Below are 56,549 nucleotides of genomic sequence, written 5' to 3'. Positions count from 1 at the left end.
GCCGATACTCCCGACATGAGCGGCTTCCACCAGCGGGCCGAGTTCGCCGGTCGCGGCGAGCATTCCCCAGTCACAGATCCCGGCGACCATCAGCGCCGCCTTGAATCGGCTGGTCTGCCCGACGGCCCAGGCCGTCATGTATCCGCCGTGACTCCCGCCCGCGATCCCGAGCCGCTCCGGATCGGCCACTCCTTCGGCAATGAGGAGATCGATCCCGGTCTCGAGATCGCTCCATTCCTCCAGGCCTACCCGTTCCGCGACGGAAGCGGCGAATTCATGCCCATGGCCTTGTCCCCCACGGGGATTCGGCAGGAAGACCGCATGCCCTGCCAGGGCCAGCCACTGCGCCGACGGGTACCAGCCGAGCATGAAGCGATCCGCGTACCGGTCATAAGGTCCACTGTGGACCACGGTGACCAGCGAGAATGGACCATCGGCCCGGGTCTTCCCCGGCGGCAGGACGAGCATCCCGTCCAGCGCGAGACCATCGGAAGCCTTATAGGACAGCCGCTCCTGGGAGCCCCACGGAAGTCCGGCGAACTCCGGCGCGGTATCGCTGACTCGGGTCAACGCTTCGCCGATCGATCCACAATGGACATCCTTCGGCCGATACGTGGTGCTCAGCACCGTGACCACGATCTCGCCGTTCGAGGCCAGCGCGTCGGCTTGCCCGCGCCAGAACGCCACTTCGCCTGAGCCGAGCCGATGGAGGGCCGTGTCGAGCCCGTCGGCGACGAGTACCAACGGAGCACCGGAATCGACCTGCGCGAGCCCGATCGGGCAGGCCGATTCCGGCGTCAGGTTCCGGTGCTCCCCCGTTTCCACGGGCACGTCGAAGACCGCCAAGCCACCCACGATTTCCGGAGTCGCGAGATAGGCGACATGCCAGCCGTCGCCGTCCCGCCACCAGACCGGGCTCGCGGTCTCGACCGCGGTCGTCCCGAGCTCACGCCGGTCCCCGGTTTCCAAATCCAGCAAGGTGAGCCGGGGTTCGAGCCCACCGGAATCGAGTTCCGGATTCGGCCACGTCACCACGGCGAGCACCTTGTCGTCCTGACGGCGGGCGACGTCGACGACATGGTCTTCGACCAGTGTCGTGATCTCCCCGGTCCGCCGATCGAAGCTCCGGAGCCGCGCCGGACGGAAGCTCTCGCTCCAGACCCAGATATCCGCGGCCGGCGTCGCGTCCTCGGCGACGAACACGATCCGATCGCGCATCGGGAGGAACGCGGTGATCTCGCTCCCCCAGGTGAACAGCGGCCCGTCCACCGTGTGAATCCGGCCGTCCCGGAGGAAGTAGAGCGAATCCGCCGACCACCGGGGCGCGGAACCTTCGGCCAGCTTCCGGGGCTTTTCGCTCCCGTCGACGGCCGCCAGCCAGATCTCGGGGACGCCCTTCGCGATGGTGTCGACCTGGTAGGCGATCCACCGCCCGTCGGCGGAGAGCGCGGGGTTCGACGGGACACGGCTGTCGACGATCAGTTCAGCGGTCAGCATGTGTTCATACTGTCGACAAAACCTTCCCCAGTGCGTCGAGCCAGCATCCGGTTCCCTGCTCGCGCCAGGCCGGTTCTTCTTGTCCGTCGAGGAAGGCGCCCTGCTCGATCAGCGTCAGGCGGGTGCCGTCCGCCTCGGGTTCGAGCAGCACCGTCGTGAGCGACACGGTCGCGAGGACGTCGTCGGTGGACAAGGTCGTGGAGTAGACGATCCGTTCGCTGTCGACGATGTCCTCGTACCGCGAGTCCGCGATCAGCTTCCGGCCGTCGCCATTGGGACCCGTGGTGATCTCGCGGCCACCGACGCGGAAGTCCAGGGAATGCTCGCCGCCCGGCACGGTGAACCAGCCGGCTTTCGCGGCGGGATCGGCCCAGGCCGCGAAGACGCGTTCGGGCGGAACGGGATAGACGCGCTCGAGGGTGAACGTGGCGTGTTTGACGGTCATGACCTGTTCCCTTCGTCGGAGTTCAGAAAGCCACCAAGACGATCGAGCCGGTGTTCCCAGCCGGTGCGCTGCCCGCCGAGCCACTCCTCGGCCATCCGCAGGCCGTCCGGTTCGAGATGGCAGGTGCGGACGCGCCCCGCCTTCTCCGACCGGACGAGCCCGCTCGCCTCCAGCACCTGGAGGTGCTGCATCACGGCGGGCAGCGACATCGACAGCGGCTGTGCGAGCTCCCCCACCGAGGCGGGTCCCCGGGTGAGGCGCTCGATCATTTCGCGCCGCGTCCCGTCGGACAGCGCCTTGAACACCTGGTCCATCCGTTGGTTAGGCACATGCTTAACTATCCGCCCACGCCGAGCGATAGTCAAGTAAGTGCTTAACTTTCGGCGGTCATCCCCTCGACGAGCAGCCACTGCGACGCCAGGTACGAGGTCAGCACGAAGGTTTCGAGATTGGCCCGCACGCGCTCACTCGTGACGAAGTTGCGTCGGATCAGGATCGCCAGATCCGACGCGGAGAACAGCAGCGCACCGGCGGCGATCCAGGTCCGGCGGTCACCCGACGGGATCACCATCCCGCCCGAGACCTTGGCCTTCGGCGCCAGCACCGGGTCCGCCGCGAGGGTCGACGTCGTGCTCAGCAGACCTCCGTAGACCGAAAGCACCGAAGACACCGGAGACGGCTTCGGCAGCGCCATCGCGACCGCGGCCGACGCCCACGCAGCCAGCCGGGGCGTCGCCGTCGTCGCGCGCGGACGAGCTCCGCGACGCCAGAGCAGCGCGGAGTACAGCACCTGCATCACACCGAACGAGGTCGCACCCTTGATCAGCTCGCGATCCTCGTCGGACCGGCCCATGAAATGGTCACCCGCGCCGGCCGCGATCAACGCGGCGACGAGCAACCCCTTCTCCCCCGGCGCGAGCCCCCGCGAACGCGCGACCCGGGCGGCGAGCACCGGGACCGCGGCGGGTTTCGTCGCGAGTTGCAGCTTCCGATTGCCGGTCCTCGCGGAATACACCGTGCCGATCGCGGCACCGGCGAACAACACGCGTTCGGCGATCTTGAGGGCTTTCACCAACCACCTCCGGAACTTATTTCCGGGTAAGTTACCAGGAGGTTAATCGCCGTCAGACGGCTTCGCGGAAGGTGTTCCGGTACGCGCTCGGGGAGACGCCCAGCGCCGCCTGCAGATGCTGACGCAGCGACGCGGCGGTGCCGAAACCCGCCTCGGCCGCGACCTTGTCCACCGGCAGATCGGTCTCTTCGAGCAGCTGACGGGCCCGTTCGATCCGCTGCTGGGTCAGCCACTGCAACGCCGAGATCCCGACCTCGTCACGGAACCGCCGCGTGAACGTCCTCGTGCTCATCGCCTCTTTCGCCGCCAGCTCGCGCAGGGTCAGCGGCCTGTCGAGGTTCTCCAGCGCCCAGGCCCGCGCCGCCGCCGTCGACGAGGACTGCGGTTCCGGGACCGGCCGCCGGATGAACTGCGCCTGCCCGCCCTCGCGATGCGGCGAGACGACCGTTCCGCGCGCGACCTCGTTCGCGACCGCGGCACCGTGATCGCAGCGGATCATGTGCAGGCAGAGGTCGATCCCGGACGCGACGCCCGCAGCGGTCAGCACGTTCCCGTCGTCGGTGTAGAGCACGTTCGGGTCGAGGGCGACCTTCGGGAACTTCGCCTGGAAGTCCAGAGCCGAACGCCAGTGCGTGGTCGCCTTCCGCCCGTCGAGCAGGCCGGCGGCGGCGAGCACGAAGGCACCCGTGCAGATCGACGCGATCCTGGCCTCCGGCCGAATCAGCTCCAGCGCCCGCGCGAGCGGTTCGGTGAGGTCGTGCCCCGACGGTTCGTATTCGGTGGACGACGCCGGGATGACGACCGTGTCGGCCTCGGCCAGCACCTCCGGGCCGTGCGCGACCGAGATGGTGACGTCGGCGTCGGTCCGGATCTGCCCGGGTTCCGGTGTGCAGGTGACGACTTCGTAGAGCGGCTCACCGTCGGCCGATTTGGCCGTGCCGAACAGCCGGGTGACGATGCCCAGCTCCATCACCAGCATGCCGTGCCGGACCAGCACGGCGACCCGGTGGCGGCCGGGATGCGTGAAAAAGCCCATGGCTCGATTCTTGCACATGTTGTCCATCGGGCCACTCGTTTCGACGGCGGGACCGCGCGACGGTGGAACCATGAACGTGCTGTGGATCTTCGCCCACCCTGAACCCCGTTCCCTTGGCGGCTCACTGCGCGACGAGGGATTACGCATCCTCCGCTCGCAAGGCGCGGACGTCCGGGAATCCGATCTGTACGCGATGAAATGGAAGCCCGTCGTCGACGCCGACGACTTCGGCCGGGCCGCTTCCGCGGATCGGCTCATCGTCGGCTCGACGTCGAAGGACGCCTTCCGGACGGGCGAACTGGGCGAGGACATCCGCGCCGAGCACGAAAAGCTGGCGTGGTCGGACACCGTGATCTTCCAATTCCCGTTGTGGTGGTACGGAATGCCCGCGATCCTCAAGGGCTGGTTCGACCGCGTCTTCGTCAAGGGTTTCGCCTACGGCGTCCAACGCCCCGACGGCCGGACGGCGCGCTACGGCGAAGGAGCGCTGGCCGGGAAGCGCGCCATGGTCGTGCTGACCGCGGGCGCGCCGGAAGCCACCATCGGACCGCGTGGCGTGAACGGCGAGATCGGCGACCTGCTGTTCCCGCTGCAGCACGGAACACTGTGGTACGCGGGCATGTCCGTGTTGCCCCCGTTGACGGTCTGCGGTGCCGACCGCGTTTCGCCCGCGCAATACGAAGTCGCCGCGGAATCGCTGCGCGCACGACTGCGGACGCTGTCCACTCAGGACCCGATCCCGTTCCGCCGCCAGAACGGCGGTGACTACGACAGTGATCTGGTCCTGCGCGAAGACCTGGCTCCGGGACGCAGCGGGATCGGCGTCCACCTCGCCGGTTGACCAAATATTACGTCGCGGTTATATTTCCCTCACGGCACATTAGGAGGTAACCGTGAACGCTCGCGCCCGGTTGGAAACCGTCGGAGAACGTCCGGCGCTGCGGATCGAACGCCGTCTCGCGCATCGGCCGGAACGCGTCTGGCGGGCGATCACCACACCGTCGGAGCTCGCGAACTGGTTCCCCGCCGCGGTCACCGTCGACCTGCGACCGGGCGGGACCATCGAGTTCACCTTCGAAGGCGAAGAGAAGCCGACTGCGGGTGAAGTCCTCGAAGCCGACGAACCCCGCGTCTTCGCGTTCAGCTGGAACGACGACGTGCTGCGCTGGGAGATCATCCCGGAGGGTGACGGCAGCCGTCTGCTGTTCACGAATACGTTCGGCCGGGGCGAACCCGCCATCGCCAGGATCGCCGCGGGCCGCACGGCCGCCGGCTGGGACAGCTGCCTCGTCGCGCTCTCCGCTCTGCTCGACGGCGAGGATCACGAGCCGCCGCAGGACTGGGTCGGCCCGATCGAGGCCTACACCGAGGAATTCGGGCTCGCCGAGGGCGAGGTCCTGGAAACCGACGACGGCAAGGTGATCCGCTTCCGCCGTGATCTGATCTGGAAGCCGCTCGACGAGATTTGGGCCCTTCTCGCGTCCGACAGGGCCGAAGGGACGGTCGTCCGCGAAGAACCGCCGCGACTGCTGGAAATCAGCCTGCCGCGAGGCGGCGTCGTCCGCTGGGAGTTCAGCCACTCCGAGCTCGACGGCACCATGGTCGAGCTGACCCAGACCGTCCCCGCCGGACAGGACGACGTCGTGCCCGAAGCGCTGCGAAGCTGGCGAGAGAGGCTGAAGGAGTTCTTCGCGGCGGCTCACGGGAGCTGATCTCCACCCTGGGGATGACCTCCACCGGACGGACGCGGAAGCGCCGCCCTTCTGGTTGAGTTCGCCGTATGAAACAGCCGTCGGCGCTCTCCCAACGGGTGGCGTACACGATCGACGGGCTACTCGCGCTGGTGCTCGTCGTGGCCGTCGGCGGGAACCTCGCCGCGCGGACCTGGACGTTCCTCGTCGTCATCCCGATGTGGCTCGCCTGGGCGACGGTCGCCGCCAGCGGGATCGCGATCGCGCTACGGCGGCACCGCCCGCTGCTCGCCTACGGTCTCGGCCTGGGCAGCCTCGTCCCGGCGCTGATCGCGGGCAACGGACTGGCCCCGGCCGCGCTCCTGGCCACCGGATGCGCCCTGTACACCGTGGCGCTGGAACACCCGCGGGCCCGCTCGCTGATCGCGATGGGACTCGGGCTGGTCGTCGTCATGGTCTTCGAAGTGTTGCGGCTCGGACCGAACACGATCGCGTCGACGGCCTTCGCGGGCGGCGGGGTCGCGGGCTCGTGGGCGCTGGGCTGGATGACGCGGCAACGACGCGCGAACCTGGCCCAGCTCGCCGAAACCCAGGCCGATCAGGCGGTTTCCGACGAACGGCTGCGCATCGCGCGCGAGATGCACGACGTCGTCGCGCACAGCATGAGCCTGATCGCGGTCAAGGCGGCCGTCGGCAACCACGTCGCGGAGCAACAGCCCGAAGAAGCACGCGAGGCGTTGCGGGTCATCGAACTCACCAGCCGCGAGACCCTCGTCGAACTCCGGCGGATGCTCGGCGTCCTCCGTTCCGGTGACGGGACGCCCGAGGCCGCGCTCGGGCCCGCACCGAAACTCGCCGATCTGCGGACCCTGGCCGAACGCGCCGGACAGGCCGGCGTGCGCGTCGAGCTGACCGGCGAGGCCGTGGACGACCTGCCCGAAGGCGTCGCGCTTTCGGTCTACCGCATCACGCAGGAGGCGGTGACCAACGTCGTGAAGCACGCGGGACCGTCCGCGTGCCGGGTCACGATCACCGAAGGCCCCGGTGAGGTCAGCGTCGAAATCGTCGACGACGGGCGCGGCGAAGGCTCGCCACCCGCCGTGGGCGGGCACGGCTTGATCGGCATGCGCGAACGCGTCGCCGTCTACGGTGGTGACTTCGAGGCGGGCCCGCTGCCCGCCGGGGGATTCCGGGTGTTCGCGCGGCTTCCGTACGCCGCCAAGGAAGTGGGGACACGATGATCCGCGTACTGATCGCCGACGACCAGGCGTTGCTGCGCGGCAGCTTCCGCGTGCTCGTCGACAGCGCGCCGGACCTCGAAGTCGTCGGGGAGGCGAGCGACGGCGCGGAGGCCGCGGAACTCGCCGAGAAGGAACGCCCCGACGTCGTGCTGATGGACGTCCGCATGCCGGAGCTGGACGGCATCGAAGCGACCCGGCGGATCTGCGCGTCGGCCGCCACCGAAGGCGTCCACGTGCTGATGCTGACGACCTTCGACCTCGACGCCTACGTCTATTCGGCCCTGCGCGCGGGCGCGAGCGGCTTCCTGCTGAAGGACACCCCGCCCGCCGAACTGCTGACCGCGATCCGCGTCGTCGCGGCGGGCGAAGGGCTCCTCGCCCCGTCGATCACGCGACGGCTCATCGCGGAGTTCGCCCGGCTGCCCGAACCCGGCCAGCGCGTCGCGGCTTCGCTGGACAACATCACCACGCGCGAACGCGAGGTGCTGAGCCTGATCGCGCGGGGCCTGTCGAACGACGAGATCGCCGGGACCCTGCATCTCGGGCTGGCGACGGTGAAGACGCATATCGGTCATCTCCTGCACAAACTCGCGGCGCGGGACCGGGCGCAGCTCGTGATCGCGGCGTATGAGTCCGGGCTGGTGCGGGCCTCGGTCCAGTGACCGGTTCGGTCCGTGTTCTGGATTAGAGCCAACCGCGTCGCGGCGTGATCGAGGCCGTCACTCGCGTGATCGGACACGTAACTCGCGTGACTGGATGCCGCACTCGGGTGTTACGCCGCTGATCACGCGAGTTACGGCTTCAATCACGCGAGTTCCGATCCGCGTCACCGCCAGGCCTCGGCCCTTCGAACCTCGTGAGTGGCGTTTCGGGTTAGAACACGAAACGCCACTCACGACCACCTGTACCGAGACGTTGCCTACGCCACACGCGAAGTGACCGTCGAGTAGCTAGGCTGCGGTTTCATGAGCAGTGCGACGGAGCCGCTCGGGACGCCGCCCGAGGACGAACCGGACATCCACACGACGGCCGGCAAGCTGGCCGACCTGTACCGCCGGTATGACGAGGCGGTGCACGCGGGTTCCGCGAGGGCGGTGGAGAAACAGCACGCCAAGGGCAAGAAGACCGCTCGCGAGCGGATCGACCTGCTGCTGGACGAGGGCTCCTTCGTCGAGCTCGACGAGCTGGCGAAGCACCGCTCGGTCAACTTCGGCCAGGAGAAGAACCGCCCCTACGGCGACGGCGTCGTCACCGGCTACGGCACCGTCGACGGCCGTCCGGTGTGCGTGTTCAGCCAGGACGTCACCGTCTTCGGCGGTTCACTCGGTGAGGTGTACGGCGAGAAGATCGTCAAGGTGATGGACCTGGCGATCAAGACCGGCCGCCCGATCATCGGCATCAACGAGGGCGGCGGCGCGCGGATCCAGGAAGGCGTCGTCTCGCTCGGCCTGTACGGCGAGATCTTCAACCGCAACGTCAAGGCGTCCGGCGTCATCCCGCAGATCTCGCTGATCATGGGCGCCAACGCGGGCGGGCACGTCTACTCCCCCGCGCTGACCGACTTCGTGGTGATGGTCGACAAGACCTCGCATATGTTCATCACCGGCCCCGACGTCGTGAAGACCGTGACCGGCGAAGAGGTCTCCTTCGAGGAACTCGGTGGCGGGCGCACGCACAACACCCGTTCGGGTGTCGCGCACTACCTCGGCTCCGACGACGAAGACGCCATCGCCTACGTGAAGGAATTGCTCGCGTTCCTCCCGGCGAACAACCTGTCCGAAGCGCCGCTGTTCGAGACCGACTCGGCGCCCGGAGGGTTCTTCGACGACGTCACCGACACCGACCGCGAGCTCGACACGCTGATCCCGGACTCGCCGAACCAGCCGTACGACATGCACGAGGTCATCAACCGCGTCGTCGACGACGGTGACTTCCTCGAGGTGCACGAGCTGTTCGCGCCCAACATCCTGGTCGGCTTCGGCCGGGTGGACGGGCGCAGCGTCGGCATCGTGGCGAACCAGCCGACCCAGTTCGCCGGCTGCCTCGACATCGACGCCTCCGAGAAGGCCGCGCGATTCGTGCGCACCTGCGACGCGTTCAACATCCCGGTGCTGACCTTCGTCGACGTCCCCGGCTTCCTGCCCGGTACCGACCAGGAGTGGAACGGCATCATCCGGCGCGGCGCGAAGCTGATCTACGCCTACGCCGAAGCGACCGTCCCGCTCGTCACCGTCATCACCCGCAAGGCGTACGGCGGCGCGTACGACGTCATGGGGTCGAAGCACCTCGGCGCGGACATCAACCTGGCCTGGCCGACGGCGCAGGTCGCGGTCATGGGCGCGCAGGGCGCGGCGAACATCGTGCACCGCAAGACGCTCGCCGCGGCGGCCGCCGACGGCAAGGACGTCGACGCGCTGCGGGCCGAGCTGATCCAGGAGTACGAAGACACCCTCCTGAACCCGTACGCGGCCGCCGAGCGCGGTTACGTCGACTCGGTGATCGTGCCCGCGCACACCCGCGGCCACGTCGCGAAGGCGCTCTCGCTGCTCCAGGGCAAGCGTGAGTCGCTGCCGCCCAAGAAGCACGGGAACATCCCGCTGTGACCGCGCCCGAAACACCGCTGCTGCGCGTCGTCCGGGGCAACCCGGACGACGCCGAGCTCGCCGCGCTGACCGCCGTCGTCGCGGCGGCGGCCGGTGCGCGGGCACCGGAACCGGCACCGAAACGGGATTCGTGGTGGGCGGACAAGGCTTCGCTCGTGCGGGCCCCGCTCGCTCCCGGAGAGGGCGCCTGGCGCGCTTCGGCGCTTCCTCGCTGAGAGGGGCTCGGCGGGCTATCGTGACATTCCTGCCGACCGCGATCGCCTCAGAAAGCCGTGCGTGACGAACCAGGACCACCTCTCCACCGAGTTGCGCCGTCTGCGCAAGGCCGCCGGGCTGTCCGGTACCGAAGCCGCGAGACTCACCGGCCTCAGTCAGTCGAAGGTGTCGCGGGTCGAGACCGGCGCGTTCATGCCGACCGAGGACCAGGTCGTCGCGCTGTGCCGTGTCTATCGCGCGCCCGCGAAGGTCCGGCGGGAGCTGGTCGCGATCACCCGGGATCTCCGCGAGGAGGCGGCGTCCGCCCGCGTCGTCTTTCAGCGCGGTGCCTGGCGGATGCAGCAGCGCATCGGCAAGATCGAGACGGCCTCCGCCCGCATCCGGAGCTTCCAGCCGACGATCGTGTTCGGCCTGCTCCAGACCCGCGACTACATCACCGCGCTGTTCGGCGACACGCTGCCGGAGGACGAACGCGACCAGACGGTCGAGGCCCGGCTGGAGCGCCAGCGGATCCTCGATTCGAATCGCCGGTTCCATTTCGTGCTCACTGAAGGCGCGCTGCGCTGGAACATGGGCGGCGCGGAGACCATGCTGGCCCAGCTCGGCCACCTCATCGAGATCTCCCGCCGCGATCGTGTCCGGCTCGGCGTGATCCCGTGGACCACCCCGGTGTCGGTCCCCGTCCTCCACGGCTTCGACATCTACGACTCGCGCGCGGTGCTCCTCGGGACGCAGACGGCCACTGCCCTCGTCACGGACGAACGCGAAGTCACCGACTACGAAAAGAACTTCGCCGAGGTCGAGCGCTACGCCACTTACGGCGACGTCGCCTGCGGGCACCTGACGCGCATCGCCGCCGACTACCGACAGCTCGCGGCCGGTTCACTTCGGTGACCTAAGACCCTTGGCCTTATGCACTCCGAGAGTGCATCGTATGTAAAGCAGCTGTCGGTGAAGGTCCCTTTCCGTGCGCCGAACGCGATCATCGGAGCCGCTCACCGACCGATCGGCACAGATCACCCGATCTCGCCAACCTTGCTGCCGCGCAACCCGTCTACTTGCCGAAACAGTCACTGGGGAAAGGCCCTCCTATGACCACCTGGCACGAGAACATGACCGGCTGGCACAAATCGACCTACACGCACTGGGAAGAGAACGCCTGCGTCGAGGTCGGCACCGCGCCCGGCCTGGTGGGCATCCGGGACACCAAGCAGTGGGCGCTGCCGGACGAGACCCGGCCGATCCTGGTGCTCCCGGCCGAGTCCTTCGCCGCGCTCCTCGAACACCTCGGACGATGAACGACGTCGCCGAGCCGTACATGGTCCACGATCCGCGGGAGATGGCGGGCCAGCTGATCAACGGCAACTGGATCGTCGCGCGGTGGGAACACCTCGGCGAGGACGAGGACCTCGACCACTGGACCGCCGTCCTGCGCGGGCACTGCGAGGAACTCGACGTCGATCCGTATGTCATCAACATCCCGCGGAAGAGCCTGACCATCGTCTTCAACGGCGCGCTCCCCGCGCCGACGTTCGAACAGCTGGAGAACTCGATCGCGGCCATCGAGTACCACCGCTTCCTGGAACGCGAGATCGGGCCGAGACCGCTCGACTAGCGGCCGGCCGCAACACCGGCGCCCCCTTGAAGATTCAGTACTGCCTGGCATATATTCCACGTGGAATAATCAGCAGGGAATCTTCCAAGGGGGACAATCATGGCCGCGAAGCTCACTCCGCTCGCCATGGCGGTGCTCGAACTCCTGCATGAGCGGCCCATGCATCCGTACGAGATGGCGCAGCTGATGCGTGAGCGCTTCGTCGACACGCGCGTGAAGGTGAAGGCCGGCTCGCTCTACCACGCGGTGGATCGCCTGGTGCAGAACGGTTTCGTCGAGGTCGTCGAGACACAACGGGACGGGAAGCGCCCCGAACGCACCGTGTACGCGATGACGGACACCGGCCGCGACGAGTTCGTCACCCGGGCGCAGGACATGCTGGCCAACCCCGCCGAGGAGTACCCCGAGTACCTCAGCGCGCTCGCCGTCATCGACGAGCTCGGCCCGGAGATGTCGCTCACCCAGCTCAAACACCGTGTGCTGCGGCTGCAGGCCGCCATCGCCTCCGACCAGGTCGTGCTGGAAAACCTGGTCAACGAGCACAAGCTCCCGGAGATCTACTGGCTCGACTGGTCCTACGCCACCGCCCGGCGGGCCTTCGAGCTCGAATGGACCCGAAAACTCGTCGCAGACCTGGAATCCGGCCGCATCCGGTTCCAGGGGCACTGCACGCCGCAGCTGAACCTGGTCACCGAGGACGACAGTGATGAACGCAAGACAAGCTAATCCCTGGGCCGCGCTTTCCGCGCTGTGCCTGGGTTTCTTCATGATCCTGCTGGACACCACGATCGTTTCGACCGCGATCCCCGCGATGCTGCGGGAACTCGGCGCCGGGCTGAACGCGATCGTCTGGGTGATCAGCGTCTACCTGCTCACCTACGCGGTGCCGATGCTGTTCGCCAGCCGTCTCGGCGACCGATTCGGGCCGAAACGCGTCTACCTGGCCGGGCTCGTGGTGTTCACGCTGGCCTCGCTGTGGTGCGGTGTGTCCGGTTCGGTCGAAATGTTGATCGCGGCCCGCGCCGTGCAAGGCCTCGGCGCCGCTTTGATGACGCCGCAGACCCTGGCGTTCATCAGCCATCTGTTCCCGCCGTCGAAACGCGGCCCCGCGATGGGGCTCTGGAGCGGTGTCGCCGGGATCGCGGCCATCGTCGGGCCGGTGCTCGGCGGCGTGCTCGTCGACCACCTCGGCTGGGAATGGATCTTTTTCGTCAACCTGCCGGTCGGCGTGGTCGCGATCGCGCTGGCGCTGCTCAAGGTGCCGGACTGGCAGCCGAAACACTCGCGTTCCTTCGACGTCCCGGGGATCCTGCTGTCCGGCGCCGGGTTGTTCTGCGTCGTCTACGGCGTCCAAAATGGACAGCATTACGACTGGGGACGCGTGTTCGGGCCGGTCACCGTCTTCGAGGTCATCGGCTTCGGCATCGCCCTTCTGGTCGCTTTCGTGGCGTGGCAACGGTTCAACCGCCGCGAACCGCTGCTCCCGCTCGGCGTTTTCGCGAACCGCAACTTCTCGGCCGGGGCGCTGACGGCGGTCACCGTCGGCTTCGCGATGACCGGCATGTTCCTGCCTCTCGTGATCTACCTCCAGGCCGTACTGGGCGCGTCGCCGACGATGTCCGGCCTGGTGTTCGCGCCGATGTCGTTGCTGGGCGGCCTGATCGGCCCGTTCGTCGGCCGCGCTTCGGACAAGGTCAACGCGAAGATCCTGCTGATCGTCGGGCTCACCGCGCTCGCCGCCGGATTGGGCCTGACGGCCCTGATCGCCGAAGCGGGCGCGAACGCGTGGGCGCTCACCCCGGCGCTGGTGGTCGCGGGCGTCGGCATCGGCTTCATCTTCGCGCCGATGGGCAATCTGGCGATGAGTTCGGTCGAACCACGGTTCATCGGGACCGCGTCGGGCATCTTCAACACGGCCCGGCAGGTCGGCGGCGTGCTCGGCAGCGCGGCCGTCGGTGTGCTGCTGCAGGCACGGATCAGCGCTTCGATCGCCGGCGAGGCGGCGTCGGCCGCGAGCGCGTTGCCGGAGCAGTACCGGGCGCCGTTCACGGAAGGCGTCGCGAAGGCCGCGGAATCGACCGGGGAGTTCGGTTCCTCCGGCGCGGCCGCGTTCCCCGGCCTGCCGCCCGGTGTCGCCGAGCAGGCTCAGCGGCTCGCGCTCGACGCCGTCCACAATGGACTCACCGACGCGGCGCGGGTGGCGCTGCTGCTTCCGGCCGCGGTGCTCGCGCTGGGCGTGCTCGCCGCGCTCACCATGCGGCGCTCTTCGCGGGCACCCCACCCGCCCGCTCGCGAACCCGCCGCCAGCGCCGCCTGACCCTCCTCCCGCATTTCGTCCTCTGAATGCGGACCGATGCAAGGAACGGTCCTTTCCTGGCAAATTTCGCAAGGAAAGGACCGTTCCTCTCATCCGCGCGGGAGGCGGAAGCTACCGGCGGTACCGCAGGCCGTAGCCGTACGGGTACAGCGCCTTCTTGCCGTCACCGACGTTCACCGGCTCCTGCGCCGCGCTGACCGGCCAGCTGAACGTCAGCTTCCCGGTCGGGTTGTAGTCGCCGTAAAGGACATCGGCGACACCGGCGCCTTCGCTGCCCGGGAGCCAGGCGGCGACCAGCCCGTCGAACTGCGGCAGCTGCGCGGCGATGTCGAGCGGACGGCCGGACACGGTCACCACGACGACCGGGACACCGGAGCTCTTCAGCTTGGCGATCGTGGCGAGGTCTTCCGCGTCGAGTCCGAAGCCGTTCGGCCGGTCTCCCTGTCCTTCGGCGTACGGCGTTTCGCCCACCACGGCGACGGCGACCCGGTAGCTGCCGTCGATTCCGTTACCCGCACGGTCATAGGTCACCGTGGTTCCCTTCCCCGCCCCCGACTTGATGCCGTCGAGGATGGTCGTGCCCGGGATCACCGGGCCGCTCTGTCCCTGCCAGGTGAGCGTCCAGCCGCCCGCCTGGTTGCCGATGTCGTTCGCGTTCTTGCCCGCGACGAAGATCTTGTTGTTCTTCTTCGCCAGCGGCAGCACACCGTCGTTCTTCAGCAGCACCTGGGATTCGCGGACAGCCTGCCGCGCCAGTTCGCGATGTTCCTTGCTGCCGAACGTCTTCTGGAGCGATCGGTCGGTGTACGGGCGCTCGAACAGGCCGAGCTCGAACTTCTCCGCCAGGATGCGGCGGTTCGCGTCGTCGATCCGGTCGCGCGAGACGCGTCCCGCCTCGACTTCGGCCTTGAGGTACGCGATGAACTGCGGCGCGTCCCACGGGACCATGAACATGTCGATGCCCGCGTTGACCGAAAGCCGCACCTCTTCCGGGGTGAAGCCCTCCTTGCCGTCGATCTGGTTGATCGCGTTGTAGTCCGAGATCACCAGCCCGCGAAACCGCAGTTCCTTCTTGAGGACGTCGGTGATGAGGTACTTCTGGGCGTGCATGCGCACTCCCTGGAAGCTGGAGAACGAGATCATCACCGAGCCGACCCCGCGGTCGATCGCCTCGCGGAACGGCGGCAGGTGGATCTGGCGCAGCTCTCGTTCGCTCACCTCGGTGCTGCCCTGGTCGACGCCGTTCGTCGTGCCGCCGTCGCCGACGTAGTGTTTCGCCGTCGCGAGCACTGATCCCGGTTTCTCGCCGAGCCTGCGCCCCTGAAGCCCCGTGATCGCCGACGCGTTCGCGATGGCGTCACGCGGGGATTCGCCGAAGGATTCGTAGGTCCGGCCCCACCGGTCGTCGCGGGCGACGCACAGACACGGCGAAAAGTCCCACTGCGGACCGGTTCCGGCGACCTCCAGCGCCGTCGCCCGGCCGATTTTCTCGACCAGGCGCGGATTGTTCGCGGCGCCGAGGCCGATGTTGTGCGGGAAGATCGTGGCGCCGTAGACATTGTTGTGGCCGTGCACGGCGTCGACGCCGTAGATCGTGGGAATGCCGAGCGGCGTCGAAACCGCCGCCTTCTGGTACGAGTCGACCATGTCGGCCCACCCGGTCGGCGTGTTGCTGGCCGGCACCGAGCCACCGCCGGAGAGCAGGGACCCCAGCTTGAGCGCGGCGGCCTGGTCGGGGGTGACCGCGCCGCGTTCGGCCTGCGTCATCTGGCCGATCTTGTCGTCGAGGCTCATCCGCTTGAGCAGGTCGTTCACCCGCGCGGAGGTCGAAGCGTGGGGGTTCTTGTAGAGCGGTCCCGGGGCGGCGGACGCCACCGGGGTCAGGGCCGAACCGGCCAGGAGCAGTCCTGCGAGCACTGTGGTTTGCGTCGTGCGAAGAGATCTTCTGACGCGGAGGCGGGGCGACATTGGTTCCTCCGTAGCTCGAACAATCCATATGTTGCGCGCCACAACAAACTAACTCCACGTTCGGGTGTTCCAGGTCACAATCAGGCAACGGCGAGCCGTCGAGTACCTTCCTCACGTGCGTTTCGTTCTCGCCTCCCAGTCCCCCGCCCGCCTCGGCGTCCTGCGTTCCGCCGGCTTCGATCCGAGCGTCGTCGTGTCCGGCGTCGACGAGGACGCGGTCGCCGCGTCGCTGACCGATCCGGCCCCCGAAGAGCTGGTCCGCGCGCTCGCCGCGGCGAAGGCCGAGGCGGTTTTCGAGACGCTGGGCGGCCACTCCGACCTGGTCATCGTGGGCTGCGATTCGATGCTGTCGATCAACGGCGAGATGGTCGGGAAGCCGATCACACCGGAAGCCGCGCGCGAGCGCTGGGCGTCGATGGCGGGCAAGACCGGTGAACTTCTGACCGGCCACGCGATCATCCGCGTCGAGAACGGTGAGAGGACGAAAGAAGCGTCCGGCACCGAAGGCACCACTGTTCGCTTCGGCACACCGTCGCAAGAAGAGATCGAGGCGTACATCGCTTCCGGAGAGCCGCTTCAGGTGGCCGGCGGCTTCACCCTCGACGGACTCGGCGGCTGGTTCATCGAGGGCATCGACGGTGACTTCTCGAGTGTCATCGGGATCAGCCTGCCGCTGACCCGGCGTTTGCTTTCGGAGGTCGGTGTGAGCGTCATCGATCTCTGGACCCGTCCCGCATCCTGAGACGACTCCCACACGATCGGGTGATCCGGAAGAGTCCTGCCTCGCCGAACGTTCTTCACGTTCGGGAAATCAGGAAACCTTCACGCACCGGAGTCGCCCCGTGTCTTTCATTCGGACCTACACAAGGCCAAGGGTCTTCGCGGCGGCGGTCCTCGGCTCGCTCGTCGTGGGCGCCCTGCTCGGCGTCCTCGCCAGGACGACCGAGGCGAGCTGGCTGACCGACCTGCTCGACCAGATCGGCACGATCTTCACGACGCTGCTGCAGATCGCGGTGATCCCGCTGGTCTTCACGGCGATCGTGGTCGGCATCAACAGCCTGCGCAACCTCGGCGGCGGCAAGAAGGCCGCGCGGCTGGGTGGCAAGACCGTCCTGTGGTTCGCGATCACCTCGTTCATCGCGTCGCTGATCGGCATCGCCGTCGCGAAGCTGTTCAACCCGGGCAGCGGCGGCCTCGGCGAAGGCGTCGCCGCGACCGCGAAGAACGCGGACAAGGCCACCAAGAGCGTCGACAACTGGGGCTCCTGGAGCGCCTTCGTCGAAGGCTTCCTCCCGAAGAACTTCTTCGCCGCCTTCACCGAAGGCTCGACGCTTCAGGTGCTGTTCCTCGCCGTGCTGATCGGCGCGGCGGCCTACAGCCTCGGTGACAAGGCCAAGCCGTTCGTCGACTTCACCACCAGCGTCTTCGAGATCATCCAGCGCTACCTCGGCTGGATCGTCCGGCTCGCCCCGATCGGCATCGTCGGCCTGATCGGCGCCGCGGTCGCGAACTACGGTGACGCGCTGTTCCGCCCGCTGTTCACCACCACGCTCGCGGTGTACGTCGGCTGCTTGCTCGTACTGTTCGTGGTCTACCCGATCCTGCTCCAGTTCGTGGCGAAGGTCAGCCCGCTGAAGTTCTTCTCGAAGGCGGGCACGGCGATCCAGTTCGCGTTCGCTTCGCAGTCTTCGGCCGCGACGCTGCCCCTCACCCGGCAGTCCGCCGTGAACCTGGGCGTCCAGCCCGCGTACGCCGCCTTCGCGACTCCGCTGGGCAGCGCCACGAAGATGGACGGCTGCGCCGCGGTGTTCCCCGCGATCGGCGCCATCTTCATCGCGAACCTGTCCGGGGTCTCGCTGAACATCTGGCAGTACGTCGGGATCGTCGTGGTCGCCGTGCTCGGCGCGCTGGCCACCGCGGGCACCACCGGCTGGCTGACCGCGCTGACCCTGACCACCGCGTTCATCGGGCTCGACGCGCAGCAGGTGGCGCTCGGGATCGCGCTGATCTACTCGGTGAACCCGATCATGGACATGATGCGGACCGCGACCAACGTGGCAGGCCAGATCGTCGTCCCGGTGGTCGTCGCCCGCGGCGAAGGCCTTCTGGACGACGAGGTGCTCAACTCGCCGACAGACCCTTCGCCGACTGAGAGCGGCGAAGCGGCTACTGCCCCCGCGAAGGAGCCTGCCGCCGCTGGGGCGTGACGCTTCTCAAGTACATGAAGGCCCCCTTGAGGGACCAGAAGTCCGTGAAGGCCTCCTTCCCTACCCTCAAGGTAGTGGAGGAGGCCTTCACTACCTTGAACGCTCTAAGGACCGGCCTCCGTGCAAGCGATAGCAAAGGTCCCTTGCTCCCCGTCAGGGGCAGGCCCGCAGATCCGCCCTGGTCAGCCGCACATCCGGCCAGCCCCTCAGCTCCGAAGGCGCGGTGTACCGGCGCGTGCACCCCACGGAACCGCGGGCGACGTCGTAGATCTCCGCGAGCACCGGCGCCGCCTGGCACCGCGCCGACCCGGACTGCGCGCCGGGACATTCGTGCCGCACGACGATCACGTCCGCGACCCCGTCGGCGGTCACGTCGTTCAGCGCGATCGTCCCGGCATCGGAGAAATACGGCTTCCCGGTGTCCCGCCAGATCCCGCCGCGCGCGACGAACAGTTCGCCCGTCACACCGCCGCCCGTCTCGCCGCGTACCAGGCACACCGGTGTCGTGCCGTCGACACAGCGCAAAGAATCGCCCTTCAGGGTGACCCCGCGGTCGTTGATGATCAGCGGGTACGCGGTGTCCGCGCCGATCCGGACCACCCCCTGCTTCCCTGCGGAGTCGGCCAGCAGTACGACGGGCAGCCCGCCGACGGTCATCGCGCCGATCTCCCGGCAGGCCGAGTCGCCGCAGTTCACCCCGGGCGCGCTGGGGGCGCCGTCGGAAACCGGAGGCACGCCGGGGTCGCCGGCGGGCGTCGGAGCGGCCGGGCGGAGCAGGATCACGGTGACGATCACGCCGGCCGTCACCACCACCGCCAGCAGGGCGGTGAGCAGCACGGATCGTGGCGCCCGCGCTTCCTGTGTCCGCATATCCGAGAGCGTAAGTGATCTAGCGCAGAGTGCACGTCTATGTTGTTCCTGTGACGAACCCCGGACTGCCCAGCGCACTGTTCCTTCCGACGGCGAAAAAGCCGAAGGACTACACGAGCGCGGAGATCGAACTCCGCGCGACCAAGGACGGCCGGATGGCGTTGATCGCCTTCAGTTCCGTGCAGCGTCTGGTCGAGTGCTGCGGGCCGCATCAGCCGTGGGCGCTGGTCAAATCCGAGCACCTCGGCCGGATCCACCAGGCCCAGCCGTACGACCTGATCGTGCTCGATTCCGATCTCCCGGAAGAACTGCGGCACCGCGAAGCCCTGGTGTAGGGCCTGTTAGAAGAACTACGCCACCGTCGGCCGCTGCTATAAACAGTGTCACCGGGTGGCCTTGCTCTCACTAATCAGAGCGGGAACTTCCGTAAACTGCTGCGGAGCCGCATCGGGGCGGCCCGACGTGCGAACGCAGGAGGTACGGCGTGACCGAGCAGGCCGGCACAGGTGGTCCGGTGACCAAGATCCTGATCGCGAACCGCGGGGAAATCGCGGTACGGGTGATCAGGGCGGCGAAGGACGCCGGGCTGACCAGCGTCGCCGTCTACGCCGATCCTGACCGCGACGCACCCCACGTGCGCCTCGCGGACGAGGCCTTCGCGCTCGGCGGCACCACCGCGGCCGAGAGCTACCTCGTCTTCGACAAGCTGCTCGACGCCGCCAAGCGATCGGGCGCGGACTCGGTCCACCCCGGCTACGGTTTCCTCTCCGAGAACGCGGACTTCGCCCAGGCCGTGATCGACGCTGGGCTGACCTGGATCGGGCCGAGCCCGCAGGCCATCCGCGACCTCGGGGACAAGGTCACCGCGCGCCACATCGCGCTGCGTGCCGGCGCCCCGCTCGTGCCCGGCACCAAGGACCCCGTCGCGAACGCCGACGAGATCGTCGCGTTCGCCGACGAGCACGGCCTGCCGGTGGCGATCAAGGCGGCGTTCGGCGGTGGCGGCCGCGGACTGAAGGTCGCCCGCACCCGCGAAGAGATCCCGGAGCTCTTCGAGTCGGCGACGCGCGAGGCGATCTCCGCGTTCGGCCGCGGCGAATGCTTCGTCGAGCGCTACCTGGACAAGCCGCGCCACGTCGAGGCGCAGGTCCTCGCCGACCAGCACGGCAACGCCATCGTCGTCGGCACCCGCGACTGTTCGCTGCAGCGCCGTCACCAGAAGCTGGTCGAGGAGGCGCCCGCGCCGTTCCTGACCGACGAGCAGCGCAAGCGCATCCACGAGTCCGCGAAGGCGATCTGCAAGGAAGCCGGCTACTACGGCGCCGGGACGGTCGAGTACCTCGTCGCCGTCGACGGCACGATCTCGTTCCTCGAGGTCAACACGCGGCTGCAGGTCGAGCACCCGGTGTCCGAGGAGACCACGGGCCTCGACCTCGTGCGCGAGATGTTCCGCATCGCGCGCGGCGAGAAGCTGCGCATCACCGAGGACCCGGAACCGCGCGGCCACTCGATCGAGTTCCGCATCAACGGCGAGGACGCCGGCCGCGGCTTCCTGCCCGCGCCCGGCACCGTGACGAAGTTCGTCGCGCCGAGCGGCCCCGGCGTCCGCGTCGACTCGGGCGTCGAGTCCGGCAGCGTCATCGGCGGCCAGTTCGACTCGATGCTCGCGAAGCTGATCGTCACCGGCTCGGACCGGCAGAACGCGCTCGAGCGCAGCCGCCGCGCGCTGGCCGAGATGGTCGCCGACGGGATGGCGACGGTGCTGCCGTTCCACCGCGTGATCGTGGACGACCCGGCGTTCATCGGCGACGAGAACGGTTTCAGCGTCCACACCCGCTGGATCGAGACCGAGTTCGAGAACACCATCGAGCCGTTCGTGGCGCCGGAAACCGTCGAGGCCGAGGAAGAGCAGCCCCGGCAGAACGTCGTCGTCGAGGTCGGCGGCCGACGCCTCGAAGTGTCGCTCCCCGGCGGTTTCTCGCTCGACGCCGGTGGCGGCGGGACGGCCGTGAAGGCCAAGCCGCGCAAGCGCGCGGGCGGCACCAAGGCCGCGGTGAGCGGCGACGCGGTCACCGCGCCGATGCAGGGCACCATCGTCAAGGTCGCCGTCGAAGAGGGCCAGCGGGTCGAGGCGGGCGAGCTGGTCGTCGTGCTCGAAGCGATGAAGATGGAGAACCCCGTCACCGCGCACAAGGCGGGCACGGTCACCGGGCTCGCGGTCGAGGTCGGCGCCGCGGTGACGCAGGGCACCCAGCTGTTCGAGCTCAAAGACTGACGAATGTCGTGGTTGACGGGGCCTCGCCCGGCCTATTCTCGAAAGGGTGAGCGAGGTTCCGTCTCCGCGGCTGCGGATCAGTGATCAGGATCGCGAGTCCGCGCTGACCGCGCTCGGCGAGCACATGACCGTCGGCAGGATCGACATCGACGAGTTCGGTGACCGGTCCGCCCGGATCACCGCCGCCAAAACCCGCGGCGAGCTGGCCGAAATCTTCCTCGACCTGCCCGAGCCGCACCCCCGCTACGACGCGCCCGTCGGCGAACCGGAGAAACCGGTGTCGCCGTGGGCGGGCATCTCCCCGACGCAACGCGTCATGGGCGCGCTCCTGCCGATCCTCTTCATCGCCACCATCGCGCTCATCATCACCACCGGCATCACCTGGTGGTTCATCCTCGTCCCGATCGGGATCAGCGCCGTCGGCGAGGGTATCTGGGGCAAGGGCTGGGAGAACTCCCACAAGAAGCTCGGGAAGCAGCGTCGGCGGGAACTCGACGGCTGATCCGCCCGTAGACTCGGGACGTGGGTGCCGAGAGACCGGACATGCGGCTGAGCGACGCCGAACGCCAAGACGCGCTCGAGGCGCTGGAAGAGCATGTCCGCACCGGCAGACTCGACCTCGACGAGTTCGGTTCGCGGTCGGCGAAGGTGAGCGCCGCGAGGATGGCGAGCGAACTCGAACCGCTGTTCACGGACCTGCCCTCGCCCCGGCCCAGCGCGCTGCTCCCCCTGCCGCCGATGCCCGGCGTCGCGCAGGCGTCCGCGAAGAACGAGGTCCAGCCGTCGAAATGGCTGACGGCCAGTGCCGTGCCGATCGCCGCCGCGGTCGCGATCGCGCTGTTCTTCTTCACCCGCGGGACGTTCCTGGTCTTCCTGCTGCCGTTGGCGGTCGCGCTGATCATGAGCCGCCGTCGCTGAAGCTCCGGTTACCCTCGAAGGGTGGAACCGGTGGAGATCAACGCGGGCGAGTACTACCTGCGGCAACTGCGGGCGGACAAGGCCCTCGACGACCGTCCGGCACTGGTCGCGGCCTTCGCGGACCCGACGCATCGCAAGTACGTCCTGAACTACCGATTGCGGGACCTCGACGAGGCGACCGAGTACGTCGCGCTGCGCGCCGCCCAGTGGGCGGGTGACGAGCGCTGTTCCTGGGCGGTGGCCGAGCCGACGACCGGGGACCTGCTGGGCGAGGTCGGCCTGCGGGATCTCGATCTCGACGCCGGGTACGCGGAGGCGTCGGTCTGGGTGCGCGCGGCGTCGCGGGGCAAGGGGGTCGCGAGCACCGCGCTCAACGCGGCCCTGCGCTTCGGTTTCGGCGGGCTCGGCCTGCGCGAGGTCAGCTACCGCTACGAGGAGACGAACGAGGTGTCCGCCTCGGTCGCCCGCAAATGCGGGTTCACCCTGATCGGGCCCGAACTGGATCCGGCCCCGACCGGGGAACGCCTCATCCGCTGGCGCCGCACCGCCTGACCCTCCCGCATTTAGTCCTCTGAATGCGGTAGTTCGCGCTACGTACTACCGCATCCAGAGGACTAAACGCGGGGATCAGAAGGGGTAGGTGGGCGGCGGGTTCCGGACGGTGACCCACCGGGTCTCGGTGAACGCCTCGATGTTCGCCGCCGCGCCGCCGAAGCGGCTTCCGGTTCCCGAAGCGGCGACGCCACCGAAGGGGCTGTTCGCCTCGTCGCTGACGGTCTGGTCGTTGATGTGCACGATCCCGGTCGGGACGCGATCCGCGAGCTCCAGTCCTTTGAGGACATCGCGCGTGACGATCCCCAGCGAGAGCCCGTATTCGCTCGCGGTCGCGAGGCGGATGGCCTCCTCCGCGTCGGAGAACCGCACGACCGGCGCGACCGGGCCGAAGATCTCCTCGGCCACCGCGGGCGCCGTCGGCGGCACGTCGGCGAGCACCGTCGCCGAATAGAACAGCCGGTCGTACTCGGCGCCGGCGGCGACCCGCGCGCCCGCCGCGACGCTGGCGGTGACCAGTTCGTGGATCTTGTCCCGCTGCCCGGCGTCGATGATCGGCCCGAGCGCGACCTCGTCCTGCGCCGGGTCGCCCACCCGCAACGCGGCCGCCTTCGCCGCCAGCCGCTCGACGAAGTCGTCGTAGAGCCGCTCATGCACGAGGTGCCGCCCGGTGGTCATGCAGATCTGGCCCTGGTGGAAGAACGAGCCGAACGCGGCGACCCCGCCGGGCTCGGCGACGTCCGCGTCGTCGAGCACGATGAGCGCGGAGTTCCCGCCCAGCTCCAGATGTGCCCGCTTCAAATGCTTTCCGGCGAGTTCACCGACCTTGCGCCCGGCACCGGTCGACCCGGTGAACGAGATGACCCGGACCGCCGGATGCGTCACGAGCGTCTCGCCGACGTCGGCGCCGCCCGGCAGCATCTGCAGCACACCCGGCGGCAGCCCCGCTTCCTCGAAGATGCGCGCGAGGACGACGCCACCGGTGACGGCGGTGCGCGGGTCCGGTTTCAGGATGACCGCGTTCCCCAGCGCGAGCGCCGGGGCGACCGAGCGGATGCCCAGGATGATCGGCATGTTGAACGGCGAGATCACCGCGACCACACCGGCCGGGACACGGCGCGCCATCGAGAGGCGCGGCTCTTCACTCGGCAGGAGTTCGCCGTACGGGCGGCCGGGCAGGGCCGCCGCTTCGTAGCACTCCTGCTCCGCGACGTGCAGCGAAAAGCCCGCGACACCCGGCACGGCGCCGACCTCGCGGACGTTCCACCAGCGGATCTCGTCGGCGTACTCGGACCACAGCGTGGCCGCCTTGCGCAGGATCGCGGCCCGCTGGACGTGCGGTGTCGCCGCCCAGGCCCGCTGCGCCTCGGCCGCCGTTTCCGCCGCCTTCGCGGCGTCTTCGGCCGAGGCGATCCCGATGCTGCCCAGCACCGCTCCGGTCGCGGGCTCGGTGACCTTCCGGGTGCCGCCGGTGCCGGGCACCCAGGCACCGCCGGCGAAGATCCGGTCCGTCCACGTCGACGAGTCGAGAAACACCACAAGGCCGCCTTCCGTATCGGGAAGGCCGACGCTATGCCAGATTCACTCGATCAGGCAACGATGTCTGCGCGCGCGGCACACCACTGGGCGGCAACGGTCAACTCACCGGCTCGATGATCCCGGAGCGTGCTTCCGGCGCGGCGGAGCGCAACGCGTCGGCGGCCTCGTCGCTCGGCTGCGACTGGGACTCCCGTTCCGCGTCGACCCGCGCCTTGTACACCTCGACTTCGCGCTTCTCCTCGTCCTTCGACCAGCCGAGCACCTCGCCCACCAGGGTGGCGACCTGCGCGGCGCAGTCGACGCCGCGGTGCGCGTACTCGATGGAGATCCGCGTCCGGCGCGCGAGCACGTCTTCCAGGTGAAGCGCGCCCTCGTGGCTGGCCGCGTAGACGACCTCGACACCGAGGTAGTCCGGCGCGTGCTCCAGCGGCTTCAGCAGTTCCGGCCGTCCTTCGCCGAGCGCGAGGACCTCGTGCACCATCGAGCCGTACCGGTCGAGCAGGTGACGCACGCGGTACGGGTGCAGCCCGTGCTCGCCCGCCAGATGGTCGGCCTGGTTCACCAGCGCGTGGTAGCCGTCGGCGCCGAGCAGCGGCACCTTGTCCGTGATGGACGACTGCGGCCTGCCCGGCAGGTCGACGGCGGCGGCGTCGACGGCGTCGGCCGCCATCACCCGGTACGTCGTGTACTTGCCGCCCGCGATCGCGACCAGTCCCGGCGCGACACGCGCGACCGCGTGCTCGCGCGAAAGCTTCGACGTCTCTTCGCTTTCCCCGGCGAGCAAAGGCCGGAGCCCCGCGTAGACGCCTTCGATGTCGTCGTGCGTGAGCGGTGTCGCGAGCACGGTGTTGACGTGTTCGAGGAGGTAGTCGATGTCGTGCTTGGTCGCGGCGGGATGCGCGAGGTCGAGATTCCAGTCGGTGTCGGTGGTCCCGACGATCCAGTGGTTGCGCCACGGGATGACGAATAGCACGGACTTCTCGGTGCGCAGGATCATGCCCGATTCCGAGACGATCCGGTCGCGCGGGACGACGATGTGCACGCCCTTGCTCGCCCGCACGCGGAACCGGCCGCGGCCACCGGAAAGGCGCTGCAGTTCGTCGGTCCACACGCCGGTGCAGTTGACCACCGCGGAGGCGTGGATCTCGGTCTCGCGGCCGTCCTCGACGTCGCGCACGCGGACCCCGGAAATACGGTCCGCCTCGCGGAGGAAACCGACCACCTGGGTGGAGGTGCGCACCACTGCGCCGTAGTGCGCGGCGGTGCGGGCGACGGTCATCGTGTGGCGCGCGTCGTCGGCTTGCGCGTCGTAGTAACGGATCCCGCCGATCAACGCGGACCGCTTCAGCGCCGGGACCATCCGCAGCGCGCCGGCGCGGCTCAGGTGTTTCTGGCCGGGGACCGACCGCGCGCCGCCCATCGTGTCGTACATCAGCAGGCCGGCCGCGGTGTACGGACGCTCCCAGACGCGGTGGGTCAATGGATACAGGAAGCTGACCGGCTTCACCAGATGCGGGGCGATCGTCGTCAGCATCAGCTCGCGTTCCCGCAGAGCTTCCCGCACCAGACCGAATTCCAGCTGTTCGAGGTAGCGCAGCCCGCCGTGGAAGAGCTTGCTGGACCGGCTCGACGTTCCCGAGGCGAGGTCTCGCGCTTCGACGAGGGCGACCCGCAGGCCGCGTGTCGCGGCGTCGAGCGCCGTGCCTGCCCCGACCACTCCGCCACCGATGACGACGAGATCGAACTTGTCCTCACCCAGCCGCTGCCAAGACTCTTCCCGCTTGAGCGGTCCCAGCCTGGCGGGGCTGTTTTCGGCTTCGCGCTGAGAGCTTGCCACGTGACATTCCTCCTTGTGCCGCTGTGACTCCAGCATCGCACGATCGGCCGCGACCGGTCCGTTATGCGGGTGACACGTGTGGCGTAACCCTCGTCGATCTTGGAAGGATTGGTTCCCGCGGTGCCTGGAAGGAACAAATACGCGACGGTAACGTGCCACGGACGTGGGTCGGCAAGGGCGCCGTAGCACACCGTGTTCGACCCTGCGCGGAATGTCCAAAGTGGAGGTCAAGCGGTGAGTGTGGGAGCCATATTCGTCTGGGAGCTGCTGGGAACGGCGGTCCTGATCCTGTTGGGTAACGGCGTGGTCGCCAACCACGTGTTGCGGAAGAACAACGGCCACAACGGTGGCGTCGTGATGATCACCCTCGGGTGGGCGTTCGCGGTCTTCGCCGGCGCGAGCATCGCCGCGCCGAGCGGCGCGCACCTGAACCCCGCGGTGACGCTGGGCCTCGCCATCGCGGACAAGACGAAGTGGGCGGACGTCCCGATCTACTTCGCCGGGCAGATGGTCGGCGCGATCCTCGGCGCCGTGCTCTGCTGGGCCGCCTACAAGCTGCAGTTCGACGACCACCCGCAGCGCGACGAGACGCTCGGCATCTTCTCGACCGCTCCGCAGATCCCGAACAAGGCGTGGAACCTCGTCACCGAGATCATCGGCACCTTCGTGCTGGTCGCGTGGATCCTGCTCAGCCCGGTGTACGCCAACGCCACGGCCGAGGGCGGCACGCCGAACTTCGGCAACTCCGCGCTCGGCTACGCGGGTGTGGCGTTCGTCGTGCTGGTCATCGGCCAGTCCCTCGGTGGCCCGACCGGGTACGCCATCAACCCGGCCCGGGACCTCGGCCCGCGCATCGCCTACGCGTTCCTGCTGCCCATCAAGAACAAGGCCAACCCGAACTGGGGCTACTCCTGGATCCCGGTCGCCGGCCCGCTGGTCGGCGGTGCCCTGGCCGCCCTGCTCTTCCTCGCCGTCCACAACATCACCTGAGACTGGAGTTCTAGATGACTTCGTACGTAGCCGCGATCGACCAGGGCACCACGTCGACCCGCTGCATGATCTTCGACCACTCCGGCCGGGTGGTCGCCGTGGACCAGCGGGAACACGAGCAGATCTTCCCGAAGGCGGGCTGGGTCGAGCACAACGCCGAAGAGATCTGGGAGAACACGCGGGCCGTCGCCGCGGGCGCGCTCGCCAAGGGCGACCTGGTCGCGAGCGACATCGTCGCCGTCGGCATCACCAACCAGCGCGAGACCACGCTGGTCTGGGACCGCACCACCGGCAAGCCGGTGTACAACGCGATCGTGTGGCAGGACACCCGCACCGACAAGATCGTCGCCGACCTCGGCGCGCTCGGCGGCGGGCAGGAGCGCTACCGCGCGAAGGTGGGCCTGCCGCTGGCGACCTACTTCTCCGGGCCGAAGATCAAGTGGATCCTCGACAACGTTGACGGCGCCCGCGCCAAGGCCGAGGCCGGGGACCTGATCTTCGGCAACATGGACACCTGGGTGCTGTGGAACATGACCGGCGGGGTCGACGGCGGCGTGCACGTCACCGACCCGACCAACGCGTCGCGGACCATGCTGATGGACCTCGACACGCTCGCCTGGGACGCCGAGATCGCCGAGGAGATGACGATCCCGCTGTCGATGCTCCCGGAGATCCGGTCGTCTTCGGAGACCTACGGCAAGGTCCGGGAGAAGGGCGCGCTGGCCGGGGTCCCGATCTCGGGCATCCTGGGCGACCAGCAGGCGGCGACCTTCGGGCAGGCGTGCCTGTCGCCGGGTGAAGCGAAGAACACCTACGGCACCGGCAACTTCATGCTGCTCAACACCGGCACCGAGAAGGTCATGTCGGACAACGGGCTGCTCACCACGGTCTGCTACAAGATCGGCTCGAACGACACGGTGTACGCGCTCGAAGGCTCGATCGCGGTCACCGGTTCGCTCGTGCAGTGGCTGCGGGACAACCTCGGCCTGATCGGCTCCGCGGCCGAGGTCGAGCAGCACGCCCGGACCGTCGAGGACAACGGTGGCGCGTACTTCGTGCCGGCGTTCTCGGGCCTCTTCGCGCCGTACTGGCGCTCCGACGCCCGCGGCGCGATCGTCGGCCTGACCCGGTTCGTCAACAAGGGGCATATCGCGCGGGCGGTCCTGGAGGCGACGGCGTTCCAGTCGCGCGAGGTCATCGACGCGATGAACGCCGATTCCGGTGTCCCGCTGAAGTCGCTGAAGGTCGACGGCGGCATGGTCGTCAACGAGCTGCTCATGCAGTTCCAGGCCGACATCCTCGGTGTGCCGGTGATCCGGCCGGTGGTCAACGAGACCACCGCGCTCGGCGCGGCCTACGCGGCCGGTCTCGCGGTGGGCTTCTGGAAGAGCGAGGACGACATCCGCAACAACTGGGCGCAGGACAAGCAGTGGGACCCGTCGATGGACGAGACCCGCCGTGAGTCGGAGTACCGGAACTGGAAGAAGGCGGTCACGAAGACCTTCGACTGGGTCGACGAAGACTGACCTGCGGTTTCGCGCGTGAAGGCCCCCTTCCCTCGGCTGAGCCGAGGGAAGGGGGCCTTCACGCGCTTGGCGCATTCAGAGGACTAAATGCCGCCGCCGGTTTGCGGGGCACCGGCGGGCTTGACCTTCACCTGCGGCGTCTTGCCCGGCGTGCCGCACGGTTTCGTCGCCGCGGCCGGGACGACCCGCGCCGAGCTCGACGACGGCGCGCTGCTGCTCGACGGCGGTTCACTACTCGACGGCGGACGGCTGCTGGACGGGGGCTTGCTGCTCAACGGCGGCTCGGTGGGCGTGGTCGTCGTCGGCGGCGGGCAGACGATCTCGAACTCGACGGTCGCCGTCCCACTCGCGGCGGGCAGGTTCGGCCCGCCGTCACACCGGAAACTCGCCTTGAACTTGCCGGTCCTCCCCGCGGCCTTCCCGTGCCCGTCGGATGTCGCGCCGGACTGGGCTGAGAGCGTGACCGGACCGGTCAGGCCCGGCGACGTCACGGCGGTGCGCGTGCCGTGACAACTGGCGGTGAAGTGCAGCGCCTGCCCCGGCGCGACCTTCGTGGGGCTGACCGACAGTTTCGGCGGCGGCGCGGTGGCCGACGCCGGAGGAGCGAGGAGCACTCCCGCCGTCATCGCGAGCAGACCGGCGCCCGCGACGATTCCCTTCATTCCCATGGTTTTTCTCCCTCACTGCGAGCCCTCGCAGTGAGAACACCATCGGGAAAGGGAATCGGTTGCCCCGGTTTGCGGCGCGCCCACCGGAATCTTCGAAACTTGACGGCCCGAAGCCGGTTTCGCCGGCGGAGCAGGCTTCGGCAGCACAGTCGGCTTCGGCGACGGCGGCTTACTGGACGAGGTCGGCGTCTTGTCCGGCACGACCTCGAGATTGGCCGTGATCGTCGTGGTCTTGCAGATCGCCGTGATCGCGTAGAAGGCCGGCCGCGCCCCGGCGTCGATATGCGCGACGGCCCCCTGGATCACCGGGACCTCGTTGGTCACCGTGAATTCGCCGATGCGATCGAGCACCTTCGACTTCACCTCACCCAGTTCGCCGACCGGGCAACCGACCGACACCAGGATCTCCTCCCCCGCGACCGACTGCCGGGGCGAGAGCCCGAGGAACGGGTACGGATCCGCCTTCCGGCTCGTGGACGGGGCGTCCTGCGCGTACGCGACGGCCGGGGCGACCAGCGCGACTCCGAACGCCAGCACCAAGGCGGACCTGATCATGGAACTCACCTCGCGATCAACCGGGCGAAAACGATGATGTTGTCGAGATAGTTGCGCGACGCCTTGTCGAAGACCCCGCCGCAGGTGATGAGCCGCAGTTCCGGTTCCGTGGTGTCGCCGTAGACGGCGTCGGTCGGGAACTTGTCCTTCGCCACCCGCTCGACCTTCGTGACCGCGAACTCGGCCGTCGTGCCGTCCTTACGGGCGACCGAGACCTGGTCACCGGGCGCGAGTTCCTTCAGGCGGAAGAAAATGCCCTTCTGCTTGTTCCCGTCGACGTGCCCGAGGATCACCGACGGCCCGACCTCCCCCGGCGTCGGACCGTGCACGTACCAGCCCGCCTGCAACGGCTGGGTCACCGGCGGCACCTCGATGGTGTTGTCCGCGTTGAGTCCGAGCGGGATCAGGCTGGACTTCGCGTCGATCTTCGGCACGTCGATCGACACCGGATCGGCCTTCGCCATCCCGGCGGCCGGTTCGGCCTGCGGCTCGCTGCTCGGCGCCACCGGCACCTCTGTCCGCTCCGCGCTCGCCGGGGGCGCGGCCTGGCCGGTCTCCCGCGGCCCGGACAGGACGACCGCCAGCGTCGCCAGGACGGCCAGCAGGGCGGCCGCGAGCACCAGCGGCACCTGTCTCGCTTTCATGTCCACCTCCCGAGGCGCGCCGAACCGGCCCCGGCCCCCAGACCGGGACCGGCTCGGCGTTCACCCCCACGCCTGGCAAACGCCGCACGCGGCCGGTCGGTTGCCCGCCCTGGTCACGAAATGATCGCGATCGCCGGTGCGGGCGGAAGGAAATTAGGACGCCAGGCTGCCGTCACCGGCGCGAGCGCCACCGGAAGGCACCGCGCTCACCTGCCGGGGCGGAACGGAAAACGTTGCCGTATAAGACTTTCCGTTGCAGTTGACGGTCAGCGGGTAGCTGCCGGGCGCCGTGCCCGCCTTGAGTTCGACGTCGGCGCTGACATTCGCCGGGACCCCGATGAGCGGGCCGTAGTCGTACTTCCCGACGGTCAGCACCGGCGAAGAGAACGTCGTCGACGTCGGCGCCTTCATGCCGCCACCGCCGGGGCACTGCGCCAGCGCCACGTTGGCTTCGCCGTGCACGTACTTGTTGACGAGCCCGAGTTCGTAAGCCGTGTCGTCGTTGAGCTGGACGGTGACACCGGGATCCGGCTGGGCTTGCTGAGCGAAGCCGGTCGCCGGCCCCGCCAGCACCGCCGCACCGATCGCCACCACTCCGGCGAGCACCCTGCGAATCACGAAAAACCCCTAGCTGTCAACGAAACACCGACACGCGCTAGACGCGGGCACCCCCGCGAAGGTTGCTCGTCCGACGGAGATCAGTCCAAGTCGTCGTGCCGCATCAGCTGACGGCCCGCCTCGGTGATCGACCCCGACAGCGACGGGTACACCGAAAATGTCAGTGCCAGATGTTCCACTGTGAGCTGGTTCTGGACGGCGAGCGCGATGGGAAGGATGAGTTCGCTCGCCGTCGGCGCCACGACCACCCCACCGACGACCACGCCGGTGGCGGGGCGGCAGAACAGCTTCACGAAACCGCGTCGCAGGCCTTCCATCTTCGCGCGGGCGTTCGTCGCGAGCGGGAGCATGATGGTGCGGGCGGGCACCTCACCCGAGTCGATCGCCTGCTGGCTGATGCCGACGGTCGCGATCTCGGGGTGGGTGAACACGTTGGCGGCGACGGTCTTGAGCTTGATCGGCGCGACACCCTCGCCGAGCGCGTGCCACATCGCGATGCGGCCCTGCATGCTGGCCACGGAGGCGAGCATGAGCACCCCGGTGCAGTCGCCGGCGGCGTAGATACCGGGCGCGCTGGTGCGGGAAACGCGGTCGACGCCGATGAAGCCGCCGGGGCCGGGCTCGATGCCGACCTTCTCCAGGCCGATGTCGGTGGTGTTGGGCACCGAACCGACGGTCATCAGCGCGTGGCTGGCTTCGATCACGCGGCCGTCGGAGAGGTGGATCTCGACGCCCTTTTCGGTGCGCTCGACCTTGTCGGCGCGGGCCTGCTTGACGACCGTGGTGCCGCGCTGGGAGAAGACCTCTTCGAGCACGGCGGCGGCGTCGGCGTCCTCGTGCGGGAGCACGCGGTCGCGGCTGGACACGACGGTGACCTTGACGCCCATCTCGGTGTAGGCCGAGGCGAACTCGGCACCGGTGACACCCGAACCGATGACGGCCAGGTGCTCGGGCAGTTCGCGCAGGTCGTAGAGCTGACGCCAGTCGAGGATGCGCTCGCCGTCCGGCACGGCGCCGGGCAGCACCCGCGGCGTGGCGCCGGTCGAGATGAGGACGACGTCGGCGTCGAGCACCTCGGTCGAGCCGTCGGGGGCGGTGACGGCGACCTTGTGCGTGGCGAGCCCGGCCTCTTCGTCGTCGAAGCGGGCCTGGCCGATGACCACGCGGACGCCCTCGCGCTGGACGCGGGCGCGGATGTCGGCGGACTGCGCGAGCGCGAGGCCCTTCACGCGGCCGTGGACGGTCGGCAGGTCGACGCTGGTGTCGGCCATGTCGGTGTTGATGCCGAGCTCGCGCAGGTCGTGCATGTTCGCGAGCGCGCCGGAGGAGGCGATGAACGTCTTCGACGGGACGCAGTCGTAGAGCACGCACGCGCCGCCGAGGCCGTCCCGTTCGACGATGGTGACGTCGGCTCCGTGCTGGGCCGCGACCAGTGCCGCTTCGTAACCGGCGGGGCCTCCGCCCATGATCACGATCTTGGTCACTGGTCTCCTCCTCGCACCGGTGTCTGTGACTGCGTTTACCGTACGCGGGCGACCGTTGGGCGGATTGAGTGGCCGGACACGGCATGTGCGTCCAGCCGGGTGACCGGTAGGTCGCTAGGCTGTGGCCGTGCCGTTGTATGCCGCGTATGGATCCAATATGGAGCCCGCCCAGATGCTGGAGCGCGCTCCGCACTCGCCCATGGCCGGCACCGGCTGGCTGGAAGGCTGGAGGCTGACCTTCGGCGGCGAGGACCTCGGCTGGGAAGGCGCGCTGGCGACCATCGTCGAAGACCCGGGCTCCCGGGTCTTCGTGGTGTTGTACGACGTCACCTCGCTGGACGAGCCCAATCTCGACCGCTGGGAAGGCGGCGAGCTGGGCATCCACTCCAAGATCCGGCTCCGCGTGCAGACCATGGACGGCTCCGTGCTGGCGTGGCTGTACGTCCTGGACGCCTACGAGGGCGGTCTCCCGTCCGCGCGCTACCTCGGCGTACTGGCCGACGCGGCCGAGGCCGCCGGCGCCCCCGCCGACTACGTCGACGCCCTCCGCACCCGCCCGTGCCAAGGCATCTCCGGCTGATCACGCGAGTTCCGCCCCCAATCACGCGAGTCACGCCCCCAATCACGTGAGTTCCGGCTCCAATCACGCGAGTCGCGCCGTGCGACGCGCGAAGGCGCCCCGCAACTCCGCCAGCAACCGTCGCGGATCCCGCAGATCAGCCGCCGTCGCACGAACCGTGATCCATCCGCGCGCCGCCATCCGGGCGTCCCGTTCCGCGTCGTACTCCTGCCTGCCCTCGTGAGCGGCGTAGCCGTCGTACTCCAGGGCGATACGCAGCTCAGGCCACGCGAGGTCGAGGACGTAGAGCTTCCGCCCGTCGATGGTGCCGATCTCGTACTGGGCGACCGGGACCGGCAGCCCGGCCTCCACGACGATCAAGCGAAGAATGCTCTCCGACGGCGATTCGGCCTCGCCCGTCGCGAGCGCGAGCAGCATCTGCGCCCTGTGGATACCTCGCCGGTCGCGACGGTCGAGAAGGCGATCCCGGACGTTGGTGTGCAGGACCGCCCGATGGTCCGGCGCGAGGTTGTGCATGGCCTCGTCGAGAGCGGCGAACGCTGTTCGCTCGTCGCCGTCGCAGAGGTGATCGGCCAGCGCGCGATCCAACGAGAACACGGGAAGTTCGTCCAGTTCGACGATATCGGACGGGTGAAATTCCGCCCTGTGCACCACGAGCCCCGACCTCGATCCGACCCGTCTCGAGTACGGGACGGTCAGGTGGACCGTGGTGCCTTCCACCGCCGAAATCCCATGCAGGGCAAGAGAAGTGACACCGGATAGCACGGCGGGCGGCCCGACGGAAAGCAGTGCCGCCTGCGCCAGGGTCGGCAGCTTGAGCAGATCCGCGGCGTGGACGACGACGCCTCGCCACGGCTGTGCCAGCGCACCGCGCGCCAAGCCTTCGAGGACGGCTCTCCGCCCCAAGATCCGGTCGGCCTCACTACGCGAGACCACCCCATGACGTCCTCCCCAGTTGATCACGTCTTCGAGGATCGAAGATCGGATCGGCCTTGGGAAGACCGGTTTTCCCGGGCTGTGGATAACTCGCCCGGACTGTGGATAACCCTGTGCGCGGATGTCCGGACCCGTTAGGGCGAACATCCGTGCACAGGGGCGGAACTCGCGTGATTGAAGACGGAACTCGCGTGACTGGGGGCGGAACTCAGGCCAGGGTGGCCAGGGCGGTGTGCACCAGGGTGCGGACACCGCACAGGAGCGAACGCTCGTCGAGGGTGAAGGTCGGGCGATGGATATCGGCCATCGGGCCTTCACCGGACCACACGCCGAGGCGAGCGAAGGCGCCCTGGACGTGCTCCAGGTACCACCCGAAGTCCTCGCCGCCGGACGACTGCTCGGTCCCGGCCACGACGGTCTCGCCCAGCGCGGCCTCGACGCCGGCCCGCATCAGCGCGTGCGACTCCGGATCGGAGACGACCGGCGGCACACCGCGGCGGTAGTCGAGGGAGAACCCGACCCCGGTCGGCGCGAGCAGCGACTCCACCGAAGCCGCGACGAGCGGCTCCAGCATCGTCCAGACCTCGTGGTCCGCGGTGCGCAGCGTGCCGCGCAGCACCCCGTCCTGCGGGACGGCGTTGGCGGCCTGGCCGGCGTGCACCGCGCCCCAGACCAGCACGGTCCCGGATCGCGGGTCGACGCGCCGCGAAAGGACCGCGGGCAGCGACGTGATCACGGTGCCGAGCGCGTGCACCAGGTCCGCGGTCAGATGCGGCCGCGAGGTGTGCCCACCCGGCGACGTGAGCCGCAGCTCGATGAGGTCGGCGGCGGAGGTCAGCGCGCCGACGCGCAGCCCGACCTTGCCGACCTCGAGCCGCGGGTCGCAGTGCAGCCCGTAGATCCGCTCGACGCCTTCCATCGCGCCGGCGGCGATCATGTCCAGCGCGCCGCCGGGCATGACCTCCTCGGCGGGCTGGAAGATCAGCCGTACGCGGCCCGGCAGCTCCGGCGCGCCCGCCAGCGCCCGGGCGGCGCCCAGGAGGATCGCCGTGTGCGCGTCGTGCCCGCACATGTGCGCGGCGCCGTCGGTCTTGGAGGCGTACGGGAGCCCGGTGGCCTCGGTCAGCGGCAGGGCGTCCATGTCGGCGCGCAGCGCGACGCAGCGGTCGCCGCTGCCGATGTCGCAGACCACGCCGGTGCCCGAGGGCAGCACCCATGGCTTGAGCCCCACCGAGCGGAGCAGGGACATGACCAGTTCGGTCGTGGCGAACTCGTGGCGGGAGAGCTCCGGGTGCGCGTGGATACGACGACGCCACGCGACGACGTCGGTGGCGTTCGCGCGGAGCCAGTCGTCGAGCCAGAAGGGGCCACGCCCGGCACCCAGATCATGCACAGGTGCCATGCTGACGCCGGCCTCGGAGATCAGCGCGGTGGGCGCCTCTATAGGGGCAACGACGCGACCCTCGGGGTCGCCTGGAATGTCCGGACGTGAATCGAGCACCGTCACGCCGCACCTCCTCCCGCAACACAGTCACCTTCGTCTACCACCGTACGAGTGGTCGCTGAAGGCACGCTGGGTGCCGTTCGATCTGTGATACGCATTTGCGATAGATCGTGCACCATGCAGATGACAAGCCGCTCGTCGAGTGATCGAGCCGGAGATGGCCGGTAGTGGATCTGCGATGAACGGCTGCGAGAGTTCGGCCCGGGCTAAGCGGAGAGTCCTTCTACTTACGGGTAGCGGTTCAGGACTTCTTTTTCTTGGAACGGGAGCGACGCCCGAGGATCACCAAGCCGAGCAGGATCGCCGCGGCGATACCCGCGATGACCTTGTTCTTGGTCTCCTGGCTGTTGGCCTTGTCGGTCTCGGCGGGGTCGAGCACCGGCCCCGGAGGCGCCTGTCCGAGCACCTCGTGCACCGCCGCTGCCTGCATGATCACCGGCGCGGGCGCCTGGATCTCAACGGCCTGCGCGGCGGGCGCGCAGACGACCAGCCCGGCGAAGACGAGCCCGGCAAGCTGCCCGAGACGAGACCTTTTCGGCATGACTCCCTTTCGACGGCGTGGCGCGAACCCGATTCTGCACTCTGCCGGGTCCCGGCGTCAGCCGCCACGCGGAGGACCGGAGAACGCCTCCAGAATCCGTTGCGCGGCCAGCGTCGGGGTCAGCTCACCGTCCCGGACCGCCCGTTCGACGTCCGGAACGACCGCTCGCACGTCCGGATGCGCCGCCAGCCGTCCGAGCAACTGCTCGCGGACCATCGCCCAGGTCCACTCCACCTGCTGCCGCCGTCGCCGCTCGTCCAGTTCACCCGAAGCGGTCAGCACGTCGCGGTGGCGGCCGATTTCGGCCCAGACCTCGTCGAGCCCGACATCGGTGAGCGCGCTGCAGGTCAGCACCGGGGGCGTCCACTCGGCGTCCCGGCCGTAGATCATCCGCAGCGCGCCCGCCAGTTCGCGCGCCGCGCGTTTCGCGTCGCGTTCGTGGTCGCCGTCGGCCTTGTTGACCGCGATGACGTCCGCCAGTTCGAGGACGCCCTTCTTGATCCCCTGCAGCTGGTCGCCGGTGCGGGCCAGGGTGAGGAACAGGAAGCAGTCGACCATGTTCGCCACGGTCACCTCGGACTGCCCGACACCGACGGTCTCGACCAGCACGATGTCGTACCCGGCCGCTTCCATCAGCACGATCGTCTCGCGGGTCGCCCTCGCGACACCGCCGAGCGTGCCCGAAGTCGGCGAAGGGCGGATGAACGCCTTCGGGTCCACCGCGAGCCGCGCCATCCGGGTCTTGTCGCCCAGGATCGAGCCGCCGGTCCGCGTCGACGACGGGTCGACGGCCAGCACGGCGACCTTGTGCCCGGCCCCGGTCAGATCCGTGCCGAGCTGGTCGATGAAGGTCGACTTGCCGACACCGGGGACGCCGGTGATGCCGACGCGCCGCGCCCCGCCCGCGTGCGGGAGCAGCTCGACCAGCAGCTCCTGCGCCTGCGCCCGGTGATCGTCCCGATTGGACTCGACGAGTGTGATCGCCCGCGACAGCAGGCCGCGGTCACCCGCGAGGACGCCTTTGGCCAGCGCCCCGACGTCGATCTTGCGCGGCAAGGTTCAGGACTCCTGGGCGGTCAGCTGTCCGATGAGGTCGATCGCCGCTTCGGCGATCACCGTGCCGGGGCCGAAGATCGCCGCCGCGCCCGCCGCGCGCAGTTCCTCGTAGTCCTGCGGCGGGATGACGCCGCCGACCACGACGATGATGTCCTCGCGGCCCTGCTCGGCGAGTTCGGCGCGCAGCGCGGGCACCAGCGAGAGGTGCCCGGCGGCCAGCGACGAAACGCCGATCACGTGCACGTCCGCCTCGATCGCCTGCCGCGCGACCTCGCCGGGTGTGGAGAACAGCGGGCCGACGTCGACGTCGAAACCGATGTCGGCGAAGCCGGTCGCGATCACCTTCTGGCCGCGGTCGTGGCCGTCCTGGCCCATCTTCGCGACCAGGATCCGGGGGCGGCGGCCCTCCTCCTCAGCGAACTTCTCGACCAGCTCGCGCGCCTGCTCGACGTTCTCGGTCTTGCCGACCTCCTCGCGGTACACACCGGAGATGGTACGAATCTGGCCGGAGTGGCGCCCCCAGATCTTCTCCAGCGAGTCGGAGATCTCGCCGACGGTGGCCTTCGCCCGCGCGGCGTCGATGGCGAGCGCGAGCAGGTTGCCGTCGGACTCGGCGCCCGCGGTGAGCCGCCGCAGCGCGTCCTGAGTGGCGTCCTCGTCGCGCTCTTCACGCAGCCGCCGCAGTTTCTCCAGCTGCTGCGCGCGCACGCCCGCGTTGTCGACCTTGAGCACGTCGATCTGCTCGTCGTCGGTGACCTGGTACTTGTTGACGCCGATCACCGGCTGGCGGCCCGAGTCGATCCGCGCCTGCGTCCGCGCCGCGGCCTCCTCGATGCGCAGCTTGGGAATGCCGGCGTCGATCGCCTTGGCCATCCCGCCCGCCTGCTCGACCTCGGTGATGTGCCCCCATGCCTTGCGCGCGAGGTCGTAGGTCAGCTTCTCGACGAACGCGCTGCCGCCCCACGGGTCGATCACGCGGGTGGTGCCGGACTCCTGCTGCAGCAACAACTGCGTGTTCCGCGCGATGCGGGCGGAGAAATCGGTCGGCAGCGCCAGCGCCTCGTCGAGGGCGTTGGTGTGCAGCGACTGCGTGTGGCCCTGGGTCGCCGCCATCGCCTCGACGCAGGTGCGGACGACGTTGTTGTAGACGTCCTGCGCGGTCAGCGACCAGCCGGAGGTCTGCGAATGCGTCCTCAACGACAGGGACTTCGACGACTTGGGCTCGAAGCCCTTCACCAGCTTCGCCCACAGAAGGCGCGCCGCGCGGAGTTTCGCGACCTCCATGAAGAAGTTCATCCCGATCGCCCAGAAGAAGGACAGGCGCGGCGCGAACTTGTCGACGTCCAGCCCGGCCTCGACCCCGGCGCGGATGTACTCGACGCCGTCCGCGAGCGTGTACGCCAGCTCCAGGTCGGCGGTCGCCCCGGCTTCCTGCATGTGGTAGCCGGAGATGGAGATCGAGTTGTACTTCGGCATGTTCCGCGACGTGAACGAGAAGATGTCCGAAATGATCCGCATCGACGGCTGCGGCGGGTAGATGTAGGTGTTGCGGACCATGAACTCCTTGAGGATGTCGTTCTGGATGGTCCCGGCCAGTTTGTCCGGCGTGACACCCTGCTCCTCTGCCGCGACGACGTACAGCGCGAGCACCGGCAGGACGGCGCCGTTCATGGTCATCGAAACGCTCATCTTGTCGAGCGGGATGCCGTCGAAGAGCTGGCGCATGTCGTAGATCGAGTCGATCGCGACGCCCGCCATGCCGACGTCACCGGCGACGCGCGGGTGGTCGGAGTCGTAGCCGCGGTGCGTCGCGAGGTCGAAGGCGACCGAGAGGCCCTTCTGCCCGGCGGCGAGGTTGCGGCGGTAGAAGGCGTTCGACTCCTCGGCGGTGGAGAAACCCGCGTACTGGCGGATGGTCCACGGCTGGTTGACGTACATCGTCGGGTACGGGCCGCGCAGATACGGCGCGACACCGGGATACGTGCCGAGGAAGTCCACTCCGGACAGATCGTCGGCGGTGTACACCGGCTTGACCCCGATGCCCTCCGGCGTCTCCCAGGCGAGCGCGTCGGGGCCCTTGCCGGTGGCGGCGTGCAGTGCTTCGGTCCACTGAGGACGGTCGGCCGGTTCGGGCGAGCCGAGGTCGATTCCGGCGAAGTTCGGGATGGTCATCACTGCACTCCGAGCTCGTTCAACGTGCCGGTCAGGATTTCCAGGGCGTCGCAGCCCGTGAAGAGGTAGCCCGTGACGTCCGGATGGTCACCGGGTTTCCCGGCGAGGAGCACGGACGTCGCGCCCGCTTCCTTCAACGCCTTCGCGACGCTGTCCGCTTCTTCGGCGTAGGAAGTGTTGCTCCCGCAGATGCAGGCGATCTTCGTTCCGCTGGCCCGGAATTCCGCGACGACGTCCTCGGGCGCGCCGGGGTTCACGGCCTCGATCCCGCCCGCCTGGAACAGGTTCGCCGCGAAACTCGCCCGCGCGGTGTGCGCCGCGACCGGGCCGAGCGTGGCGAGGAAGACGCGAGGACGGCTGGGATGCGCGTCCGCCCGGTCTCGCAGCGCCTCGAAGGCCTCGGCGTACCGGTAGCGCGGCAGGCCGCCGCCCGCCACGTCGTCCATGGCGTCGCGGACGACCGCTTTCTCCGTCAGGTTGGGGAATTCGCTGACGCCGGTGATCGGATCACGCCGGGTCGCGAGCCGCTTCGACCGCTTCTCCCAGGTCTCGGCGAGCCGTCCGGCGAGCGCTCCGGACGCCAGTTCCGCCTCGATCCCGCCCGCCGCCTCGATGGCGGTGAATTCGCGCCACGCGGCCTTGGCCAGCTCGTCGGTGAGGTTCTCGACGTACCAGGAGCCGCCGGCCGGGTCGATGACACCGGCCAGTTTGGACTCCTCCAGCAGCACGGCGTGCGTGTTGCGCGCGATCCGCGCGGAGAACGCGTCCGGCTGGCCGATCGCGGCGTCGAACGGGAGCACGGTGATCGCGTCCGCGCCGCCGACCCCGGCGCCGAAACAGGCGAGCGTGGTCCGCAGCATGTTCACCCACGGGTCGCGCTGGGTCAGCATCGCGGGCGAGGTGACCGCGTGCTGCCGCATGCCGGCGCCCTTGCCGGCCGAGACCCCGGAGACCTCGGTGACCCGGGCCCACAGCCGCCGCGCGGCGCGGAACTTGGCGATCGTGAGGAACTGGTCGGCGGTGGCGGCGAGCCGGAATTCGAGCTGGCCCGCGGCGGTGTCGACGTCCAGCCCCGCTTCGGTGAGCGCCCGCAGATACGCGACGCCCGCGGCGATGGCCGCGCCGAGTTCCTGCGCGTCCGAGCCGCCCGCCTCGTGGAACGGGAGGCCGTCGGCGACGATCGTCCGCACCTTCGGGTGGCTGGAAGCGACGCGCGCGGCCAATTCCGCGGCAGGAGCGAGCGGATGCGTCGTGCCGGTGCGCGCGGTCAAGCCGATCGGGTCGGCACCCAAGGTCGCGGTGACCGCGCTCGCCGGGATCTCGCGCTCGGCGAAGAGCGTGAACAACTCGTTCGCGGCGGCTTCGTACTCTTCGCCCGCGTCGAGCGTGACGGGTGCGAGGTCGACGTACACCTCGTTCAGCGCGTCGCCCAGATCGGCGACGGGGATCCCGGTCGCGCCGGCGCGCAGCCAGATCGAGCTGACGCCGCCTTCGAGGTCGGCGAGGATCGCGGCGTTGGTGGCCTTGGCGTCGCGGCGCGCGTACCGGGCGCGGACGTCCCAGCCGGTCGTCACCGCGCCTTCTGGCCGGGCGCTTCGCACGAACGGCGGAAGGCCGGGGAAACCAGTCCCCTCGACCGTGTCTTCGGCGGTGTAGAGCGGCTGGATCTCCAGGCCGTCGTACGTCCGCGTGATCAGCTTGCTTTCGGGCAGGCCGTCGAAGGACTCGTCGATGGCGCCGCTCTTGCGCAGCACGCCGGCGACCAGCTCACGCCACTGTTCCCGGCTCGCTTCCGGGAACTCCGCCGCGAGTTCCAGCTCTCCGGGCGCGTCGGGCTCGCCGGGGGTCGGCACTGACTCCGTTTCGGCCACTTCCGTCATAGCCAACGATGCTAACGGCCCTCAAGTGGCACCACCTGTGACGCTAGTCGCGCCTAGGGGGTGCTTAGGGGGCGGCCCGTGCGGTCGTGAACGGCGGTTTCGCGTGACTGGCCGGACGACACGTGTGATCAGACGGACGGCCCGGCAGTGCACCGCGCGGGCGCCGCTGTCCGGGCGGCCCGTTCACTCCGACAGGGCACGGCGCATAGGGCCGCCACGCGGGCATACGACACAATTGGGCCGTGCCGTCCGACACCACCGAGTCCAGCGAGAGTCCCGGCGACGAGAAGCGTGTGGTCGCCGGGCGATATCGGTTGCGCTCGGTCATCGGATCAGGGTCGATGGGCACGGTCTGGTCGGCCTACGACGAGTTCCTGCACCGCCCCGTCGCGGTCAAAGAGGTCCGCCTCCCGCCCGGCGTCCCGGCGTCGCAGGCCGACGAACTGCGCGAGCGGACCCTGCGCGAAGCCCGCGCGATCGCCGTCCTGAGCCACCCGAACGTGATCATCCTGCACGACGTCGCGCGCGAGAACGACGAACCGTTCGTCGTGATGGAGCTGCTGCCGTCGCGCAGCCTCGCGCATATCCTGCGCGACCACGGGCCGCTGACGGTCGAGCAGGCCGCGGCGGTCGGCATCGCGGTGGCGTCCGCGCTCGAAGCCGCGCACGCCGCCGGGATCACCCACCGTGACGTCAAACCGGGGAACGTCCTCGTCGCGGGTGACGGCCGGATCAAGCTCACGGACTTCGGCATCGCGCGCAACGTCTCCGAAGCCACCATGACCCGCACCGGGATGATGCTGGGCTCGCCCGCCTACATCGCGCCCGAAGTCGCTTCCGGCGGCGCCGTCGTCCCCGCCGCGGATCTGTGGGGTCTCGGCGCGACGCTGTTCGCCGCCATCGAGGGCTCGCCGCCGTACGACGCCGACGGCGACCCGCTCGAAACGGTCGGCAAGGTCGTCAACGGGAAGGTGCCGAAGCCCGGCCCCGGCCCGCTGGCCGACGTGATCGGCGCGCTCATGAAGAAGGAGCCGTCGAAGCGGATCACCCTGCGCGAGGTGCGGCGCCGCCTGTATCCGTTGCAGGCCAAGACGCTCATCGACCTGTTCCCCGCCGAGCTCTTCCACACGCCCGACGGCAAGAAGACGACCGCGCATCTGGACGCCACCGACACCCAGGTGATCAAGCCGGTCGCGCCGGAGAAGCCGGGCGAGGGCACGAGTTCCGAACTCGCCGCCGACCCCGGTCCGCTGCCGTTCCTGAACCAGCCCGAGCCGGCGCCACCCGTCGAGCTCGCGCCGATGCCGACCGTCACGCCCCAGCCGCCTCGACGGCCCGGCCGGTCGACGGTGGGCACCGTCGTGCTGGCGCTCGCGTCGGTCGTCCTCTTCCTGCTGGCCGCGGGCGGCGGTTTCGTGCTGGCCAGGGCCGTCGGCGGGCAGGATCTGCGGCCGCCGGAGAAGCTGCAGCAAGGCGACACGATCGTCACCCAGCCGCCGCCGAAACTGATCACGCAGCAGGGTGACGCCAGCACGGTGAACGGCCTCAAAGGCGGCCGGTTCAGCCTCGGTGTCCCGGAGGGCTGGCAGAAGTTCGTCGCCCCGCACGTCACCAAGGGTCTACCGAGCACGGTGGTCCAGTACGTCTCGCCCGACGGCCGCCAGACGATCCGGGTCGAGCGGCTGAGCGGTTTCCTGGCCGACAGCCCGGCGCAGGCCTACTTCAGCTGGCTGAGGAGCCAGCATCCGGAGATCGCCCCCATCGGCGGGCCCACCACCGTGCCCGGCCGGGGCGACGGCAGCCTGCGGTACACGTACCGGACGACCGAGCGCGCCTCCGGCAACCGGGACGCCCCGAACGAGAGCATCACGCGGACGACGTACATGGACCTGTTCGGCGGCGGCTCGGATCTGTGGATTCTGTCGGTGACCTCGCCCATCGAGCAGGAGAACTCGGCGAAGACCGGGATCTTCGAGCCGGTCGCGCTGTCCTTCATCGTCGACGGCTGAAGTAGGCCTTCGAGGCACGCTGCTGCGCCAGCCTCCGCAACACCGAGAGCAGCCTGTCCCCTAGAAGCGTCTCCACGACGGCGATCTCGATGATCTGCTCCAGCGACTCGAGCCCGGCGATCGCTTCGAAGTCCAGTTCGGCGGTCCGGTCGGCGATCTCGGCGTAGTCGTCGAGGTGGTCGAGGTACCAGCCGTGCCCCACCTCGCGGATCGTGCACAGGACGCCGACCAGGGCCTGGATGACCAGGTCGTCCTCCTTGCAGGGCCAGCCGCGGCGCTCGGTGAGGTCCCGGACCGTCGCGAGCGCCCATTCGCGGGCTTCGTCGTCGGCGACCTGCCGTGGCGGCGTGATGCTCTGCTGGGCGATGCCGAGGATGTGGTGGGGGCTGGCTTCCCCGGCGTCGACCGCGGCGAGCACCTCTCCGACCGTCGCGAGCGACAGGCCGCCGACCTCCATCAGCGCCCTGATCAGCTTGATCCGCTGGACGTGCCCCTCGCCGTATTTCGCCTGGTTGGGGCTGGTCCGCTCACCCGGCGGGAGCAGCCCTTCCCGCAGGTAGTACTTGATCGTGGCGACCGGGAGCCCGGCTTTCTCGCTCAGTTCGGCCATCCGCACGCGTGCGTTCTCCGATCTCGGGGGCGGTTCCAGGGTCTTCCCTGAAGATTTCTCAGGATGGATAGCTTAGGTTCCCATAACGGAGAGCTTGACTATCCATTCTGGGAGGGACCCATGACCATCTTGACCGATCTCCGTGAGAGAACCCGCACCTGGCACCGGGGTTCGTATCGCTTCGCCCAGGCCTTCGCCGTGATCACCGTGCTGTGCGTCCTGGCCATGCTGATCGACCAGCGGACACTGAACGGCGCGCCGCTGTGGGCGAAACTGTTCAAATTCGCCGTCTCCGCGGCGCTGTACTTCTTCACCTGGAGCTGGCTCGTCTCACTGCTGCCGAAGTTCCGGCGGACCGCGTACTGGCTGACGAACGTCCTCGTCGTGAGCTTCGCGATCGAATACGCGCTGATGGCGGTCCAGACCGTCCGCGTCCGCGCGAGTCACTTCAACAACGAGACCCCGCTGGACGCGACGATCTTCGCCGTCATGGCCGGGACGATCGCCGTGCTGTGGGTGGCCAACCTCGCGCTGACGACCGCCGTCCTGTTCCTCCGGCTCCCCGATCGGGCGACGGCGTGGGCGGCCAGGATCGGCGCGATCCTCGGCGTGCTCGGGCTCTCGCTGGCCACGCTGATGACCAGCCCGACCCCGGACCAGCAGGCCCTGCTCGACGCGACCGGCCAGTCCGCGATGATCGGCGCGCATACCGTCGGCCTGCCCGACGGCGGTCCCGGTCTGCCGATCCTCGGCTGGAGCACGGTCGGCGGCGACCTGCGGATCCCGCATTTCCTCGGCCTGCACGGCCTCCAGGCGCTTCCGCTGCTCGCGCTCGTCCTCGGCGTCCTGGCCGCACGCTATCCGCGGCTTCGCGACGACGTCCTCCGGCTGCGGCTCGTGGTGATCGCCGGCGTCGGCTACGCGGGCCTGCTCGCGTTGCTCACCTGGCAGGCGCTGCGCGGCCAGTCGATCATCGCCCCCGACGGCCAGACCCTCACCGCCTTCGCCCTCCTGATCGCGGGCGTCGCCTTTAGCGGGCTAATCGCGATCGGGCGGCCGATGCGGGAACTGGAGGCATCGTCGCGATGAGCGCCGAGACCCTGTTCACCTGGACCTTCCCGCTGGCGACGCCGTTCTGGCTGCTGATGATCTTCCTGCCGGGCTGGTCGTGGACCCGCCGGATCATGTCCTCGCCCTGGACACCGCTGCTGCCGCTGATCCCGTACTTCGTGCTCGCGATCGCGCATTTCGGCGAGCTCTGGACGGCGGTCAGCAGGCCGGACCTCGGCGTGCTCAGCGCGTTCACCGGCTCGCCGTACGGTGCGGCCACGATCTGGGCCCACCTGATCGCCTTCGACCTCTTCATCGCGCGCTGGATGTACCTCGAATCCCGCGAGCACCGGATCCACCCGCTGGTGACCGGCCCGATCCTGGCGCTCACGATCTTCCTGTCCCCGTTCGGGCTGGTGGCGTTCCTGCTCGTGAGAACCGTCCGGATACGCTCGTCGCATGAGTGAGAACGAGGTCGCGGCGGCCGCCGCCATCGCCGAACGCACCGGCGTCGAGAAGCACGACATCGCCGTCGTGCTCGGTTCGGGCTGGCGCCCGGCGGCGGACGTCATCGGGGAGCCCGAGGCGGAGATCCCGCTGGGCGAACTGCCCGGATTCGCCGCGCCGGGCGCGGTCGGGCACGGGGGAACCGTCCGGTCGGTCCGCGTCGGCGAGAAGCGCGCGCTGATCCTGCTGGGCCGCACGCATTTCTACGAGGGCAAGGGCATCGACCCGGTCGTGCACAACGTGCGCACCGCCGCGGCGGCGGGCGCCGGGACGGTGCTGCTGACCAACGCCGCGGGCGGCCTGCGCGAGGGCTTCCGCGTCGGGCAGCCGGTGCTGATCTCCGACCACCTGAACCTCACCGCGCGCTCGCCGATCGTCGGCGCGAACTTCGTCGACCTGACCGATCTCTACTCGAAGCGGCTGCGCGACATCGCTCGCGAAATCGACCCTTCGCTGGAGGAAGGCGTCTACGCGGGGCTCACCGGGCCGCATTTCGAGACGCCCGCGGAGATCCGCATGCTGCGGACGCTCGGCGCCGACCTCGTCGGCATGTCGACGGTGCTGGAGGCCATCGCCGCCCGCGCCGCCGGGGTCGAGGTGTTCGGGCTTTCGCTGGTGACCAACCTGGCGGCCGGGATGACCGGGGAACCGCTGAACCACGAAGAGGTCCTCGAGGCGGGCCGCCAGTCCGCCACCCGGATGGGCACCCTGCTCAAGGAACTCGTCTCCCGCGCCTGAGAAGTGTCAGGAAAGGGCCGTTCAGGACATTTTTCGTCCTGAACGACCCTTTCCTGACATCCGGGAGCGCTTACTCAGCCGGCGAACCCGGGAAGCCGCTGAGCGACCTCCGCGGGCGAAGGCATCGCGGCGACCTCGTCGGCGAGCCGGCGCGCCGCACCGTGGACGGTCTCGTCGGCGAGCAGCTTTCGCGCCTGCTCGAAAATGACGTCCTCGACGGCCTCGGCACCGATCAGCTGCACGCCCACCCCGGCCGCGACGACGGCCTCGGCGTTCGTGAACTGATCCGCCCCCTGCGGCAGCACCAGTTGCGGCAGCCCGGCGCCGAAGGCACCCAGCGTCGTCCCGCTGCCGCCGTGATGGACCACGAGATCGACAAGCGGCAGCAGCTCGACCTGCGGCACCCACACCTCGACGCGGACATTGCCCGGGACTTCGCCCAGTGCCGCCGGATCCACCGTCGGGCCCGCCGCGACGATGACGTCCGCGTCGAGCCGCGCCAGACCGCCGATGGCCCGCTTCAGCACGTCTTCGTCGCCGAACGCCGTCCCGAGCGTGAGATAAACGAGCGGACGGCTCTTGTCCCGGCCCACCACGCCCGCAGGGAGGTCTCCCGGTTCGGCCCAGCCGACCGGACGCAGCGGGATCCGGTTCGCTCCGGCCAGGAATTCCGGCGATTGCACCGATTCCGGGCAGATGTCGACGACAGGGTCGCCGAAGGACCGCGTATCCAAATCCGGCAAACCGACCTCCGCGGTGAATTCCGCGAGGCGGCCGTAGATGACGTCCATGACGTCGCCCGGCGAAAACCGGCCGAAACCGTGCCCGATCGCGGGAATCCCGGCGAGGTGGGCGGCGATCGCGCCACCGGCGTTGCCGCTTTCGTAGACGACGAGATCCGGCCGGTGCCGCTCCAGCACCGGTGTGAGATCGGCGACGAATCGGCGGGGCAGCACATTCCCGAACACTTCGCCGATAACGGGATTGAACGACTCGGGCGGGGCGTCGGAGGCGTTGGGTTTGGGAGCGTCGGGGCCGGCGACCGACTCGAACGCCTCCCGCATCCCGAATCCGGCGCTTTCCACTGCCAGACCGGCCTTTTCGACCACCGTCAGCATGTCGTCGCCGGTGGCGAACACGACCTCGTGCCCGGCGTCGCGAGCGGCGACGGCGAGCGGCAGTAGGGGATAGAGATGACCATGACTCACCAGAGAAGTGAAGATCAATCGCACCCTCTCCAACGTACCCGTAGGCTGACTCGGTGACGACTTCCTTGACCTCGGATCTCCGGGATCGGGCGTTCCGCTGGATCGCCGACGACCCGGACGACGATTCCCGCGTCGAGCTGCAGAACATCCTCGCCCGCGCGATGGGCGGCGAAACCGGTGCGGCGGACGAACTCGCGGACCGCATGGCCGGACCGCTCGAATTCGGCACCGCCGGGCTGCGCGGCCCGGTGCGCGCGGGCCCCAATGGGATGAACGTCGCGGTCGTCACCCGGACGACGGCGGGGGTCGCGGCCTGGCTGACCGCACAAGGACATTCGGGCGGCGTCGTGGTGGTCGGCCGCGACGCGCGGCACGGTTCGGAGGCCTTCGCCAAGGCCGCCGCCGAGGTGCTGACGGCCGCCGGGTTCGCGGTTAAGACGCTGCCCGGTCCGCTGCCCACGCCGGTGCTCGCGTTCGCCGTGCTGGAACTCGGCGCGGTGGCGGGTATCCAGATCACCGCGTCGCACAATCCCCCGGCCGACAACGGTTACAAGCTTTACGACGCGACAGGCGGCCAGATCGTCCCGCCTTCGGACGGCCAGATCGAGCGCGCCATCGAAGCCGCTCCCCCGGCGATCAGCGTGCCGCGTGAGCCCGGCGCCGAAGTGCTGGGCGACGAACTGCAGGACGCGTACCTCGCCAAGGTCGCGCTGCTGCCGCGCGGCCCGGAACGCGCGGTCAAGGTCGCCGCGACGGCGTTGCACGGCGTCGGCGCGGAGACTCTGCGCGCCGCTTTCGAGCGCGCCGGTTTCACCGAGCTGAGCCTGGTCGCCGAGCAGTCCGCGCCGGATCCGGACTTCCCGACGGTTTCCTTCCCGAATCCGGAGGAACCGGGCGCGACGGATCTCTTGCTGGCCCTGGCTTCCGAGACCGGCGCCGACCTGGCGATCGCGCTCGACCCGGACGCCGATCGGTGCGCGCTGGGCGTGCGCGAGCGGGACGGTTCGTGGCGGATGCTGCGCGGGGACGAAACGGGCGTCCTGCTCGGCTGGCACGTTCTGTCCACTGTAGACACGAACGATCCGCTGGTGGCCACGACGATCGTGTCGTCGTCGATGCTGGGCGAAGTCGCGAAGGAGTTCGGGGCGCGCTACGCGGAGACCCTGACCGGGTTCAAATGGCTGGTCCGCGCCGGCGAAGGGCTCGTGTTCGCTTACGAAGAGGCGCTCGGCCTGTGCGTGAACCCCGGTTTCGTGCGCGACAAGGACGGCATCTCCGCCGCCGTGCTCGCCGCGGGATTGGCCGCCTCCCTGCGCGCGGCGGGCCGCGGACCGCTGGACGTCCTCGACGAACTGGCCGTGAAGCACGGGGTGCACGTGACGGATCAGGTCTCGCTGCGGGTCACCGACCTGTCGGTGCGGGAGCGCCTGATGGCGGGCCTGCGTGCCACTCCCCCGGCGTCACTGGGCGGCACCGGCGTCACGATGGAGGACCTCCTGCCCGACGCCGACGTCCTCCGCCTGACCGGCGAGGGACTGCGTGTCGTCATCAGGCCGTCCGGGACCGAGCCGAAACTGAAGGCGTACCTGCAGATCAAGGAGCCGGTCACCGGCGATCTCGCCGAGGCGCGGGCCGCCGCGGAAACGCGGCTGGCGACACTCCGGGCCGACATCGAGTCCCGGCTGGTGTGACGTGCCGAGGCTGCTGATCGTCCACCACACGCCGTCGCCCTCGACACAGGCGATGTTCGAAGCCGTGCTCTCCGGCGCGAACCATCCGGACATCGAGGGCGTCGACGTCGTGCGCCGCGCGGCGCTGGGCGCGACCGTGCCCGACGTCCTGGAGGCCGACGGCTACCTGCTCGGCACCCCGGCGAATCTGGGCTACATGTCCGGCGCGCTGAAGCACTTCTTCGACACCGTCTATTACCCGTGCCTGGATTCCACGCGGGGGCGGCCGTTCGGGTTCTTCGTGCACGGCAACAACGACACGTCCGGCACCGTGCGCGGGATCGAGGCCATCACGACCGGCCTCGGCTGGGAAAGCGCGGCCTCGCCGGTACTCGTCACCGGCGAACCGGGCAAAGCGGATCTCGAGGCATGTTTCGAATTGGGCGGCACCCTGGCCGCCACGCTCATGCCCTGATCCCCGCCCGCATTTCGTCCTCTGAATGCGGTGAAAGTAAAGGGGCCTGTCACCGGAAGCCCTGGGGGTCGACCTCCGGCAACAGGCCTAGGCCAAGGGTTCGCCGTGATGGCGATCAACCTTGGCTGCCTCAGCGTACTACATCCGGCACGATCTTGTGCACCCACCGGAAAAAACGGCTCTCACTCCGGTGTCCGTGCACCCCCAGGGCACGGAATCCGGAGCAAGAGACCGGACACGGCACGAAACCGCTTGACAACTGTAAACCACTGCATACATGGGCTGTCAACAGCTGCGGACAGGCTGTATCGCGTTACACTCCAACTACGGAACGGGACTACGGAACGGTTGGGGGGTCATGTCGCCGTATCAGACCTTCGCCCAGAAACTGACCGCGCTGATCGATTCGGTGCGCGCGGACGAAGGTGCCCCGCACAGCTATCGCGAGCTGTCCGCGGCCATCGACCGCGCCGGCGGGCCCACCATGTCGCCCGCTTATCTCCAGCAGCTCGCCACGGGCAAACGGGTCAACCCGAAGATCCACTACGTCGAAGCGCTGGCGAAACTGTTCGGGGTACCGATCACCTACTTCTTCGACGAGCAGGAGCCCCAGCCGGTCGGAGAGGCGACGCTCATGGCCATGCGGGCGCAGGAGCTGTCCCCGCAGGGCCGTCGCCAGGTGATGGACCTGCTGGAACTCGTCGAACGCTATGAACGGGCCGAGCGCGAGCAGCCGGAAGAGAACCGATGAAGGAACGGGAACTCCGCAAACGCTGCCGCAAGATGCTGAACAAGCTCGACATCGAGCCGCCGCTCGACGTCGGTGTGCTCTGCGAGCGGCTCGGCGAACAGCGCGGCAGGCCGATCCGCCTGATGCCGTACCCGCTGGAGGTCCCCGGCCCGTTCGGCTGCTGGATCGCCACCGGTTCGGCGGATTACATCTTCTTCCAGCAGGAGACGACGAAATCCCATCAGGACCACATCATCCTGCACGAACTCGGGCATATGCTCGCCGATCACCATCCCGGCGGCGACGCCGAACCCGCCGATTTCCTGCGCGGCCCCGCCCCCGGCCTCGACGGCGACGCGGTACACCGCGCTTTACGCCGCACCTCCTACGATGAGGCGCACGAATGGGAAGCCGAGACCGTGGCGACCATCATCCTCGAATGGGCGTCGGTCTTGAACTACACGATTCCCCGTCGCGCCGACGACGATGACGTCCGCCGCGTCCAAGGCGCGCTGGGCGACCATCAAGGGTGGCTGTGACTCCACTGTTCTCCCCCATCAACGTCGTGGCGATGGTGCTGTTCGCGACCGCGCTCGCCTGGCGGATCTACCAGACCTACCGGGCACCCCGCCTGCTGCCGAACTGGGCGATCACGATCACGATCGTCTGCGTCGCCGGCTCCTTCCTCGCCCAGCAGAAGGTCATCGTCGGCTGGCTCGACGACCTGACCGGCAAGGGCACCGGCCGCCTGGTCAACAACGTCCTGCTCGCCATCGGCGTTTGCGCGCTGTTGATCGTGTTCCTCGGCTCCGCGCTGGGCCCGCGCAGGCCGGGGCGGGTCCTGTTCGAGCTGATCCCGTTGTCCGGCGCGATCGCGCTGATGCTGGTCGCCATGGCCGTCACCCCGCCGGAGGTGCGGGGGCTGGCACTGAGCCCGAAGCTCGTGCACGTGCCCGGGGTGGCGTTGTTCTACCTCGGCGCGGGGATCTACCTGATCTACGGCCTCGCCGCCTGCGCCTGGTGGATCTTCCGGTACATCCGCACCGCGGACCGCCATCTGAAGATCGGGCTGAAACTCAGCGCCGCCGGACTGATCTGCCTTTCCGTCGGCAGTGTCTTCCGCGCGCTCTACATCGTGATCGCGTGGGCGTTCGGACCGTCGATCCCGCTTCTGCTCACCGTCGCCGTGCCGTTGGTGCTCCTCGGGATCGTGCTCTTCCTCGCCGGGATCACCTACCCCGGCGCCCGCGCGCGGTTCGCCGCGCTGCGACGACGCCGCCAGCACCGGCGGCACCACGACGAGCTCACCCCGTTGTGGACCGCGCTGGCCGGGATCTATCCGAACATCGTGCTCCGGACCACGCCGCAGGGGGCGTGGGAGCGGTGGCGTCCGCGCACGGTCCATCGCCGGTACTACCGCCGGGTGATCGAGATCCGGGACGGGCTCGTGCAGCTGAGTCCGTATCTGGAGACCGATCTGACCGCACTCGCCGCGGACGATCCGCAGGCGGCGGCGGAGGCGCTGAAGACGGCGATCGCCCGGCAGACCGCGGGCGAGGAGACCGACGGGCGCGCGAAACTCGTGCTCCCCGGCGGCGCCTCCGACATCGAATCCGACGTGCGGCCGCTGCTCGCGCTCTCCGCCGCCGTCTCCAGGAGCAAGGTATGACGAAACAGCTTTTGCTGACGGCGAGCCGGATCCTGCCGCGGCCGAGCACGCCGATCGAAGACGGTGCCGTACTCGTCGAGGGCGACCGCATCCTCGCGGCGGGCCCGCGCGCCGAGGTCGCGGCACAGGCGTCGCCGGACGCCGAAAGGCTCGACTTCCCCGGCGCGACACTGTTGCCCGGTCTGTTCAACGCCCATGTGCACCTGGCGTTCGACGCCACCCGCGAGATGCTGCCGAACTTCCTGGCGAGCGACGACGAAGCCTTGCGCGCGGGCGCCAAGGAGCGTTTGGGGCAACTGCTGCGGAGCGGCGTCACGACGGTGCGGGATCTCGGCGATCGCGACGCTTTGGGCGCGCGGGTCCGTGCGGAACTCGAAGGAGCCGCCGCGCCGCGTCTGCTGACCGCGGGCGCACCCCTCACCGTCCTCAATGGACACTGCCATTTCTTCGGCGGCGAGGTCGACGGCAACGACGCGATCCGGGCCCTGATCGACGCGAACGCGGCGGCCGGCGCGGACGTGATCAAGGTGATGGCCAGCGGCGGCCAGATCACCGAGGGCGGCGCGGACATGTGGGAGTCCCAGTTCGACGTCCGCGCACTGCGCCTGATCGTCGAGCACGCGGGGCGCCACGGGCTCCCGGTCGCGGCGCACGCCCACGGCGCCGACGCGATCGAGGCGTCGGTCGAGGCGGGCGTGGCCACGATCGAACACTGCACCTGGATGACCGGCCCCCAGCGGCAGGACCGGCGCGAAGGCGTCGCCAAGCGGATGGCGGCCGAGGGCATCGCGGCCTGCTCGACCAGCAGCCGCAATTGGCGGATGCTGGCCGAGCGCATGGGCGAGGAGCTCGCGAAGACCGTCTACGGCAGGCTGTCCTGGCTGGAGGAGTTGGGCGTCCCGCTCCTGGCGGGTACGGACGCCGGCTTGCCCGGTTCGGTGTTCGACGACCCCGTCGGCGCCCTGGAACTCTACGAATGGCTGGGTTTCGGCAGGCGCCGGATCCTCGAGATCGCGACCGAGGACTCCGCCGCCGGGCTCGGACTCGGCGAGGTGACCGGACGGCTCGCGCCTGGGCTGAGTGCCGACGTCCTGGCGGTGGAAGGCGATCCGCTCGCCGATCTTTCCGCGCTCCGGCACCTCCGGCTGGTGCTTTCGCGCGGCGTTCGGGCCTGACTCCCGGAAGTGGGACCCCAAGTTTGGTGACAGCGTTTTAAAACAGTGTTATCGTTGCCTCATGGAAGGACCGATCAAACTCTTCACCGTCATCGCCCTCGTTTCGCTGCCGACGGTGATGTACGGCGGCTACGCGCTGATGGGTGTCCTGCGCGACAAGAAGCTGACCGAACACCAACGCGCGATGTTCCGCGCCGGCCACGCGCACGCCGGTGTCCTGCTGGTCCTCGCGCTGGTCGCGCTGCAGATCCTCGGGCAGACCGGGCTCCCGGACGCCGCTCGATGGGGCGTCTGCTTCCTGCTGCTGTTCGGCGTGCTCGCCCAGTCCGGCGGCTTCTTCCTGCACCTGGCACCGGGCAAGGGCAAGCTCGGCGGGCGGGTCACCGGCGCCGGCCTGGTGCTGCTCGGGGCGGCGATCCTGACCACCGCGTACGGCCTCGCCTTCGCTGGTTAAGCTTGTTGACGTGCCTGAATACCTGCCGACAGCCCCCGCCAAGGGGACCCGCGACTTCCTGCCCGCCGAGATGTCCGTCCGGACGCAGGTGTTCGGCCATCTCTACGACGTGCTCGAACTGCGGGGTTTCCTCCGCTACGACGGGCCGATCCTCGAACCCGCCGAGATCTACGAGCGGAAGTCCGGGCAGGAGATCGCCGATCAGCAGCTGTACACGCTGACCACCAAGGGCGGCGAGCGACTGGCGCTGCGCCCGGAGATGACGCCGTCGGTCGCCAGGATGATCGCGGGCAACGCCAAATCGCTGCAGTTCCCGGTGCGCTGGTACAGCCACCCGAACTGCCACCGCTACGAGCGGCCGCAGCGTGGCCGGGTCCGCGAGCACTGGCAGATCAACGCGGACATCTTCGGTTCGGACAGCGCGAACTGCGAGATCGAGATCTTCGAGCTGGTCCACGACATGATGAGCGCGCTCGGGGCGACCCCGGACATGTTCCAGGTGCGGGCCAACGACCGGAACCTGCTCTCGTCGGCGCTCACCGACATCGTCGGCGTGACCGCGGAGCAGTTGCCGCAGGTGTTCACCCTGGTGGACCGCTGGGAGAAGTCGGACCGCACGAAGCTGAGCGACACCGCGACCGAGATCGGGTTGACCGACAAGCAGTTCGAGAAGCTGACCGAGATCCTGTCCTCGGGCTCGGCCCTGCTCGACGAGCTGCCGGAGCAGGTCAAGGAGAACTCGAACCTGGTCAAGGTGCTGAACAGCGGCGCCGCGGACCTCATCACGTTCGATCCGATGATCGTGCGCGGGCTCGCGTACTACACGTCGACCGTGTTCGAGGTCTTCGACACCTCCCCGGAGAACCGTCGCGCCCTTTTCGGCGGCGGCCGGTACAGCGACCTGGCGTCGTTGTTCACGTCGCAGCAGATCCCGGGGATCGGCTTCGGCATGGGTGACGTCACGCTGATCGACTTCCTCGACACGCACGGCCTCACGCCGAAGCCGCGCAGCGAGGTCGACGTCGTGGTGATCCCGGTGACCGAAGAGCTCACCGACGCCTCGCGCGAGGTCGCGGGACGGCTCCGGAAGGCCGGGCTGCGCACGTCCACGCCGGTCGAACTCCGCAAGCTGGGCAAGGAGCTCACCCGCGCGGACAAGGCCGGGGCGCGGGCCGTGGTGATCGTCGGCCAGGAGGACTGGGACGCCGGGAACGTGACGGTGCGCGGTCTCGCGACCCGCGAGCAGCGGACCGTGGCCCTCGACGGCGTGGTCGAAGCGGTCAACTCCTCGCTCTGACAACGAAAAAGCCGGCGCCCTTTGATCGGGCGCCGGCTTTTTTCGTTTCAGCGGGACAGCATCCGCATGGACGCCTCGGGGTAGCGCTCCCCCGCGACCGCGTCGGCGGGAACCGCCTCCTCGATCGCGGCGATGTCCTCGGCGGTCAGCTTCAGGCCGACGGACGCGACGTTCTCTTCGAGGTACTTGCGGCGTTTGGTGCCCGGGATCGGGACGACGTCGTCGCCCTGCGCCTGCACCCAAGCCAGCGCCAGCTGACCGGCGGTGACGCCCTTCCGCTCGGCCAGCGCGCGCAGCGCCTCGACGATCGCCAGGTTGCGCTCCAGGTTGCCTTCGGCGAACCGCGGCTGGGCCGTCTGGCGGAAGTCACCGTCGGCGAAGTCCTCTTTGGACTTGAAGCGGCCGGTGAGGAAACCGCGGCCCAGCGGGGAATACGGCACCAGCCCGATGCCGAGCTCCCGGCAGACCGGGACGACCTCGTTCTCGATGTCGCGCGACCACAGCGACCATTCCGTCTGCACGGCCGTCACCGGGTGCACGGCGTGCGCCCGCCGGATCGTCTCCGGACCGGCCTCGGACAACCCGATGTGCCGGATCTTCCCCTGTTCGACCAGCGAGGACAGCGCACCCGCGGTCTCCTCGATCGGCACGTCCGGATCGACGCGGTGCTGGTAGTAGAGGTCGATGTGGTCGACGTTCAACCGGCGCAGCGACGCCTCGACCTGTTGCCGCACATAGAATTCGTCGCCTCGGACGCCGCGCTTCGAGGGATCCGCCTCGTCGCGCACGATGCCGAACTTGGTCGCCAGCACGACCTGGTCGCGTTTGCCCGCAAGGGCGCGGCCGACCAGTTCCTCGTTGCGGCCGAAACCGTACATGTCGGCGGTGTCGATCAGGGTGACGCCCAGTTCGATCGCGCAGTGGATCGTCGCGATGGATTCGGTGTCGTCACCTTGGCCGTAGAACTCGCTCATGCCCATGCAGCCGAGCCCTTGCGCGCCGACTTCCAGCGTGCCGAGCCCGCGGGTGGGCAGGGTGGAACCCGTCATGATTTCTTCTCGCAATTCTTCCGGGTCTACTTGCCTGCCGCGCGGGCGAGCCGCTCCGGGTAACGCTCACCGGCGATCGCCTCGGCGGGCGCGGCCTTTTCGATGGCTTCGATGTCCACTTCGGACAGTTCCAGCTCCGCGGCGGCGGCGTTCTCTTCGAGGTACTTGCGCCGCTTGGTGCCCGGGATCGGCACGACGTCGTCACCCTGCGCCTGCACCCAGGCCAGCGCGAGCTGTCCCGCGGTGACACCCTTCTGCCCGGCCAGCTCGCGCAGCGCCTCGACGATGGCCATGTTGCGCTCGAAGTTGCCCTCGGCGAACCGGGGCAGCCCGCGGCGCAGGTCGTCCGCCGGAAGGTCCTTCACCGACGTCACGCTGCCGGTGAGGAAGCCGCGGCCGAGCGGCGAGAAGGGCACGATGCCGACGCCCAGCTCGCGCGCGGTCGAGAGGATCTCGCCTTCGATGCCGCGAGTCCACAGCGACCACTCGCTCTGCAGCGCGGTCACGGGGTGGACGGCGTGCGCGCGGCGGATGGTCTCGGCACTGGCCTCGGAAATCCCGGCGAAGCGGATCTTGCCTTCCTGAACCAGCTCCGCGAGCGCGCCCCAGGTCTCCTCGACCGGCGTGTTCGGGTCGACGCGGTGCTGGTAGTAGAGGTCGATGTGGTCGACGTTCAACCGGCGAAGGGACTCTTCGCAGCTCTGCTTGACGTACGCCGCGTCGCCGCGAGCGGACATCCCGCCGTCCTCGTCCCAGACGATGCCGAACTTGGTCGCCAACACGACCTGGTCCCGTTTGCCCGCGATCGCGCGGCCGACCAGCTCCTCGTTCGCTCCCGCGCCGTAGATGTTCGCG

57 protein-coding genes (2 of these 57 running past the window's edge) are annotated in these 56,549 nt (G+C 69.1%); 33 read left to right on the top strand and 24 right to left on the bottom strand.

All coding sequences use genetic code 11. From position 1 onward, the window contains the following. The 5 genes in view from DMC61_RS24190 to DMC61_RS24170 are tightly spaced (at most 59 nt apart) and all read right to left on the bottom strand, a layout consistent with a single transcriptional unit that may run on beyond the window. Positions 1 to 1,497 carry the 5' portion of a prolyl oligopeptidase family serine peptidase gene (locus DMC61_RS24190; protein ID WP_125691427.1) on the bottom strand. It extends 267 nt beyond the left edge of the window, so 1,497 of the gene's 1,764 nt are visible here — the first part of the coding sequence; the start codon lies at positions 1,495 to 1,497; the stop codon falls past the left edge of the window. Positions 1,498 to 1,501: 4 nt separating this feature from the next. Continuing rightward, positions 1,502 to 1,942, bottom strand: coding sequence for an SRPBCC domain-containing protein (locus tag DMC61_RS24185; protein WP_125691425.1), 441 nt, complete (start codon positions 1,940 to 1,942; stop codon positions 1,502 to 1,504). After that, positions 1,939 to 2,256, bottom strand: coding sequence for a helix-turn-helix transcriptional regulator (locus tag DMC61_RS24180; protein ID WP_016331347.1), 318 nt, complete (start codon positions 2,254 to 2,256; stop codon positions 1,939 to 1,941). The genes DMC61_RS24185 and DMC61_RS24180 overlap by 4 nt, the downstream gene beginning before the upstream one ends. 59 nt (positions 2,257 to 2,315) lie before the next feature. Further along, on the bottom strand, positions 2,316 to 3,014 hold the full coding sequence (locus tag DMC61_RS24175) for a lysoplasmalogenase family protein (RefSeq protein WP_125691423.1): 699 nt from the start codon (positions 3,012 to 3,014) through the stop codon (positions 2,316 to 2,318). A gap of 52 nt (positions 3,015 to 3,066) precedes the next feature. Next, on the bottom strand, positions 3,067 to 4,077 hold the full coding sequence (locus DMC61_RS24170; protein ID WP_199750085.1) for a GlxA family transcriptional regulator: 1,011 nt from the start codon (positions 4,075 to 4,077) through the stop codon (positions 3,067 to 3,069). Between the two features lie 43 nt (positions 4,078 to 4,120). Here DMC61_RS24170 and DMC61_RS24165 point away from each other — a divergent pair, with 43 nt between their 5' ends. The 11 genes from DMC61_RS24165 (at position 4,121) to DMC61_RS24115 (ending at position 13,733) form a co-directional block, all read left to right on the top strand. Continuing rightward, positions 4,121 to 4,891 (top strand): NAD(P)H-dependent oxidoreductase, encoded by a 771-nt coding sequence (locus DMC61_RS24165; protein ID WP_125691419.1) that lies wholly within the window; start codon positions 4,121 to 4,123, stop codon positions 4,889 to 4,891. Positions 4,892 to 4,943: 52 nt separating this feature from the next. Then, entirely contained in the window at positions 4,944 to 5,762 is an 819-nt protein-coding gene (locus tag DMC61_RS24160) for an SRPBCC family protein (protein ID WP_125691417.1), read from the top strand. 68 nt (positions 5,763 to 5,830) lie between these two features. Further along, positions 5,831 to 6,982: a sensor histidine kinase gene (locus DMC61_RS24155; protein WP_063272348.1), complete on the top strand. Its 1,152-nt coding sequence runs from the start codon at positions 5,831 to 5,833 to the stop codon at positions 6,980 to 6,982. Beyond that, on the top strand, positions 6,979 to 7,644 hold the full coding sequence (locus DMC61_RS24150; RefSeq protein WP_016331341.1) for a response regulator transcription factor: 666 nt from the start codon (positions 6,979 to 6,981) through the stop codon (positions 7,642 to 7,644). The genes DMC61_RS24155 and DMC61_RS24150 overlap by 4 nt, the downstream gene beginning before the upstream one ends. A gap of 303 nt (positions 7,645 to 7,947) precedes the next feature. Further along, positions 7,948 to 9,585: an acyl-CoA carboxylase subunit beta gene (locus tag DMC61_RS24145; RefSeq protein WP_037332312.1), complete on the top strand. Its 1,638-nt coding sequence runs from the start codon at positions 7,948 to 7,950 to the stop codon at positions 9,583 to 9,585. Further along, positions 9,582 to 9,800: an acyl-CoA carboxylase subunit epsilon gene (locus DMC61_RS24140; RefSeq protein ID WP_016331339.1), complete on the top strand. Its 219-nt coding sequence runs from the start codon at positions 9,582 to 9,584 to the stop codon at positions 9,798 to 9,800. The genes DMC61_RS24145 and DMC61_RS24140 overlap by 4 nt, the downstream gene beginning before the upstream one ends. Positions 9,801 to 9,861: 61 nt before the next feature. Next, positions 9,862 to 10,695 carry a helix-turn-helix transcriptional regulator gene (locus tag DMC61_RS24135; protein ID WP_125691415.1) on the top strand — a complete coding sequence of 278 codons (834 nt, stop codon included), beginning with the start codon at positions 9,862 to 9,864 and terminating at the stop codon, positions 10,693 to 10,695. A 197-nt stretch (positions 10,696 to 10,892) separates the two neighbouring features. After that, a complete protein-coding gene (locus DMC61_RS24130) occupies positions 10,893 to 11,099 on the top strand; it encodes a DUF397 domain-containing protein (RefSeq protein ID WP_016331337.1) in 207 nt (68 codons plus the stop codon). Next, the gene (locus DMC61_RS24125; protein WP_016331336.1) at positions 11,096 to 11,416 is read left to right on the top strand and encodes a hypothetical protein; all 321 of its coding nucleotides are present in this window, start codon (positions 11,096 to 11,098) and stop codon (positions 11,414 to 11,416) included. The genes DMC61_RS24130 and DMC61_RS24125 overlap by 4 nt, the downstream gene beginning before the upstream one ends. Before the next feature lie 99 nt (positions 11,417 to 11,515). After that, entirely contained in the window at positions 11,516 to 12,142 is a 627-nt protein-coding gene (locus DMC61_RS24120) for a PadR family transcriptional regulator (RefSeq protein ID WP_125691413.1), read from the top strand. Then, positions 12,123 to 13,733: a DHA2 family efflux MFS transporter permease subunit gene (locus tag DMC61_RS24115; protein WP_125691411.1), complete on the top strand. Its 1,611-nt coding sequence runs from the start codon at positions 12,123 to 12,125 to the stop codon at positions 13,731 to 13,733. The genes DMC61_RS24120 and DMC61_RS24115 overlap by 20 nt, the downstream gene beginning before the upstream one ends. 111 nt (positions 13,734 to 13,844) lie before the next feature. On the opposite strand, the gene DMC61_RS24110 is transcribed toward DMC61_RS24115, so the two are convergent. Further along, on the bottom strand, positions 13,845 to 15,650 hold the full coding sequence (locus DMC61_RS24110) for a glycoside hydrolase family 3 protein (protein ID WP_199750084.1): 1,806 nt from the start codon (positions 15,648 to 15,650) through the stop codon (positions 13,845 to 13,847). 166 nt (positions 15,651 to 15,816) lie between these two features. On the opposite strand from DMC61_RS24110, the gene DMC61_RS24105 reads away from it, so the two are divergent. Continuing rightward, positions 15,817 to 16,443: a nucleoside triphosphate pyrophosphatase gene (locus tag DMC61_RS24105; protein ID WP_125691407.1), complete on the top strand. Its 627-nt coding sequence runs from the start codon at positions 15,817 to 15,819 to the stop codon at positions 16,441 to 16,443. A gap of 100 nt (positions 16,444 to 16,543) precedes the next feature. Beyond that, complete coding sequence (locus DMC61_RS24100; RefSeq protein WP_125691405.1) at positions 16,544 to 17,908, top strand: dicarboxylate/amino acid:cation symporter; 1,365 nt, start codon at positions 16,544 to 16,546, stop codon at positions 17,906 to 17,908. 153 nt (positions 17,909 to 18,061) lie between these two features. Here the strand turns inward: DMC61_RS24100 and DMC61_RS24095 are convergent, their stop codons facing one another. Beyond that, a complete protein-coding gene (locus DMC61_RS24095; RefSeq protein WP_125691745.1) occupies positions 18,062 to 18,745 on the bottom strand; it encodes a hypothetical protein in 684 nt (227 codons plus the stop codon). An 83-nt stretch (positions 18,746 to 18,828) separates the two neighbouring features. Between DMC61_RS24095 and DMC61_RS24090 the strand changes: the two genes are divergently transcribed. From DMC61_RS24090 to DMC61_RS24070, 5 genes are all read left to right on the top strand, one after another. Then, entirely contained in the window at positions 18,829 to 19,113 is a 285-nt protein-coding gene (locus DMC61_RS24090; RefSeq protein WP_125691403.1) for an SAV_915 family protein, read from the top strand. Between the two features lie 149 nt (positions 19,114 to 19,262). Beyond that, on the top strand, positions 19,263 to 21,053 hold the full coding sequence (locus tag DMC61_RS24085) for an acetyl/propionyl/methylcrotonyl-CoA carboxylase subunit alpha (protein WP_125691401.1): 1,791 nt from the start codon (positions 19,263 to 19,265) through the stop codon (positions 21,051 to 21,053). Between the two features lie 46 nt (positions 21,054 to 21,099). Then, positions 21,100 to 21,555 carry a DUF1707 domain-containing protein gene (locus tag DMC61_RS24080; RefSeq protein ID WP_063272336.1) on the top strand — a complete coding sequence of 152 codons (456 nt, stop codon included), beginning with the start codon at positions 21,100 to 21,102 and terminating at the stop codon, positions 21,553 to 21,555. Positions 21,556 to 21,596: 41 nt separating this feature from the next. Further along, positions 21,597 to 21,971, top strand: a complete 375-nt coding sequence (locus tag DMC61_RS24075; protein ID WP_007031946.1) for a DUF1707 domain-containing protein — start codon at positions 21,597 to 21,599, stop codon at positions 21,969 to 21,971. A 21-nt stretch (positions 21,972 to 21,992) separates the two neighbouring features. Beyond that, positions 21,993 to 22,523, top strand: a complete 531-nt coding sequence (locus DMC61_RS24070; protein WP_125691399.1) for a GNAT family N-acetyltransferase — start codon at positions 21,993 to 21,995, stop codon at positions 22,521 to 22,523. 75 nt (positions 22,524 to 22,598) lie between these two features. On the opposite strand, the gene DMC61_RS24065 is transcribed toward DMC61_RS24070, so the two are convergent. After that, positions 22,599 to 24,062, bottom strand: coding sequence for an aldehyde dehydrogenase family protein (locus DMC61_RS24065; RefSeq protein WP_125691397.1), 1,464 nt, complete (start codon positions 24,060 to 24,062; stop codon positions 22,599 to 22,601). Positions 24,063 to 24,159: 97 nt separating this feature from the next. Next, the gene (locus DMC61_RS24060) at positions 24,160 to 25,899 is read right to left on the bottom strand and encodes a glycerol-3-phosphate dehydrogenase/oxidase (protein WP_016331323.1); all 1,740 of its coding nucleotides are present in this window, start codon (positions 25,897 to 25,899) and stop codon (positions 24,160 to 24,162) included. Positions 25,900 to 26,133: 234 nt separating this feature from the next. Here DMC61_RS24060 and DMC61_RS24055 point away from each other — a divergent pair, with 234 nt between their 5' ends. Further along, positions 26,134 to 26,889, top strand: coding sequence for an MIP/aquaporin family protein (locus DMC61_RS24055; RefSeq protein ID WP_199750083.1), 756 nt, complete (start codon positions 26,134 to 26,136; stop codon positions 26,887 to 26,889). A 14-nt stretch (positions 26,890 to 26,903) separates the two neighbouring features. Further along, positions 26,904 to 28,415 carry a glycerol kinase GlpK gene (glpK, locus tag DMC61_RS24050; RefSeq protein WP_037332341.1) on the top strand — a complete coding sequence of 504 codons (1,512 nt, stop codon included), beginning with the start codon at positions 26,904 to 26,906 and terminating at the stop codon, positions 28,413 to 28,415. 83 nt (positions 28,416 to 28,498) lie between these two features. Here glpK and DMC61_RS41205 read toward each other — a convergent pair whose 3' ends face one another. The 5 genes from DMC61_RS41205 to DMC61_RS24025 form a co-directional block, all read right to left on the bottom strand. Continuing rightward, positions 28,499 to 29,083, bottom strand: a complete 585-nt coding sequence (locus DMC61_RS41205) for a hypothetical protein (protein WP_158634132.1) — start codon at positions 29,081 to 29,083, stop codon at positions 28,499 to 28,501. Positions 29,084 to 29,095: 12 nt separating this feature from the next. Further along, complete coding sequence (locus DMC61_RS24040) at positions 29,096 to 29,638, bottom strand: hypothetical protein (protein ID WP_125691393.1); 543 nt, start codon at positions 29,636 to 29,638, stop codon at positions 29,096 to 29,098. Between the two features lie 5 nt (positions 29,639 to 29,643). Continuing rightward, entirely contained in the window at positions 29,644 to 30,282 is a 639-nt protein-coding gene (locus DMC61_RS24035; protein ID WP_125691391.1) for a class F sortase, read from the bottom strand. 153 nt (positions 30,283 to 30,435) lie between these two features. Continuing rightward, positions 30,436 to 30,900, bottom strand: a complete 465-nt coding sequence (locus tag DMC61_RS24030; protein ID WP_370456428.1) for a hypothetical protein — start codon at positions 30,898 to 30,900, stop codon at positions 30,436 to 30,438. An 80-nt stretch (positions 30,901 to 30,980) separates the two neighbouring features. Then, a complete protein-coding gene (locus DMC61_RS24025; RefSeq protein ID WP_016331316.1) occupies positions 30,981 to 32,384 on the bottom strand; it encodes an NAD(P)H-quinone dehydrogenase in 1,404 nt (467 codons plus the stop codon). 127 nt (positions 32,385 to 32,511) lie between these two features. Here DMC61_RS24025 and DMC61_RS24020 point away from each other — a divergent pair, with 127 nt between their 5' ends. Then, complete coding sequence (locus DMC61_RS24020) at positions 32,512 to 32,964, top strand: gamma-glutamylcyclotransferase (protein WP_179948472.1); 453 nt, start codon at positions 32,512 to 32,514, stop codon at positions 32,962 to 32,964. 63 nt (positions 32,965 to 33,027) lie between these two features. Here the strand turns inward: DMC61_RS24020 and DMC61_RS24015 are convergent, their stop codons facing one another. The 6 genes from DMC61_RS24015 to DMC61_RS23990 all read right to left on the bottom strand — a co-directional run bounded on the left by DMC61_RS24015 (position 33,028) and on the right by DMC61_RS23990 (position 41,053). Next, positions 33,028 to 33,870, bottom strand: coding sequence for a DUF559 domain-containing protein (locus DMC61_RS24015; RefSeq protein ID WP_125691739.1), 843 nt, complete (start codon positions 33,868 to 33,870; stop codon positions 33,028 to 33,030). 238 nt (positions 33,871 to 34,108) lie between these two features. Next, entirely contained in the window at positions 34,109 to 35,407 is a 1,299-nt protein-coding gene (locus tag DMC61_RS24010) for an amidohydrolase (protein WP_125691389.1), read from the bottom strand. Positions 35,408 to 35,645: 238 nt separating this feature from the next. Then, positions 35,646 to 35,945 carry a hypothetical protein gene (locus DMC61_RS24005; protein WP_125691387.1) on the bottom strand — a complete coding sequence of 100 codons (300 nt, stop codon included), beginning with the start codon at positions 35,943 to 35,945 and terminating at the stop codon, positions 35,646 to 35,648. 57 nt (positions 35,946 to 36,002) lie between these two features. Beyond that, complete coding sequence (meaB, locus tag DMC61_RS24000) at positions 36,003 to 37,001, bottom strand: methylmalonyl Co-A mutase-associated GTPase MeaB (RefSeq protein WP_016331311.1); 999 nt, start codon at positions 36,999 to 37,001, stop codon at positions 36,003 to 36,005. Positions 37,002 to 37,004: 3 nt separating this feature from the next. Continuing rightward, positions 37,005 to 39,173, bottom strand: a complete 2,169-nt coding sequence (gene scpA / locus DMC61_RS23995) for a methylmalonyl-CoA mutase (protein WP_125691385.1) — start codon at positions 39,171 to 39,173, stop codon at positions 37,005 to 37,007. Continuing rightward, on the bottom strand, positions 39,173 to 41,053 hold the full coding sequence (locus tag DMC61_RS23990) for a methylmalonyl-CoA mutase family protein (protein ID WP_125691383.1): 1,881 nt from the start codon (positions 41,051 to 41,053) through the stop codon (positions 39,173 to 39,175). Before DMC61_RS23990 ends, scpA begins: the two co-directional genes overlap by 1 nt. A gap of 242 nt (positions 41,054 to 41,295) precedes the next feature. Here DMC61_RS23990 and DMC61_RS23985 point away from each other — a divergent pair, with 242 nt between their 5' ends. Next, a complete protein-coding gene (locus DMC61_RS23985; RefSeq protein ID WP_125691381.1) occupies positions 41,296 to 43,062 on the top strand; it encodes a serine/threonine-protein kinase in 1,767 nt (588 codons plus the stop codon). Here the strand turns inward: DMC61_RS23985 and DMC61_RS23980 are convergent. Beyond that, positions 43,046 to 43,672, bottom strand: coding sequence for a MerR family transcriptional regulator (locus DMC61_RS23980; RefSeq protein ID WP_125691737.1), 627 nt, complete (start codon positions 43,670 to 43,672; stop codon positions 43,046 to 43,048). The genes DMC61_RS23985 and DMC61_RS23980 overlap by 17 nt on opposite strands. A gap of 120 nt (positions 43,673 to 43,792) precedes the next feature. Here DMC61_RS23980 and DMC61_RS23975 point away from each other — a divergent pair, with 120 nt between their 5' ends. Genes DMC61_RS23975 through DMC61_RS23965 form a run of 3 tightly spaced genes read left to right on the top strand, consistent with a single transcriptional unit; the run spans position 43,793 to position 45,967 of the window. Then, positions 43,793 to 44,761 (top strand): hypothetical protein, encoded by a 969-nt coding sequence (locus DMC61_RS23975; protein ID WP_125691379.1) that lies wholly within the window; start codon positions 43,793 to 43,795, stop codon positions 44,759 to 44,761. Continuing rightward, positions 44,758 to 45,189, top strand: a complete 432-nt coding sequence (locus tag DMC61_RS23970) for an ABA4-like family protein (RefSeq protein WP_125691377.1) — start codon at positions 44,758 to 44,760, stop codon at positions 45,187 to 45,189. The genes DMC61_RS23975 and DMC61_RS23970 overlap by 4 nt, the downstream gene beginning before the upstream one ends. Continuing rightward, positions 45,182 to 45,967: a purine-nucleoside phosphorylase gene (locus tag DMC61_RS23965; protein ID WP_016331305.1), complete on the top strand. Its 786-nt coding sequence runs from the start codon at positions 45,182 to 45,184 to the stop codon at positions 45,965 to 45,967. The genes DMC61_RS23970 and DMC61_RS23965 overlap by 8 nt, the downstream gene beginning before the upstream one ends. A 74-nt stretch (positions 45,968 to 46,041) precedes the next feature. On the opposite strand, the gene DMC61_RS23960 is transcribed toward DMC61_RS23965, so the two are convergent. Next, positions 46,042 to 47,199: a glycosyltransferase gene (locus tag DMC61_RS23960; RefSeq protein WP_125691375.1), complete on the bottom strand. Its 1,158-nt coding sequence runs from the start codon at positions 47,197 to 47,199 to the stop codon at positions 46,042 to 46,044. 29 nt (positions 47,200 to 47,228) lie between these two features. Between DMC61_RS23960 and DMC61_RS23955 the strand changes: the two genes are divergently transcribed. From DMC61_RS23955 to hisS, 8 genes are all read left to right on the top strand, one after another. Further along, complete coding sequence (locus tag DMC61_RS23955; RefSeq protein ID WP_199750082.1) at positions 47,229 to 48,866, top strand: phospho-sugar mutase; 1,638 nt, start codon at positions 47,229 to 47,231, stop codon at positions 48,864 to 48,866. Between the two features lies 1 nt (position 48,867). Beyond that, positions 48,868 to 49,320: a flavodoxin family protein gene (locus DMC61_RS23950; protein ID WP_072028846.1), complete on the top strand. Its 453-nt coding sequence runs from the start codon at positions 48,868 to 48,870 to the stop codon at positions 49,318 to 49,320. A 358-nt stretch (positions 49,321 to 49,678) separates the two neighbouring features. Further along, positions 49,679 to 50,071: a helix-turn-helix domain-containing protein gene (locus DMC61_RS23945; RefSeq protein ID WP_038519350.1), complete on the top strand. Its 393-nt coding sequence runs from the start codon at positions 49,679 to 49,681 to the stop codon at positions 50,069 to 50,071. Beyond that, on the top strand, positions 50,068 to 50,589 hold the full coding sequence (locus DMC61_RS23940) for a hypothetical protein (RefSeq protein ID WP_016331300.1): 522 nt from the start codon (positions 50,068 to 50,070) through the stop codon (positions 50,587 to 50,589). The genes DMC61_RS23945 and DMC61_RS23940 overlap by 4 nt, the downstream gene beginning before the upstream one ends. After that, positions 50,586 to 51,719: an MAB_1171c family putative transporter gene (locus DMC61_RS23935; protein WP_125691733.1), complete on the top strand. Its 1,134-nt coding sequence runs from the start codon at positions 50,586 to 50,588 to the stop codon at positions 51,717 to 51,719. Before DMC61_RS23940 ends, DMC61_RS23935 begins: the two co-directional genes overlap by 4 nt. Continuing rightward, complete coding sequence (locus DMC61_RS23930) at positions 51,716 to 52,894, top strand: amidohydrolase family protein (protein WP_125691373.1); 1,179 nt, start codon at positions 51,716 to 51,718, stop codon at positions 52,892 to 52,894. Before DMC61_RS23935 ends, DMC61_RS23930 begins: the two co-directional genes overlap by 4 nt. A gap of 61 nt (positions 52,895 to 52,955) precedes the next feature. After that, a complete protein-coding gene (locus tag DMC61_RS23925; RefSeq protein WP_125691371.1) occupies positions 52,956 to 53,348 on the top strand; it encodes a hypothetical protein in 393 nt (130 codons plus the stop codon). A 10-nt stretch (positions 53,349 to 53,358) separates the two neighbouring features. Further along, the gene (hisS, locus tag DMC61_RS23920) at positions 53,359 to 54,645 is read left to right on the top strand and encodes a histidine--tRNA ligase (RefSeq protein WP_125691369.1); all 1,287 of its coding nucleotides are present in this window, start codon (positions 53,359 to 53,361) and stop codon (positions 54,643 to 54,645) included. 47 nt (positions 54,646 to 54,692) lie between these two features. Here the strand turns inward: hisS and DMC61_RS23915 are convergent, their stop codons facing one another. Together DMC61_RS23915 and DMC61_RS23910 are read right to left on the bottom strand one after the other, a co-directional pair. After that, the gene (locus DMC61_RS23915; protein ID WP_125691367.1) at positions 54,693 to 55,694 is read right to left on the bottom strand and encodes an aldo/keto reductase; all 1,002 of its coding nucleotides are present in this window, start codon (positions 55,692 to 55,694) and stop codon (positions 54,693 to 54,695) included. 26 nt (positions 55,695 to 55,720) lie between these two features. Next, positions 55,721 to 56,549: the 3' portion of an aldo/keto reductase gene (locus DMC61_RS23910; RefSeq protein ID WP_199750081.1), read on the bottom strand. The gene runs 155 nt beyond the window's last position; only the last 829 of its 984 coding nucleotides appear in the window; its start codon lies beyond the right edge, outside the window; the stop codon is at positions 55,721 to 55,723.

This window comes from Amycolatopsis sp. WAC 04169 (assembly GCF_003947535.1).
In the GTDB taxonomy this organism is placed as follows: domain Bacteria; phylum Actinomycetota; class Actinomycetes; order Mycobacteriales; family Pseudonocardiaceae; genus Amycolatopsis; species Amycolatopsis keratiniphila.
Note: the sequence above shows the minus strand (reverse complement) of the source record. Positions and strands in the feature narration are given on the sequence as shown.

Excerpts from the sequence above, each read along its gene's own strand:
- DMC61_RS24005 (WP_125691387.1), bottom strand. The coding sequence starts at position 35,945 with ATGCCGAAAAGGTCTCGTCTCGGGCAGCTTGCCGGGCTCGTCTTCGCC.
- DMC61_RS23965 (WP_016331305.1), top strand. The coding sequence starts at position 45,182 with ATGAGTGAGAACGAGGTCGCGGCGGCCGCCGCCATCGCCGAACGCACC.
- DMC61_RS23945 (WP_038519350.1), top strand. The coding sequence starts at position 49,679 with ATGTCGCCGTATCAGACCTTCGCCCAGAAACTGACCGCGCTGATCGAT.
- DMC61_RS24130 (WP_016331337.1), top strand. The coding sequence starts at position 10,893 with ATGACCACCTGGCACGAGAACATGACCGGCTGGCACAAATCGACCTAC.
- DMC61_RS23975 (WP_125691379.1), top strand. The coding sequence starts at position 43,793 with ATGACCATCTTGACCGATCTCCGTGAGAGAACCCGCACCTGGCACCGG.
- DMC61_RS41205 (WP_158634132.1), bottom strand. The coding sequence starts at position 29,083 with ATGGGAATGAAGGGAATCGTCGCGGGCGCCGGTCTGCTCGCGATGACG.
- DMC61_RS23980 (WP_125691737.1), bottom strand. The coding sequence starts at position 43,672 with ATGGCCGAACTGAGCGAGAAAGCCGGGCTCCCGGTCGCCACGATCAAG.
- DMC61_RS23915 (WP_125691367.1), bottom strand. The coding sequence starts at position 55,694 with ATGACGGGTTCCACCCTGCCCACCCGCGGGCTCGGCACGCTGGAAGTC.
- DMC61_RS24075 (WP_007031946.1), top strand. The coding sequence starts at position 21,597 with ATGCGGCTGAGCGACGCCGAACGCCAAGACGCGCTCGAGGCGCTGGAA.
- DMC61_RS23925 (WP_125691371.1), top strand. The coding sequence starts at position 52,956 with ATGGAAGGACCGATCAAACTCTTCACCGTCATCGCCCTCGTTTCGCTG.
- DMC61_RS24145 (WP_037332312.1), top strand. The coding sequence starts at position 7,948 with ATGAGCAGTGCGACGGAGCCGCTCGGGACGCCGCCCGAGGACGAACCG.
- DMC61_RS24035 (WP_125691391.1), bottom strand. The coding sequence starts at position 30,282 with ATGAAAGCGAGACAGGTGCCGCTGGTGCTCGCGGCCGCCCTGCTGGCC.
- DMC61_RS23930 (WP_125691373.1), top strand. The coding sequence starts at position 51,716 with ATGACGAAACAGCTTTTGCTGACGGCGAGCCGGATCCTGCCGCGGCCG.
- DMC61_RS24120 (WP_125691413.1), top strand. The coding sequence starts at position 11,516 with ATGGCCGCGAAGCTCACTCCGCTCGCCATGGCGGTGCTCGAACTCCTG.
- DMC61_RS24185 (WP_125691425.1), bottom strand. The coding sequence starts at position 1,942 with ATGACCGTCAAACACGCCACGTTCACCCTCGAGCGCGTCTATCCCGTT.
- glpK (WP_037332341.1), top strand. The coding sequence starts at position 26,904 with ATGACTTCGTACGTAGCCGCGATCGACCAGGGCACCACGTCGACCCGC.
- DMC61_RS23990 (WP_125691383.1), bottom strand. The coding sequence starts at position 41,053 with ATGACGGAAGTGGCCGAAACGGAGTCAGTGCCGACCCCCGGCGAGCCC.
- DMC61_RS24150 (WP_016331341.1), top strand. The coding sequence starts at position 6,979 with ATGATCCGCGTACTGATCGCCGACGACCAGGCGTTGCTGCGCGGCAGC.
- DMC61_RS24115 (WP_125691411.1), top strand. The coding sequence starts at position 12,123 with ATGAACGCAAGACAAGCTAATCCCTGGGCCGCGCTTTCCGCGCTGTGC.
- DMC61_RS23940 (WP_016331300.1), top strand. The coding sequence starts at position 50,068 with ATGAAGGAACGGGAACTCCGCAAACGCTGCCGCAAGATGCTGAACAAG.
- DMC61_RS23970 (WP_125691377.1), top strand. The coding sequence starts at position 44,758 with ATGAGCGCCGAGACCCTGTTCACCTGGACCTTCCCGCTGGCGACGCCG.
- DMC61_RS24125 (WP_016331336.1), top strand. The coding sequence starts at position 11,096 with ATGAACGACGTCGCCGAGCCGTACATGGTCCACGATCCGCGGGAGATG.
- DMC61_RS24170 (WP_199750085.1), bottom strand. The coding sequence starts at position 4,077 with ATGGACAACATGTGCAAGAATCGAGCCATGGGCTTTTTCACGCATCCC.
- DMC61_RS24155 (WP_063272348.1), top strand. The coding sequence starts at position 5,831 with ATGAAACAGCCGTCGGCGCTCTCCCAACGGGTGGCGTACACGATCGAC.
- DMC61_RS24180 (WP_016331347.1), bottom strand. The coding sequence starts at position 2,256 with ATGGACCAGGTGTTCAAGGCGCTGTCCGACGGGACGCGGCGCGAAATG.
- DMC61_RS24165 (WP_125691419.1), top strand. The coding sequence starts at position 4,121 with ATGAACGTGCTGTGGATCTTCGCCCACCCTGAACCCCGTTCCCTTGGC.
- scpA (WP_125691385.1), bottom strand. The coding sequence starts at position 39,173 with ATGACCATCCCGAACTTCGCCGGAATCGACCTCGGCTCGCCCGAACCG.
- DMC61_RS24040 (WP_125691393.1), bottom strand. The coding sequence starts at position 29,638 with ATGATCAGGTCCGCCTTGGTGCTGGCGTTCGGAGTCGCGCTGGTCGCC.